At 40.1% G+C, this 56,631-nt stretch carries 59 protein-coding genes, 1 tRNA gene, 1 rRNA gene and 1 pseudogene (2 of these 62 cut by a window edge); 22 read left to right on the forward strand and 40 right to left on the reverse strand.

The window, feature by feature from the left end; translation table 11 throughout:
* From IGI73_RS11000 to dnaE, 9 genes are all read right to left on the reverse strand, one after another.
* A 16S ribosomal RNA gene (locus IGI73_RS11000) occupies positions 1-1,432 on the reverse strand (it extends 127 nt beyond the left edge of the window).
* A 616-nt stretch (positions 1,433-2,048) separates the two neighbouring features.
* Positions 2,049-3,554, reverse strand: a complete 1,506-nt coding sequence (locus IGI73_RS11005) for a HAMP domain-containing sensor histidine kinase (RefSeq protein ID WP_034696083.1) — start codon at positions 3,552-3,554, stop codon at positions 2,049-2,051.
* 14 nt (positions 3,555-3,568) lie between these two features.
* Positions 3,569-4,255, reverse strand: a complete 687-nt coding sequence (locus IGI73_RS11010; protein WP_005229193.1) for a response regulator transcription factor — start codon at positions 4,253-4,255, stop codon at positions 3,569-3,571.
* A gap of 139 nt (positions 4,256-4,394) precedes the next feature.
* Entirely contained in the window at positions 4,395-5,816 is a 1,422-nt protein-coding gene (gene gndA / locus IGI73_RS11015; RefSeq protein WP_005229192.1) for an NADP-dependent phosphogluconate dehydrogenase, read from the reverse strand.
* Between the two features lie 186 nt (positions 5,817-6,002).
* A complete protein-coding gene (gene rpmF, locus IGI73_RS11020; protein ID WP_005229191.1) occupies positions 6,003-6,182 on the reverse strand; it encodes a 50S ribosomal protein L32 in 180 nt (59 codons plus the stop codon).
* A 56-nt stretch (positions 6,183-6,238) separates the two neighbouring features.
* Positions 6,239-6,799, reverse strand: coding sequence for a YceD family protein (locus tag IGI73_RS11025; protein ID WP_010749661.1), 561 nt, complete (start codon positions 6,797-6,799; stop codon positions 6,239-6,241).
* 195 nt (positions 6,800-6,994) lie between these two features.
* Entirely contained in the window at positions 6,995-8,779 is a 1,785-nt protein-coding gene (gene pyk, locus IGI73_RS11030) for a pyruvate kinase (protein WP_005229179.1), read from the reverse strand.
* Between the two features lie 82 nt (positions 8,780-8,861).
* Positions 8,862-9,824, reverse strand: a complete 963-nt coding sequence (gene pfkA / locus IGI73_RS11035) for a 6-phosphofructokinase (protein ID WP_005229169.1) — start codon at positions 9,822-9,824, stop codon at positions 8,862-8,864.
* A gap of 161 nt (positions 9,825-9,985) precedes the next feature.
* On the reverse strand, positions 9,986-13,297 hold the full coding sequence (gene dnaE, locus IGI73_RS11040; protein ID WP_428206546.1) for a DNA polymerase III subunit alpha: 3,312 nt from the start codon (positions 13,295-13,297) through the stop codon (positions 9,986-9,988).
* Between the two features lie 147 nt (positions 13,298-13,444).
* On the opposite strand from dnaE, the gene IGI73_RS11045 reads away from it, so the two are divergent.
* A complete protein-coding gene (locus IGI73_RS11045) occupies positions 13,445-13,627 on the forward strand; it encodes a YjzD family protein (RefSeq protein WP_008377814.1) in 183 nt (60 codons plus the stop codon).
* A gap of 47 nt (positions 13,628-13,674) precedes the next feature.
* Here IGI73_RS11045 and IGI73_RS11050 read toward each other — a convergent pair whose 3' ends face one another.
* Positions 13,675-14,880 (reverse strand): multidrug efflux MFS transporter, encoded by a 1,206-nt coding sequence (locus IGI73_RS11050; protein ID WP_005231893.1) that lies wholly within the window; start codon positions 14,878-14,880, stop codon positions 13,675-13,677.
* A gap of 101 nt (positions 14,881-14,981) precedes the next feature.
* Complete coding sequence (locus tag IGI73_RS11055; protein WP_005237180.1) at positions 14,982-16,421, reverse strand: NCS2 family permease; 1,440 nt, start codon at positions 16,419-16,421, stop codon at positions 14,982-14,984.
* 261 nt (positions 16,422-16,682) lie between these two features.
* On the opposite strand from IGI73_RS11055, the gene IGI73_RS11060 reads away from it, so the two are divergent.
* Positions 16,683-17,486, forward strand: a complete 804-nt coding sequence (locus tag IGI73_RS11060; protein ID WP_005229159.1) for a Cof-type HAD-IIB family hydrolase — start codon at positions 16,683-16,685, stop codon at positions 17,484-17,486.
* A gap of 55 nt (positions 17,487-17,541) precedes the next feature.
* On the opposite strand, the gene asnB is transcribed toward IGI73_RS11060, so the two are convergent.
* Positions 17,542-19,437, reverse strand: a complete 1,896-nt coding sequence (gene asnB, locus IGI73_RS11065) for an asparagine synthase (glutamine-hydrolyzing) (protein WP_010749664.1) — start codon at positions 19,435-19,437, stop codon at positions 17,542-17,544.
* A gap of 466 nt (positions 19,438-19,903) precedes the next feature.
* Here asnB and IGI73_RS11070 point away from each other — a divergent pair, with 466 nt between their 5' ends.
* Positions 19,904-20,053, forward strand: a complete 150-nt coding sequence (locus IGI73_RS11070; protein WP_005229155.1) for a hypothetical protein — start codon at positions 19,904-19,906, stop codon at positions 20,051-20,053.
* A gap of 59 nt (positions 20,054-20,112) precedes the next feature.
* Here the strand turns inward: IGI73_RS11070 and IGI73_RS11075 are convergent, their stop codons facing one another.
* Entirely contained in the window at positions 20,113-20,301 is a 189-nt protein-coding gene (locus IGI73_RS11075; RefSeq protein ID WP_016608598.1) for a hypothetical protein, read from the reverse strand.
* A gap of 228 nt (positions 20,302-20,529) precedes the next feature.
* On the opposite strand from IGI73_RS11075, the gene IGI73_RS11080 reads away from it, so the two are divergent.
* Together IGI73_RS11080 and IGI73_RS11085 are read left to right on the forward strand one after the other, a co-directional pair.
* The gene (locus IGI73_RS11080) at positions 20,530-21,189 is read left to right on the forward strand and encodes an Ltp family lipoprotein (RefSeq protein ID WP_428206548.1); all 660 of its coding nucleotides are present in this window, start codon (positions 20,530-20,532) and stop codon (positions 21,187-21,189) included.
* Positions 21,190-22,762: 1,573 nt separating this feature from the next.
* Positions 22,763-23,560 (forward strand): DUF3825 domain-containing protein, encoded by a 798-nt coding sequence (locus tag IGI73_RS11085; RefSeq protein WP_438759208.1) that lies wholly within the window; start codon positions 22,763-22,765, stop codon positions 23,558-23,560.
* A 270-nt stretch (positions 23,561-23,830) separates the two neighbouring features.
* Here the strand turns inward: IGI73_RS11085 and IGI73_RS11090 are convergent, their stop codons facing one another.
* The 4 genes and pseudogenes from IGI73_RS11090 to IGI73_RS11105 form a co-directional block, all read right to left on the reverse strand.
* Positions 23,831-25,375 (reverse strand): phage tail tape measure protein, encoded by a 1,545-nt coding sequence (locus IGI73_RS11090; protein WP_438759209.1) that lies wholly within the window; start codon positions 25,373-25,375, stop codon positions 23,831-23,833.
* A 38-nt stretch (positions 25,376-25,413) separates the two neighbouring features.
* Positions 25,414-25,677 (reverse strand): annotated as a pseudogene (locus IGI73_RS11095) (hypothetical protein); the annotation flags it as partial.
* Between the two features lie 164 nt (positions 25,678-25,841).
* Complete coding sequence (locus tag IGI73_RS11100) at positions 25,842-26,033, reverse strand: hypothetical protein (protein ID WP_438759210.1); 192 nt, start codon at positions 26,031-26,033, stop codon at positions 25,842-25,844.
* Entirely contained in the window at positions 26,023-26,439 is a 417-nt protein-coding gene (locus IGI73_RS11105; protein WP_086292977.1) for a YopX family protein, read from the reverse strand. Before IGI73_RS11105 ends, IGI73_RS11100 begins: the two co-directional genes overlap by 11 nt.
* 44 nt (positions 26,440-26,483) lie before the next feature.
* Here IGI73_RS11105 and IGI73_RS11110 point away from each other — a divergent pair, with 44 nt between their 5' ends.
* Positions 26,484-26,744, forward strand: a complete 261-nt coding sequence (locus IGI73_RS11110; RefSeq protein ID WP_029487098.1) for a hypothetical protein — start codon at positions 26,484-26,486, stop codon at positions 26,742-26,744.
* A 1,125-nt stretch (positions 26,745-27,869) separates the two neighbouring features.
* On the opposite strand, the gene IGI73_RS11115 is transcribed toward IGI73_RS11110, so the two are convergent.
* Positions 27,870-28,067 carry a hypothetical protein gene (locus IGI73_RS11115; RefSeq protein WP_016610885.1) on the reverse strand — a complete coding sequence of 66 codons (198 nt, stop codon included), beginning with the start codon at positions 28,065-28,067 and terminating at the stop codon, positions 27,870-27,872.
* 117 nt (positions 28,068-28,184) lie between these two features.
* Between IGI73_RS11115 and IGI73_RS11120 the strand changes: the two genes are divergently transcribed.
* Entirely contained in the window at positions 28,185-28,370 is a 186-nt protein-coding gene (locus IGI73_RS11120) for a DUF6440 family protein (RefSeq protein ID WP_003126526.1), read from the forward strand.
* 61 nt (positions 28,371-28,431) lie between these two features.
* On the opposite strand, the gene IGI73_RS11125 is transcribed toward IGI73_RS11120, so the two are convergent.
* The 9 genes from IGI73_RS11125 to IGI73_RS11165 all read right to left on the reverse strand — a co-directional run bounded on the left by IGI73_RS11125 (position 28,432) and on the right by IGI73_RS11165 (position 32,217).
* Positions 28,432-28,734 carry a MazG-like family protein gene (locus tag IGI73_RS11125; protein WP_438759211.1) on the reverse strand — a complete coding sequence of 101 codons (303 nt, stop codon included), beginning with the start codon at positions 28,732-28,734 and terminating at the stop codon, positions 28,432-28,434.
* Between the two features lie 23 nt (positions 28,735-28,757).
* Positions 28,758-29,138, reverse strand: a complete 381-nt coding sequence (locus IGI73_RS11130; RefSeq protein WP_438759212.1) for a hypothetical protein — start codon at positions 29,136-29,138, stop codon at positions 28,758-28,760.
* The gene (locus IGI73_RS11135; RefSeq protein ID WP_438759213.1) at positions 29,098-29,400 is read right to left on the reverse strand and encodes a hypothetical protein; all 303 of its coding nucleotides are present in this window, start codon (positions 29,398-29,400) and stop codon (positions 29,098-29,100) included. The genes IGI73_RS11130 and IGI73_RS11135 overlap by 41 nt, the downstream gene beginning before the upstream one ends.
* 4 nt (positions 29,401-29,404) lie before the next feature.
* Positions 29,405-29,905 (reverse strand): Holliday junction resolvase RecU, encoded by a 501-nt coding sequence (locus tag IGI73_RS11140; RefSeq protein ID WP_438759214.1) that lies wholly within the window; start codon positions 29,903-29,905, stop codon positions 29,405-29,407.
* Positions 29,880-30,287: a hypothetical protein gene (locus tag IGI73_RS11145; RefSeq protein WP_438759215.1), complete on the reverse strand. Its 408-nt coding sequence runs from the start codon at positions 30,285-30,287 to the stop codon at positions 29,880-29,882. The genes IGI73_RS11140 and IGI73_RS11145 overlap by 26 nt, the downstream gene beginning before the upstream one ends.
* 14 nt (positions 30,288-30,301) lie before the next feature.
* Entirely contained in the window at positions 30,302-31,126 is an 825-nt protein-coding gene (locus IGI73_RS11150; protein ID WP_438759216.1) for a rolling circle replication-associated protein, read from the reverse strand.
* A 408-nt stretch (positions 31,127-31,534) separates the two neighbouring features.
* The gene (locus IGI73_RS11155) at positions 31,535-31,828 is read right to left on the reverse strand and encodes a hypothetical protein (RefSeq protein ID WP_142964693.1); all 294 of its coding nucleotides are present in this window, start codon (positions 31,826-31,828) and stop codon (positions 31,535-31,537) included.
* Positions 31,821-32,075 (reverse strand): hypothetical protein, encoded by a 255-nt coding sequence (locus tag IGI73_RS11160; protein ID WP_087627986.1) that lies wholly within the window; start codon positions 32,073-32,075, stop codon positions 31,821-31,823. The genes IGI73_RS11155 and IGI73_RS11160 overlap by 8 nt, the downstream gene beginning before the upstream one ends.
* Positions 32,076-32,079: 4 nt before the next feature.
* On the reverse strand, positions 32,080-32,217 hold the full coding sequence (locus tag IGI73_RS11165; RefSeq protein WP_170927549.1) for a hypothetical protein: 138 nt from the start codon (positions 32,215-32,217) through the stop codon (positions 32,080-32,082).
* 93 nt (positions 32,218-32,310) lie between these two features.
* Between IGI73_RS11165 and IGI73_RS11170 the strand changes: the two genes are divergently transcribed.
* The gene (locus tag IGI73_RS11170) at positions 32,311-32,448 is read left to right on the forward strand and encodes a zinc ribbon-containing protein (protein WP_438759217.1); all 138 of its coding nucleotides are present in this window, start codon (positions 32,311-32,313) and stop codon (positions 32,446-32,448) included.
* 150 nt (positions 32,449-32,598) lie between these two features.
* Here IGI73_RS11170 and IGI73_RS11175 read toward each other — a convergent pair whose 3' ends face one another.
* Positions 32,599-32,925: a DUF771 domain-containing protein gene (locus IGI73_RS11175; protein WP_041120560.1), complete on the reverse strand. Its 327-nt coding sequence runs from the start codon at positions 32,923-32,925 to the stop codon at positions 32,599-32,601.
* Positions 32,926-32,940: 15 nt separating this feature from the next.
* On the reverse strand, positions 32,941-33,204 hold the full coding sequence (locus IGI73_RS11180) for a helix-turn-helix transcriptional regulator (protein ID WP_438759218.1): 264 nt from the start codon (positions 33,202-33,204) through the stop codon (positions 32,941-32,943).
* Positions 33,205-33,353: 149 nt separating this feature from the next.
* Between IGI73_RS11180 and IGI73_RS11185 the strand changes: the two genes are divergently transcribed.
* The 4 genes from IGI73_RS11185 (at position 33,354) to IGI73_RS11200 (ending at position 36,321) form a co-directional block, all read left to right on the forward strand.
* Complete coding sequence (locus IGI73_RS11185; protein WP_144316751.1) at positions 33,354-33,791, forward strand: helix-turn-helix domain-containing protein; 438 nt, start codon at positions 33,354-33,356, stop codon at positions 33,789-33,791.
* Between the two features lie 8 nt (positions 33,792-33,799).
* Positions 33,800-34,276 (forward strand): ImmA/IrrE family metallo-endopeptidase, encoded by a 477-nt coding sequence (locus IGI73_RS11190; protein WP_438759219.1) that lies wholly within the window; start codon positions 33,800-33,802, stop codon positions 34,274-34,276.
* A 93-nt stretch (positions 34,277-34,369) separates the two neighbouring features.
* Positions 34,370-35,080 carry an Ltp family lipoprotein gene (locus IGI73_RS11195; RefSeq protein ID WP_438759220.1) on the forward strand — a complete coding sequence of 237 codons (711 nt, stop codon included), beginning with the start codon at positions 34,370-34,372 and terminating at the stop codon, positions 35,078-35,080.
* Between the two features lie 107 nt (positions 35,081-35,187).
* A complete protein-coding gene (locus tag IGI73_RS11200) occupies positions 35,188-36,321 on the forward strand; it encodes a tyrosine-type recombinase/integrase (protein WP_438759221.1) in 1,134 nt (377 codons plus the stop codon).
* Positions 36,322-36,463: 142 nt separating this feature from the next.
* Here IGI73_RS11200 and IGI73_RS11205 read toward each other — a convergent pair.
* Together IGI73_RS11205 and IGI73_RS11210 are read right to left on the reverse strand one after the other, a co-directional pair.
* Positions 36,464-36,551 (reverse strand) — tRNA-Ser (locus tag IGI73_RS11205).
* A gap of 84 nt (positions 36,552-36,635) precedes the next feature.
* Positions 36,636-37,202 carry a TetR/AcrR family transcriptional regulator gene (locus IGI73_RS11210; protein WP_010749693.1) on the reverse strand — a complete coding sequence of 189 codons (567 nt, stop codon included), beginning with the start codon at positions 37,200-37,202 and terminating at the stop codon, positions 36,636-36,638.
* Between the two features lie 278 nt (positions 37,203-37,480).
* On the opposite strand from IGI73_RS11210, the gene IGI73_RS11215 reads away from it, so the two are divergent.
* From IGI73_RS11215 to IGI73_RS11230, 4 genes are all read left to right on the forward strand, one after another.
* The gene (locus IGI73_RS11215) at positions 37,481-38,239 is read left to right on the forward strand and encodes a threonine/serine exporter family protein (RefSeq protein WP_010749694.1); all 759 of its coding nucleotides are present in this window, start codon (positions 37,481-37,483) and stop codon (positions 38,237-38,239) included.
* Positions 38,236-38,706, forward strand: a complete 471-nt coding sequence (locus IGI73_RS11220; RefSeq protein WP_016608602.1) for a threonine/serine exporter family protein — start codon at positions 38,236-38,238, stop codon at positions 38,704-38,706. Before IGI73_RS11215 ends, IGI73_RS11220 begins: the two co-directional genes overlap by 4 nt.
* Before the next feature lie 188 nt (positions 38,707-38,894).
* Complete coding sequence (locus IGI73_RS11225) at positions 38,895-39,494, forward strand: TVP38/TMEM64 family protein (RefSeq protein WP_005229140.1); 600 nt, start codon at positions 38,895-38,897, stop codon at positions 39,492-39,494.
* 172 nt (positions 39,495-39,666) lie between these two features.
* A complete protein-coding gene (locus IGI73_RS11230) occupies positions 39,667-41,469 on the forward strand; it encodes a glycerophosphoryl diester phosphodiesterase membrane domain-containing protein (RefSeq protein ID WP_438759222.1) in 1,803 nt (600 codons plus the stop codon).
* A 61-nt stretch (positions 41,470-41,530) separates the two neighbouring features.
* Here the strand turns inward: IGI73_RS11230 and IGI73_RS11235 are convergent, their stop codons facing one another.
* From IGI73_RS11235 to gdhA, 3 genes are all read right to left on the reverse strand, one after another.
* On the reverse strand, positions 41,531-41,740 hold the full coding sequence (locus IGI73_RS11235; RefSeq protein WP_005229136.1) for a hypothetical protein: 210 nt from the start codon (positions 41,738-41,740) through the stop codon (positions 41,531-41,533).
* Positions 41,741-42,101: 361 nt separating this feature from the next.
* Positions 42,102-43,448 (reverse strand): glucose-6-phosphate isomerase, encoded by a 1,347-nt coding sequence (locus IGI73_RS11240; protein WP_005229134.1) that lies wholly within the window; start codon positions 43,446-43,448, stop codon positions 42,102-42,104.
* Positions 43,449-43,550: 102 nt separating this feature from the next.
* Positions 43,551-44,900 carry an NADP-specific glutamate dehydrogenase gene (gene gdhA, locus IGI73_RS11245; protein ID WP_010749697.1) on the reverse strand — a complete coding sequence of 450 codons (1,350 nt, stop codon included), beginning with the start codon at positions 44,898-44,900 and terminating at the stop codon, positions 43,551-43,553.
* 160 nt (positions 44,901-45,060) lie between these two features.
* On the opposite strand from gdhA, the gene IGI73_RS11250 reads away from it, so the two are divergent.
* Together IGI73_RS11250 and IGI73_RS11255 are read left to right on the forward strand one after the other, a co-directional pair.
* A complete protein-coding gene (locus IGI73_RS11250) occupies positions 45,061-46,323 on the forward strand; it encodes an NAD(P)/FAD-dependent oxidoreductase (RefSeq protein ID WP_438759223.1) in 1,263 nt (420 codons plus the stop codon).
* A gap of 137 nt (positions 46,324-46,460) precedes the next feature.
* Positions 46,461-47,498, forward strand: a complete 1,038-nt coding sequence (locus IGI73_RS11255) for a tagatose 1,6-diphosphate aldolase (protein ID WP_413153739.1) — start codon at positions 46,461-46,463, stop codon at positions 47,496-47,498.
* A 55-nt stretch (positions 47,499-47,553) separates the two neighbouring features.
* Here the strand turns inward: IGI73_RS11255 and ybaK are convergent, their stop codons facing one another.
* Genes ybaK through IGI73_RS11270 form a run of 3 tightly spaced genes read right to left on the reverse strand, consistent with a single transcriptional unit; the run spans position 47,554 to position 50,023 of the window.
* Positions 47,554-48,045, reverse strand: coding sequence for a Cys-tRNA(Pro) deacylase (gene ybaK, locus IGI73_RS11260; RefSeq protein ID WP_081116481.1), 492 nt, complete (start codon positions 48,043-48,045; stop codon positions 47,554-47,556).
* Between the two features lie 50 nt (positions 48,046-48,095).
* Positions 48,096-48,848 carry a type I 3-dehydroquinate dehydratase gene (gene aroD / locus IGI73_RS11265; protein ID WP_005229128.1) on the reverse strand — a complete coding sequence of 251 codons (753 nt, stop codon included), beginning with the start codon at positions 48,846-48,848 and terminating at the stop codon, positions 48,096-48,098.
* 5 nt (positions 48,849-48,853) lie between these two features.
* Entirely contained in the window at positions 48,854-50,023 is a 1,170-nt protein-coding gene (locus IGI73_RS11270) for a class I SAM-dependent rRNA methyltransferase (protein ID WP_428206550.1), read from the reverse strand.
* A 237-nt stretch (positions 50,024-50,260) separates the two neighbouring features.
* Here IGI73_RS11270 and IGI73_RS11275 point away from each other — a divergent pair, with 237 nt between their 5' ends.
* From IGI73_RS11275 to IGI73_RS11285, 3 genes are all read left to right on the forward strand, one after another.
* Entirely contained in the window at positions 50,261-52,345 is a 2,085-nt protein-coding gene (locus IGI73_RS11275; RefSeq protein WP_086338711.1) for an LTA synthase family protein, read from the forward strand.
* Positions 52,346-52,526: 181 nt separating this feature from the next.
* Positions 52,527-53,264, forward strand: a complete 738-nt coding sequence (locus IGI73_RS11280) for a hypothetical protein (protein ID WP_005229124.1) — start codon at positions 52,527-52,529, stop codon at positions 53,262-53,264.
* Positions 53,243-53,716: a hypothetical protein gene (locus tag IGI73_RS11285; protein WP_428206551.1), complete on the forward strand. Its 474-nt coding sequence runs from the start codon at positions 53,243-53,245 to the stop codon at positions 53,714-53,716. Before IGI73_RS11280 ends, IGI73_RS11285 begins: the two co-directional genes overlap by 22 nt.
* Positions 53,717-53,833: 117 nt before the next feature.
* Here the strand turns inward: IGI73_RS11285 and IGI73_RS11290 are convergent, their stop codons facing one another.
* The 3 genes from IGI73_RS11290 to IGI73_RS11300 are packed head-to-tail and all read right to left on the reverse strand — an operon-like array spanning position 53,834 to position 56,338.
* A complete protein-coding gene (locus tag IGI73_RS11290; RefSeq protein WP_005229120.1) occupies positions 53,834-55,294 on the reverse strand; it encodes a sensor histidine kinase in 1,461 nt (486 codons plus the stop codon).
* Positions 55,294-56,007 carry a response regulator transcription factor gene (locus tag IGI73_RS11295; RefSeq protein ID WP_010749704.1) on the reverse strand — a complete coding sequence of 238 codons (714 nt, stop codon included), beginning with the start codon at positions 56,005-56,007 and terminating at the stop codon, positions 55,294-55,296. The genes IGI73_RS11290 and IGI73_RS11295 overlap by 1 nt, the downstream gene beginning before the upstream one ends.
* The gene (locus IGI73_RS11300) at positions 55,988-56,338 is read right to left on the reverse strand and encodes an SdpI family protein (protein WP_010749705.1); all 351 of its coding nucleotides are present in this window, start codon (positions 56,336-56,338) and stop codon (positions 55,988-55,990) included. The genes IGI73_RS11295 and IGI73_RS11300 overlap by 20 nt, the downstream gene beginning before the upstream one ends.
* Positions 56,339-56,483: 145 nt before the next feature.
* Here IGI73_RS11300 and IGI73_RS11305 point away from each other — a divergent pair, with 145 nt between their 5' ends.
* A protein-coding gene (locus tag IGI73_RS11305) for a Cof-type HAD-IIB family hydrolase (protein WP_428206552.1) crosses the window boundary here: on the forward strand, positions 56,484-56,631 show its 5' end (the start). It continues 623 nt past the right edge of the window; 148 of the gene's 771 nt are visible here — the first part of the coding sequence; its start codon is at positions 56,484-56,486; its stop codon lies beyond the right edge, outside the window.

Below are 56,631 nucleotides of genomic sequence, written 5' to 3' on the forward strand. Positions count from 1 at the left end.
CGTGGTGTGACGGGCGGTGTGTACAAGGCCCGGGAACGTATTCACCGCGGCGTGCTGATCCGCGATTACTAGCGATTCCGGCTTCATGTAGGCGAGTTGCAGCCTACAATCCGAACTGAGAGAAGCTTTAAGAGATTAGCTTAGCCTCGCGACTTCGCAACTCGTTGTACTTCCCATTGTAGCACGTGTGTAGCCCAGGTCATAAGGGGCATGATGATTTGACGTCATCCCCACCTTCCTCCGGTTTGTCACCGGCAGTCTCGCTAGAGTGCCCAACTAAATGATGGCAACTAACAATAAGGGTTGCGCTCGTTGCGGGACTTAACCCAACATCTCACGACACGAGCTGACGACAACCATGCACCACCTGTCACTTTGCCCCCGAAGGGGAAGCTCTATCTCTAGAGTGGTCAAAGGATGTCAAGACCTGGTAAGGTTCTTCGCGTTGCTTCGAATTAAACCACATGCTCCACCGCTTGTGCGGGCCCCCGTCAATTCCTTTGAGTTTCAACCTTGCGGTCGTACTCCCCAGGCGGAGTGCTTAATGCGTTTGCTGCAGCACTGAAGGGCGGAAACCCTCCAACACTTAGCACTCATCGTTTACGGCGTGGACTACCAGGGTATCTAATCCTGTTCGCTCCCCACGCTTTCGAGCCTCAGCGTCAGTTACAGACCAGAGAGCCGCCTTCGCCACTGGTGTTCCTCCATATATCTACGCATTTCACCGCTACACATGGAATTCCACTCTCCTCTTCTGCACTCAAGTCTCCCAGTTTCCAATGACCCTCCCCGGTTGAGCCGGGGGCTTTCACATCAGACTTAAGAAACCGCCTGCGCTCGCTTTACGCCCAATAAATCCGGACAACGCTTGCCACCTACGTATTACCGCGGCTGCTGGCACGTAGTTAGCCGTGGCTTTCTGGTTAGATACCGTCAAGGGATGAACATTTTACTCTCATCCTTGTTCTTCTCTAACAACAGAGTTTTACGATCCGAAAACCTTCTTCACTCACGCGGCGTTGCTCGGTCAGACTTTCGTCCATTGCCGAAGATTCCCTACTGCTGCCTCCCGTAGGAGTCTGGGCCGTGTCTCAGTCCCAGTGTGGCCGATCACCCTCTCAGGTCGGCTATGCATCGTTGCCTTGGTGAGCCGTTACCTCACCAACTAGCTAATGCACCGCGGGTCCATCCATCAGTGACGCAAAAGCGCCTTTCAACTTTCTTCCATGCGGAAAATAGTGTTATACGGTATTAGCACCTGTTTCCAAGTGTTATCCCCTTCTGATGGGCAGGTTACCCACGTGTTACTCACCCGTTCGCCACTCTTTTTCTTTCGGTGGAGCAAGCTCCGGTGAAAGAAAAAGCGTTCGACTTGCATGTATTAGGCACGCCGCCAGCGTTCGTCCTGAGCCAGGATCAAACTCTCATAATGATTTGTTTGAATGACCATACGGTCATTAAGCTCATAAAAAATTAACTTTGCTAGCTATTGCTTGCATGTATTTGTTTCAATAAATTGAAACGTCCTACACATTGGTTCGTTTGCTTGCTTTGTTCAGTTTTCAAAGGCCTACCGTGCTGTGTTAGCAACTTTTATATCATATCAGAGCGACGTTTGTTTGTCAACTCTTTTTTAAAAGTTTTTTTCAAGAAGTTGTTATTTAACTTCTTTCTTAACCTCAGCGACTTTTTTATCTTACCATCTCAACCGTTATATGTCAAACACTTTTTTTGGAAAGTTTTTTTGATTTATTAGGTTTTTCAGAGATGATATTTTTTCGACTTTGTTATAATAACACTTGTAAAATGTTTCGTCAACTACTAATTTCAAAAAAGATCAATCAGTGTTTGTTACAAATGCCTTAACAAGGACAAGTAATAATATAGCAATTCTTAAAGGAAAAATCAACTAAAAAAATAGGCTTTTTGGCAACTATTTTTATAAGCGAATTATTCATTGTCAAACGATTCGAACGTTCGTTTATAAGAAGTATTTTGCGGCTAAATCTATCATTAATGGATAAAAAAAGAGAACTTAAGCTTTTCGCTTAACGTTCTCTTTTCGTCCGATCTTCTGATTGAACGATCGGTATATAGATTCGAAAGATCGTTCCTTGACCGATGACACTCTCTGCTGAAATTTTTCCTTTATAGCTTTCCAATAACTGTTTCGCAATAGAGAGCCCTAGCCCGTTTCCGCCTTTGGTTCTAGCACGGGCTTTATCTACCCGATAGAAACGATTAAAGATCTTGTCGAGGTCTTCTTTGGAGATTCCCTCACCAAAGTCTTGAATGGCAATTTCAAAGGATTGCCGATCCAACGAAATGGATAGATGAACTTCTTTTCGATCAGTGGAATATTTCACTGCGTTATCCAAGACAATAATAATGATCTGTTCAAAATGATTGCGATAGATTTTCAGCTTCAACTCATGGTATAAGTCATCATCCAATGTAAAAACAAAATCCGGATACAGTATTTTAAAGTTATTGAAGACTTGATAGACAACTTCTTTTGCATTGGTTGTTTCATTTGCATAATGAACATCCACTTGTTCCGCTCTTGAGAGATCCAACATTTCCTGTACTAGCGTCTTCATCCGACTGATCTCTTGCATACTGGCTGCCAGAGACTCATCCAAAATCTCTGGATCGTCTTTTCCCCAACGCTGCAACAGATTCATATGTCCTTCAATGATCGCCACAGGCGTTCGCAACTCATGAGAAACGTCTTCGACGAATCGCTCTTGCTGTTCAATGTATAGGCGCATGCGATCCAGCATTTCGTTAAAGATATCTGCTAAATCAGACAGTTCATCGTTCGTATTTAATTCTGGCATATGCACCGTTGACTGTGGGTTTTTCCGAACGGTTTCCATCGTATCTCGCAAGACCTTTAACGGCTGAAGGAAATACGCTGATAAAAAGAACCCAAGCACACTACTAAGAATCAGAGAAACGACTTCTAAGATAATCAAAGTCAGCAGCAGTTTGCTGCGTATTTCGTAAAAAGAAGTCAATTCATAAAATGTTTGTGCATAGCCAATCCGCTCTCTGGTGCCTTTTGAATAGATGGGTTGGATCGAGAGAAAGCCTGTGATACCATCCAGCGTTACGATGGTTGGCGCTTTGCGCTGCGTGTCGATCAGTGCTAAATCATTTTCATGTGTTTTAAACACAAGATCCTCATTCAAATTATAAACAAACAAGCTCAACGGCGCTTGGCCTAATTCCGAAATAAAGGAATCGATTTTCATTAAGTTGCCATCGATCGTTGAAGTGCGATCATAAATGCTCGTCGTCCCCGCATCATTTTTGGTTAAATTACGATATGTTCGAACCAATGTTAGTTCTTGATCCGAATTGGCTAAACGAGAAGCGACCTCTGACATCGTTCGCTCCACATTGTTTTCTTCTTTAGCGACGATCAAATTCACCGATGTTTTATAGGTGATCACAGCAAAGATCGTAAATACGACGAATATAAAGAAAGAACTTGCGAAGGCCCACTTTACAGTTAAAGAAGGCCCCTTCAGTTCTTTTAATTTTTTCATTCTTTTTTTAAGGTTCACGACCGCATCACATAACCTGTACCACGAACGGTTTGGATATAGCTTTCCTCCCCTGGCACATCAATTTTATTTCGTAAGTAGCGGATGTAAACATCGACAACGTTGGTTTCAACTTCTGTCTCATAGCCCCAGACTTTGTTTAATAAAACATCTCTGGCTAAAACGACATTGACGTTTTCCATTAAAGTCAACAATAGCTCATATTCGCGTTTTGTTAGTTCAATGACATCTGTTCCACGTCGAACGACACGGTTTTCTTTTTCAATCGTTAGATCGCGGTAAGTGATCGTGGTTTGTTTTGCGACGTTTTTGTCCCCTTCGATATCGATACGGCGAAGCAACGCACGTAAGCGTGCCAGCAATTCTTCAATTGCAAAAGGCTTCACAATATAATCATCAGCACCATGATCCAAACCTGATACTCGATCAATCACAGAATCTCTCGCGGTCATCATGATGATCGGGGTGTTCTTCGATTGACGCACACGTCGGCAAACTTCTAACCCATTTAGCTCTGGAAGCATTAGATCCAATAAGATTGCATCCCATTCATTATTCAGCGCAGCATCCAGTCCCGTCCGTCCGTTGTAATGAACTTCGGTATTATACCCTTCATGCTTCAATTCTAATTCCACAAATCGAGCTAAGTTCTTTTCATCTTCAATGATTAGAATATTACTCATTATTGATAGCCCCTTTATTGATTATTCTGCCTTTAAAATAGACATTATCTGTCTTATTTTATCATGTATCTAAAAAATAAAAAAGAGATTGACCGAAAGTTCTCACTTTCGGCCTTTCTCTTTTGGATTCTCTTAAAGCTTACGCTTCGTCATACCATGAATAATGGAAAATTCCCTCTTTATCTGTCCGTTCATACGTATGCGCGCCGAAGTAATCCCGTTGTGCTTGGATCAAGTTCGCTGGCAAACGATCAGAACGATACGAATCAAAGTACGCGATCGCAGAGGAGAACGTCGGCACAGGGACACCCGCTTGGACAGCTAGCGCAACTACTTCACGTACAGAAGATTGATAGCGTTTCGTGATGTCTTTGAAGTAATCATCTAATAATAAGTTTTCGATGTCAGCATTCTTGTCATAAGCATCCGTGATTTTTTGTAAAAATTGCGCACGGATGATACAGCCTGCACGCCAAATTTTGGCAATCTCACCAAAAGGAAGATCCCAATCGTACTCTTTTGATGCTGTACGTAATTGCGCGAAACCTTGTGCATAGCTCATGATTTTACTGAAGTATAAGGCTTCACGGATCTTATTGATAAATTCTTCTTTGTTTCCTTCAAAAGCAACCGCTTCTGGTTTCGGTAATACTTTGCTGGCATTGACCCGTTCTTCTTTGTAAGCTGAGATATAGCGAGCAAAAACAGATTCAGTGATCAATGGCAATGGAACACCTAGGTCTAAGGCACTTTGGCTCGTCCATTTCCCAGTTCCTTTATTGCCTGCAGCATCTAAGATGACATCAACGATCGGTTTGCCTGTTCCTTGATCATCTTTACGTGTCAAGATATCCGCTGTGATCTCAATTAGGTAGCTATCCAATTCACCTTTGTTCCATTCGGCAAAGATATCAGCCATTTCATCAACAGATAGACCTAAAATGTTTTGCATCAAGTCATAAGACTCCGCAATCAGCTGCATGTCGCCATACTCGATCCCATTATGAACCATTTTTACGTAATGGCCTGCACCATTTGGTCCAATATAAGTTACACAAGGTGTACCATCTTCAGCTTTTGCTGAAATTTGTTCTAAGATCGGTGCAACCAATTCATATGCTTCTTTTTGTCCACCAGGCATGATCGAAGGACCTTTCAAGGCGCCTTCTTCCCCACCAGAAACACCCGTACCGATAAAGTTGATTCCTGAGTTTGCCAACTCTTCGTTACGACGAACGGTATCTTTAAAGAAGGTATTTCCGCCATCGATCAAAATATCGCCTTTGTCTAGATGAGGCAATAGTTCTTGGATCGTAGCATCCGTCGCAAATCCTGCTTTTACCATTAATAAAATACGACGTGGTTTTTCAATTGATTGGACAAATTCTTCTATCGTATAAGTTGCTTTAAAATTTTTATCTGGATGTTCTTTTACTACTTCTTCTGTCTTTGAACCAGTACGGTTAAATAAGGCAACTGAATAACCGCGGCTTTCGATGTTCAACGCTAAGTTTTTGCCCATAACAGCCATACCGACAACGCCGATTTGTTGTTTTGTCATCTTTCATCCTCCTAAGATTCAATTATCTTTTTCATTATAGCGCAAATGTACCTGCTTTTGAACTATTCTCTTTCGATGGACAAAAAATATTTCTGAAAAGTTCCATCTTTTCCAAAAAAAACAAAAAAAACCTCAGGCTCCATGGTTAGCCTAAGGTTTTAGAATCCTCTTTCTGAAAAAAAGGAATTATGCTTCTTTTGTTGCTACGTCTTTGCCATCGTAATGACCACAGTTAGAGCAGACATGGTGGCTTTTTTTCATTTCACCACAGTTTGCACATTCGTTCAAACCGTTGATTGTCAATTTGTAATGTGTACGACGTTTTGCTTTCTTCGCTTTCGAAGTTTTTCTAGCTGGTACTGCCATTTTGCTACACCTCCTTGTTAATGAACGCAACCTTGAGGCTGCAATTTATTCCAATCCTACGCGTTATCGTCATCTGATTCATTGAATAATTCGGATAATTTTGCAAGACGAGGATCAACTTGTTGAGCTTGCGCTTCTTTTTGATTTGCAAAGTCTTCTTCTGACAAAACAGCCCAATCGTTGCCAGATGGCATTGCTGAACCTTGTTTTTCTTCTTCTGTCAGGACTTGCAAAGGAATCGCAAGTAATAGGTTATCAGCGACCGATTCATCTAAGCTGATGGTTTGACCTTCAATGATCAAAACTTCTTCTTCGACGATCGTTTCATCGCGACGCTGAAATTGCTCTGGTGTCATGAATTGTTCATCCACTGAAAAATCAAAAGGAATCGCTACAGGTGTCAAAGAACGAGTAGATGGCAATGTCATCGTCGTTTCCACTTGATAGTGCAGCAAGTATCCTTGCTTATCAACACTCATCAGCCCTTTTACTTTTACAGGAGACAAATCAATGATCTGTCCATCGCGTTTTATCAGTTGACTTTTTAGGTCAAGTGTTTCTTCAAACATCAGCGGTGTCTCTTGGTATTTTTTTAATTCCAATAAAGACCATTTCATTTTTATCACCCCTAAGCAACAAAAGCAATTATACAGGGCTTCTGAGGCTTTGTCAATGAAATTTTCTTGACACCTTTTTCATTTTTGATCGTGTCATTTTAATGCCTTTTCTCAAGGGATTTCGACACTCTCAAAAAAACAACAGGAAGCGCACAACGTGCACTTGCCTGTTGCTTGATCAATCGTTAAAAATCATTAGATCGCTGTTGTTTCTCCACGATAAACGATACCGCGACGAGAATCAAGAGTAACCAATTCGCCATCTTTGATGGTTGTTGTTGCGTCTTTGGCACCAACGATCACTGGTAGATCTTTCGCAATTCCGACAACTGCTGCATGAGAAGTCAAGCCGCCATCTTCAACAACTAAAGCTGCTGCTTTTTCGATTGCTGGCATATATTCTTTATCTGTTGTTGGTACAACTAAAATCATGCCATCTTTTGCTTTCGCAATTGCTTCTTCGGCACTGTGAGCGATCACGGCATTGGCAACAACTGATTTTTCACCAATTCCTTGCGCTTCAAGCAATTTTGATCCGATCAATTGGATCTTCATTACGTTGGTTGTTCCGCGTTCACCAACAGGAACACCGGCTGTGATTAAGATTAGATCGCCTTCTTTAGCAAAGCCTAAATCAACTGCTTGTTTTGCTGCTAATTCAAACATTTCATCAGTTGTTGATGGTTTTTCAGCAACGGTTGGGTACACACCCCAGTTAAGCATCAAGCCGCGTTTTGTGCGTTCGTCAAATGTGACAGCTAAAATGTCAGCATCTGGACGATATTTAGAGATCATTTTTGCAGTGTAGCCAGATTCAGTGGCAGCAACGATTGTTTTAACCCCTAAGTTTTTCGCTGCACGCGCAACAGATAAACCGATTGTTTCCGTTACATCTGTTTTATCAAATTGGTTGATTTGGAAAGTGCTGTTTTCTGATAAAGCTTTTTCTGCTTCCACGTCGATACGTGCCATTGTTGCTACTGCTTCAACAGGGTAGTCACCGTTTGCTGACTCACCAGAAAGCATTGTTGCATCAGTACCGTCAAAGACAGCATTGGCAACGTCAGAAGCTTCTGCACGAGTTGGACGTGGGTTTTGTTGCATTGATTCTAACATTTGTGTTGCTGTGATAACTGATTTACCAGCAGCGTTACATTTTTTGATGATGCTCTTTTGAACCATTGGTACTTCTTCAGCAGGGATCTCAACACCCATGTCACCACGGGCAACCATGATACCATCAGAAACTTTGATGATTTCATCGATATTATCGATACCTTCTTGTGATTCGATTTTAGAGAAGATCTGCACATGAGTCATGTCTTTTTCTTCTAAAATTTCACGAATTTCTAAAACGTCTTGCGCTTTACGTACAAATGAAGCGGCAATGAAGTCGATATCGTTATCAAGACCAAAACGGATATCTTCTGCATCTTTTTCAGTAATACCAGGTAAGCTGATTGATACGCCAGGAGCATTGACCCCTTTACGTGATCCTAACATTCCAGCATTTTTAACGACAACCACTAATTCACGGGTTGCTTCGTCTTTTTCTTTGATTTCCATGTCGATCAAGCCATCATCAAACAAGATGTGTCCGCCCACATGAACATCTTCAAATAAACCAGGATAAGTTACAGCAATTTTTTCTTTTGTTCCTTTGTGTTCTGGATCCATTGAAATACGTGTTTCATCGCCAACGTTGAATTGGATGTATCCAGCACGACCAAAGTCTGCTTCTGTCGTATTTTGTACAGTTGTACGGATTTCAGCACCTTTTGTATCTAAAAGGATACCGACATCTTTACCAGTTTTCTTTACGGCTTCACGAACCATTGTCATACGCGCTAATTGTTCTTCATGATCTCCATGAGAGAAGTTAAAGCGGAAGACATTCGCACCGGCTTCAATCAGTTGAGAAATAATTTCCACACTATTACTTGCTGGTCCTAATGTACTTACGATCTTTGTTTTTTTCATTACTAAACGCTCCTATTCATTTATTTAAAATAGCTAATAAGCTTTTTTTACAAAATTACTGTTGCGTTGCTTAAAAATCTCTTTAGAATGAGATTTCTTTGTTCAAGTTATACAAGCTAAGATCTGGTTTGTGACGATTGTTTTCAAGGGTATCGATGATATCAGAAGCAATCATTTCATTGTTTTCGATACCGATACATAGACCGCCTTTGCCTTGTTGCAATAATTCAACGGCATATGAACCAAATTTACTTGCTAACACACGGTCACGAGCGCTTGGTGAACCACCACGGACAACGTGTCCTAGAATTGATACACGGGTATGGAAATCGCCGTATTCAGAAAGTTTGTCAGCAAAATCATTTCCGCCCATCACACCTTCGGCTAAAACGATCAAGCAATGTTTTTTCCCGCGGTCGCGTCCTTCACGGATACGATCAGCAACAACTTGCATGTCAAAATCATGTTCTGGGATGATGATTTCATCCGCACCACCGGCCACACCTGACCATAAAGCGATATCGCCAGCACCACGACCCATTACTTCGATCACGAATGTGCGGACATGTGATGTCGCTGTATCACGGATACGGTCAATCGATTCCAAGACAGTATTGATCGCTGTATCAAAACCAATCGTGAAATCTGTTCCTGGAATGTCATTATCGATCGTTCCTGGAATCCCGATCGCTGGGAAACCGTGACGAGTAAGTGCCATCGCACCATGGTAAGATCCATCTCCACCAATCACGACTAGCCCTTCGATGCCAAATTTCTTTAATTGTTCGATTCCTTTTAATTGTCCTTCTTGTGTCGCAAATTCTGGATAACGTGCTGAATATAAGAATGTTCCACCACGTTGAATTTTGTCACCAACATCAGCAACATCTAAGCGACGAATGTCGCCTGCGACTAGTCCGGCATAGCCATAGTTGATTCCGTATACTTCAAGTCCGTCAAAAATACCCTTTCTGACAACTGCGCGAATCGCTGCGTTCATTCCTGGTGCATCGCCGCCACTGGTTAGAATTCCAATGCGTTTCATTATTCTTTCACCTCATCAAAAGATTTTGTTTAGGGAAGCCCCTGTTTGCTAGTTTTCAAGTAATAACCACGAGACATATTCTACCATTATTCCATGAAAATGTCTTGAAATAGTGGGAAAAAGTTGAAAAAAGTGTAAGTTGAATTACCGTTTTCGGAAAATTACTTGAAAATTACATTTCCATTTCCTAATAATGCGATCAGTTGTTTGACAAAGTTCGGCTCATCTGTCACCCAATTTTCTTCTGCTAATAACACTTTTTTGCCACTGCTTTCATAGAACATCACCACTGGAATATTTCCGTGGTGCTGCTTCATTTCCTTCGACAATGCTTGCAGGAGCGACGTTTCAGCTTCAGCAGAAATCTTTAAGTAACAAGTTTGTGACGCAATTTTATTTTGAACGTTTTCTGCTAAGTCTATTTTATCAGCAATGAGTTGGATTTCACCATTGTAACGACTTACCTCGACCTTTCCTTCGATGTAGAGAACAGCATTTTCTTCAATCAAGGAACGTACTTGTCGATAAATGATGGGAAAAATCGTTACTGACACTTCTTTGCTGGCATCTGTTCCTTCGACAAACGCCATTTGTTCGCCCTTTTTCGTTCGAATCTCTCGAATCTTGCGCACATATAAAAGGATACGCACCCGTTCATTCGGAACCAGATCGGCAATATCAGTGATTTGTTTTAATTGGTGCAATTTTTGAAACTGTTCCACGGGATGGCCAGACAAATAAACACCTAAGTATTCTTCTTCCAAAGCCAGTTTTTCTTCTAGTTTGTAATCGGCAACGGCTTCTTCTTTTAATGCCATAGTTTCTAAGAGATCCAAACTGCCGCCACTATAAGTAATGTTTTGGATCTTTCCTTCTAGCTGGATCAGTGCTTGTTTTCGATTGGGGGCGATCCCATCGAATACGCCGATGCTCAAAAGCGGCAATAAATAATCCAATTTTAACCATTTGCTGTTCCGCTGATTCAAGCGAAGCAAAAATTGATCCATAGACGTGAAATTACCATGCTCTTTTCTTTCTGCCAAAATGTCTTGGATCATGTCGCGTCGGATTCCTTTGATACTGCTGAAACCAAAACGAATTTGTTTTTCATTTTGCAGTTGAAAACTAAACCCACTGGCATTGATCGAAGGCGGCAGTACTTCTACGCCATAACGTGCGGCTTCATTTAAATATTCTTTCATTTTGCTGGCGGTGTTGCGTACCGAGTGTAGGATCGAAGCAAAAAATGGTGCGGGATAGTGTACCTTCAGATAGGCCATTTGAAAGCCGATAAAGGAATAGGCAAACGCATGGGATCGATTAAACCCATAATTGGCGAACCGCTCGATATAGTCATAGACCAAATTGGCGGTCTTTTCATCGTACTGATTGGCTAAGGCGCCTTGCACAAAATGACGACGTTCCTCATCCAAGACGTCTTTTTTCTTTTTACTGATTGCTCGACGCAAAATATCTGCTTGTCCTAAGCTGAAACCAGCCATTTTGGAAGCTACCTGCATGATCTGCTCTTGGTAGACAATGATTCCGTAAGTGTTTTGCAAAATCGGAATCAAGCTGTCATCTGGATAAGCGACACGCTCTTGTCCTTTTTTCCGCTTAATAAAGGTATCGATATTTTGCATCGGTCCTGGACGATACAAGGCATTGACTGCGGCAATATCCTCGATGCTTTCTGGTCCTAACTTACGCAGCACATTGCGTATTCCCGCTGATTCAAATTGGAAGATCCCTGCGGTCTCGCCTTTTTGAAACAAGCGCAATGTTGCTGGATCATCAAGAGGAATCTCCTTTTGGGTAACGATTTGTTGGCTGATTCGTTTAATGCCTTTCAAGGTATTATCAATGATCGATAAGTTTCTCAAGCCTAAAAAGTCCATCTTCAATAGGCCGATGGCTTCTACGTCATTCATGGTAAATTGGGTCAGCCAGATCCCATCGCTGCCTTCTTGTAAGGGAACCAGATCAAGCAAATTCTTGTCACTGATCACCACACCAGCGGCATGAGTCGATACGTGACGTGGCAAGCCTTCTAAAATTTTGGCGACTTGAAACATTACTTGGTTTCGCTCATTAAACGACACCAATTCTCGCAGCTGATTGGATTGTTCATAAGCAAGATCTAAGGTCATTTTCAAGGCATTGGGGATGGCTTTTGACCAGCGATTGGCTTCACTTTGCGAAAGACCAAAGACACGAGAAACATCTCGCAGAACCATTTTGGCCGCCATAGTGCCAAACGTCGCAATCTGTGCCATATATTCTTGCCCGTATTTTTGGCGCACATACTGTAAAATCTCGTCTCTGCGATTGTCAGGAATGTCTAAATCAATATCAGGCATCGTGTAACGTTCTGGATTCAAGAATCGTTCAAACAAAAGATCGTATTTGATTGGATCTACGTCGGTGATCGATAAAACATATGCCACCAGTGCGCCAGCAGCCGATCCCCGTCCAGCGCCGGTAACGATCTCTTGTTGGTGGGCAAAGTCCATGACGTCCCAAATAATCAAGAAATAGTCATCAAAGCCCATCTTATGGATGACGGACAACTCATAATCCAAACGCTGTTCGTACGCCGATGTAACGTGGGCAACACGCTGAGGCAGACGCTCAAAACAAATTTTCCGCAAATAGTCCGCAGCACTTTCTTCGGCTGGTAGCGGGTAATGAGGCAACAGCCGCTGATGCAGCGGCAGCTCGACGGCGCATTCAGCTGCAATCCGCTGATTATTCATCAATGCCTGCGACCATTCTTCAAATGCCGCGGTCAGTTGGTCTGCTGGTTGTAGAAAAAGCTGCGCAGCCCCTTGCTCTTTAGCCTGACGAAAGTCTTCAATTTGCGAGCCCTCTTTGATATGCGTCATCACTTTGACTGCAAAGGCTTCTTCTTGTGCTAAAGCCGCGATTGGTTGATACGCACATGGTGCAATGTTTTGCTCGTTAAACCAAGCGATCGTTTCTGGATCTAACCCTTTGCTAGTAATACCTAAAAACAAGCTCTCAGAATCAAATTTATGGCTGATTGCTCGCAGTGCTTCTTGATTGGCTTCTAGATCATCGTGCTGAGAAGGCAGAAATCCCTCGCCTTCAGGCAGTAAACCAAAGAGGTCCTGCAAAGAATCACAAGCAGCCAAATTCAACTGCTCGGTGATCATTTTTTCACTTGATAAACGCATCAAGGTTTGATAGCCCTTGAGGTTTTTTGCAAATACGTACAATGGAAAGGACATTGATCCCTCTCCGAAGGTACAGTCGAACAAAGCGCCAAAAATCGGCTTGATGCCCTGTGCTAGGCATTGCTGATAAAACTCGACCGCGCCATAGAGAACATTATGATCGGTCAGACCCAACGTCTGATAGCCCATCTTTTTGGCTTGCTCTATATAGTGAGGAATTTTGATCGTACTTTGCAGCAACGAATAGGCGCTTAAGGTGGTGAGCTGTGAATACATTGAAATCCCTCCAAAAATGAAAATTCTCTTTCTTTCTGCTAGTAATTAGATTTGAAAAACAAAATGAAAAAGTGAAAATCTTTACAATAAATATTTTTGTGATAAACTAAAGTCGAAATGGAAGATACGCAGAAAAGAGGTGTCGTCATGCGTTACTTAGTCACTTTATTTTGGACTTTTGTATTAGGTCAAGTCGTTGGCTATCTAGGCAGCTCACTTGCTGGAGCAACTTATGATTTTCAATTAACTTCAATCATCTCTTTGGTCACAGGTGTGGTGATCATACTTGTTGGTATTATCGCACCAGCGCCTGAAAAGACAAGCCATTAAAAAAAAACCAGTTACCTTTATTGTAACTGGTTTTTTTTTCTTTTCAACTATTCACTGATGTCCGTTTTACGCAAGCTTTTACGGAAATTAAATCCTGAGATAAAAATATTGATCAGTACAAACCCGCTAGTTACCCAAAAGACGGCGGGATAACCAAAGCCAGCTGCCACCGTTGAGCCGACCATCGGACCTAACACTTGTCCAAAGTTAGAGAACATTTGGTTGTAGCTGTAGATGCGGCTGACCCCTTCCATCGGGGTGATCTTGCTGATCAGTGTGTTGATCGACGGCATCAACGCACCTGTCGAAAAACCAAGCAAGAAGCGCAGCACGCCCAACTGAAACGGTGTGGAGACAAAGCCCATCGGAATGAAACAGAAAAATGACAGCAATAAACCGCCTAACAATACCTTGTGATTGCCGTAACGATCACCGATTTTGCCTAAAAATGGCGAAGAGATGATTGCCGAAACACCAGCAACAGAGACGATCAATCCGCTGACAAACAAAATATTGCCACTATTCCCGCTTAAATCACGAATATATAACGTGAGGATCGGGCTGATACTCGTTACACCTAGCTGTAAAATCAGTGACGTAATAAACAAACCGACAAGCAACTGCATATTTTTGATTTGACCAAAAATTTCTTTGATGGACAGCAAATCGCCCTTTTCAACCGGCTCAAAATCTTCTTGAACGAGAAAAATCGTAAGCAAGAGCGTAATTAGCAGCACAACACCAGTAATGATAAAAACATTTTTCATGCCGAACCATTGCGCCAACGCCCCACCCATCGATGGACCGATCAAATTCCCTGCGATGGCTCCTGTAGCCAATGTCCCAAGCGCCCAACCGCTTTTTTCTCGAGGCGCCTGCGAAGCAATCAATGCAGTCGCATTGGGAATATACCCCGATAAAATTCCGGTAAAGAAACGCATGATCAACAACCAATAGACATTCGGTACAAAAGCCAAAGACCCCATCGTCACTGTCATCCCCGCAGCCGCGCGAATCATCATTAAGCGACGACCTTTTTGATCTGCTAGATTTCCCCATACTGGAGCAATGATAGCCGCCGCAAACGCCGTTACTGAGATTGCTAATCCAGAAAACAACTCAATTTGACTCTCTGGAGCGCCTAACTCTTCTATATATAAGGGAATGAATGGCATGACAAGACTAAAACTGGCACCCGTAAAAAAACAACCTACCCATGAAATCAGTAGATTTCGTTTCCAATCAATCTTCATTTACAAACCTTCTTTCACAAATACTATACCGTATCGTGAGTAATAATCAAATAAAAAAATCTTTCTGCAGGTAACATACAGAAAGATTTTCTTCATTAAACTTAACTGATCAAAGCCAAAATGACAAAGTTTAGGATAAACAACGCATTGACGACCCAGATGATCGGAGACACTTCGTTGGCTTTTCCTTTCACTACTTTCACTAATGCGTAGAAAATGAAACCAACAGCGATCCCATTGGAAATACTGTAAGACAAGCCCATAAAAATAGACGCGAAGAAAGCGGGAACTGCTTCTTCTAGATCGGTCCACTTGATGTCTGCAAACGAAGCCATCATCATTACCCCTACTAAGATCAACGCTGGTGCTGTCGCTTGTGCGGGAACGATTGAGATCAGTGGAGAAAAGATACTGCTGATTGCAAAGAGTGCTGCCACTACAACAGAAGTCAAGCCCGTGCGTCCACCAGCACCGATACCAGCTGCTGATTCCACATAAGTCGTTGTATTTGAGGTCCCTACGATGGCACCTACAGAAGTGGCTACGGCATCTGCAAAAAGGGCTTTATCCATCTTCGTGTTCAACCCGTTACTGTTTTCAACCGCTTCTTCATCTTTTTTCGAAAAGATCCCTGTACGACGTCCAGTCCCGATAAAGGTACCGATCGTATCAAAGACATCTGATAAGCTAAACGCTAAAATCGTCATGATTACTTGAGGGATTTTGGCAGAATCACTGAATAGTGAGCCCATTCCTTCAGAGCCAAACGCAGCGCCAAATGTGATGCCTAGTTCGCTGATGGAACTTCCTAATGAGTTCCCGTGCCAATCAATGGCACTTAAATCCACCACACCCATCAAAATACCGATGATCGTCGTTCCTAAAATACCAAAAATAATTGCCCCACGAACATTTTTCACCACTAATAAAGTAGTCACTACTAAACCAATCACTGCTAACAAAACAGGTGCATTATTGAAATTCGCCAAAGCTGGGACGATCCCCCCATTAAAATTGGCACTCACGATCGTCTCACCGTCGACAACTGAACCCGTCACTGCCGCAGTGTCTGCACTGAAGTTTAGCAAGTTGGCATTTTTGATCCCTACATAAGCCACAAAGATCCCGATCCCGCCGCCGATTGCATGCTGCATGCTTTCTGGAATCGCATGGATGATCATTTTTCTGATACGAGTGACCGTGATAAAAATGTTGATCAAGCCGCAGATGAAAACCATCGCTAATGCTTGCTGCCACGTATACCCCAAACCAAAAACGACGGTAAAGGTGAAGAATGCATTAAGGCCCATTCCAGGTGCTTGCGCGTAAGGCACATTTGCAAATAAGCCCATGATCAGGGTACCAATCACTGAAGCGATGATCGTTGCTAAGAAAACAGCTTGAAACGGCATGCCTGCAGCAGATAAAATCGTCGGATTCACAAACAAAATATAACTCATCGCGAAGAAGGTGGTGACCCCAGCCATCACTTCTGTGGAAACCGTCGTTTTATTCTCCTTTAATTTGAAAAACTTTTCCATGTTATGTTTCACTCCTGAACTTTAATCGTTTCTATGAAAAGAAAAAATGAATAATTGCGCTTTTCATCGAACAATTACAAATTATAAGGGAATAATTTTCGCTTTTCAAACCTTTTTCCGAATAAAACGAACCAAAAACGTTTAATGTTCGTGTTTTGCTTTGTAAATATTATGAAAACTTATCGAAAACTTACTTGTATTGTGAAATGACAGAAATATGTTACACTTAAGCCACTACCATAAGAGAATGGAGCGAGTCTTTTGAAACCAAAAATCATCGCCATTGATTTAGATGGCACAACCTTAAATACTGAATCCCAACTTTCCCCTCGCACACGTGAGGTACTGGTTCGCGCCACCAAAGCGGGACACTTTGTTACCATCGCTACAGGAAGACCTTTTCGTATGAGCGATCAATTCTATAAAGAATTGGCGCTCACAACACCAATGGTCAATTTTAACGGTGGGTTAGTCCATAAACCTCGACAAGTCTGGGCAAATGAAATGGAGCACTCGATCTCTCGAGAAATTGCGTTTGAGCTCATGGCGCAAAAAGAGCAGCTGGGGCTGACGTTTGTGGCAGCAGAAAATCGCGAAACCTTTTTCATCGATGACCTAAGCGGATTTGATCAGCACTTTTTCTTTTCGGGCAATGCTTCCGAAAAAAATCTATTAGCAAATTTAAAAACGGACCCCACTTCATTACTGGTGAAAACCGAAAATGAATTAGCAGAATCTGTTTCTTTACGTATCAAGGATCAATTCGACGATGCGGTCGATGTTCGAACATGGGGCGGACCTCAAGCTATCTTAGAGATCGTACCAAAAGGGGTCCATAAAGCACTTGGTCTTTCGGTGATCGCGGATTCTTTGTCTTTGGATCGACAAGATATCATCGCTTTTGGTGATGAACACAACGATTTGGAGATGCTAGATTATGCGGGCTGGGGCGTTGCCATGGCGAATGGCACGCAACAATTAAAATCGATCGCCAATGATGTTACCGACAAAACCAATGCGGAAGATGGCATGGTCGATTACTTGGAAAAATATTTAGGTCTATAAAAAAAGCCGATGCGGGATGTCCGCATCAGCTTTTTTTTTTGCTGCCATATTCAAATCAAAGTGTTTCATAAACGATTTCTTTGGCTTCTGGAATCGATTCATCAATAAAGAATACTTTATACCAGGTCAAGAACGTAAAGATCGTCCAGATTTTTCGCTGAAGATTCGGTTTTCCTTGGCGATGGTCTTCAAGCATTTGTAAAATTGCTGTTTGATCGAAGAAGGTTGCCGCAAAGTCTGACTCAAAAAGGCTCTTGACTGCTTCATACCCTGTTCCTTCTTTCAGCCATGCCTTGATAGGTACAGGAAAGCCGAGTTTTTCACGGTTTGCCCACTCTTTTGGCAAATGACGGTTTGACGCTTGTCGAAACACATCTTTGGTGTTGTTTTGATTGATCAAATATTTAGTCGGGATCGTTTGCGACAACTTCTGCATCTCGATATCCAATAAAGGAACACGTAATTCCAAGGAACTCGCCATGGACATTTTGTCTGCTTTTAACAAGATATCCTTCGGCATCCACTGATGAAGATCTAAATATTGCATCTTATTGACCTCGTCTTTGAGACCATTGACTTTCTCGTAATGAGGCGCAACGATTTCAGCAACAGAGGGTCCTTTTTGATACGTTGGTTTTAAAAGCTGCAATGCTTCCTCTTCTTCAAAGACCAGTGCTTGCCCGATAAAGAAGTCTTGGGCAGGTGCCGTGGCTTCATAAAGATGGATTCGACCATGGAAGTTTTTCATTTTGCCGATTTGACGTCCCAAACGAAAGCGGATGTTTTGTGGCAATTTTTTCAACCCTTGGGCAAAAACGCGCACCGCTTTAGAGTTTGTGTGGAAGCCATAAGCAGCATAACCGGCAAATAATTCATCTGCCCCTTCCCCAGATTGAACGACTCGCACTTGCTGTGCTGCCAGATTGGCTAAAAAGTACAAAGGGACACAGCTTGGGTTAGAATCTGGTTCGTCCAAGTGATACTGAATCAACGGGAATGCCTCAAAGGACATTTCACCATCGATGACCGCTGCTGTGTTGTTCAAACCAAGTTTTTCCGTCAATTTGCGGGCCTCGATCGCTTCGTTGTAGGTTTTGTCATCGAACCCGATTGAAAACGAGCGATCTGGTCGCAAGACAGAAGCTACGTAACTTGAATCGACACCACTGGATAAAAATGAGCCGACTTCAACATCACTGATTTGATGAGCGGCAATTGATTCCTGGACTGCTTGATCGATTTTGTCGACCCATTCTTCTCTTGAATGATTTTCTTTCACTGAAAAATCTGCATCCCAATACTGCTTGATCGTCAATCCCTGTTCATTAAACAAATAATAATGCCCTTCTTGCAAACGATGAACGCCTTTAAAGAAGGTTTCTCCGTTCAAAGGCGAGTATTGAAACGTCAAATAAGGTTTCAATGCCTCTTGGTTCAACTCTTTCTTGAAATCTGGATGAGGCAAAAAGCTCTTGATTTCAGAACCAAACATAAAACTGCCATTCATTTGCGCATAGTAATATGGTTTGATCCCAAAGTGATCCCGTGCGCCGAAAAGCTCTTGTTTTTGAGTATCCCAGATGGCAAAAGCAAACATTCCCCGCAGGCGCTGCAAAACATCAATGCCCCACTCCTCATAGCCATGTAAGACTACTTCGGTATCCGCATGGGTAGAAAAAACATGACCCGCTTGGATCAATTCTTCCCGCAACACTTGAAAATTATAGATTTCCCCATTAAAAATAATGACTTTTGTTCGATCCTCGTTAAAAATCGGTTGTGAGCCACCTTCTAAGTCGATGATCGATAAACGACGAAACCCTAACGCTACTTGGTCGTCGGTAAATTTTCCTGAACTGTTTGGTCCGCGATGAACGATCCGGTCCATCATGCGTTCAATAATGATTTCTTTTTGGTCTTTTGAATTGACAAAGCCGACAATTCCGCACATATTTTCACATCCGTTTTCATAATCCATTTTCATTTTTCTAAAGTAAATCATACCATAGAATTCAAGAGATACGATCTCTTTTTCAAAAAAATACAATCAATATATTTTTGCACAAAACATAATTTGGAGATAAACCTTATGATATCAAGGTTTCCAACCAACTCATACTCTCAATCTTACAAATTTGTTATCTAAGAAAATAGCTATCCTCAAAATTCTTAAGAAATTTTTTATGAATTCTATTTTTCTGAAAATATACAAAGATACTTTTCCCGAATTTACTGACTCCATGAAACTTCTTTTGCTGCCATTCTCAGGCATTGATTTCTTGAAAAGGATCAGTCAGATTCGTTCGTTTGATAGTTTTATTGGACGAATGTGAAAAAAAGTGTTATTCTAACTATGGAATTTCGTTATCAACTAACCGTTGCCTTTCAATGACAAGTTTTAAGAAAGGAGAATGACTATGACATTCTATAACACAGATCTACAATATCGTGTAACTCTGGATACCAAATTGAATTTATTTATCGTTTTCGATAAAAAAGATGCGAATCATTTTGCGACTGGAATTACGATCGAGCAAGCTGTACAAGAATTGAAAAAAACTGCATAAGGAGTTTATCCAAATGAAGGATACCGATTCGTACTGAAAGCACCTCGCTAAGGAAAAAATTAGCTAGGTGCTTTCTTGTTTTTTGGCTCGCTTTTGTCTTTTGCAGTATCCGCTTCTTGCTTCTGTCCACTTTGCTGTTCATCCAGCTGTAAGATTTCATCAACAGATCCTTGCGTAATAAACTTGCTCAATCCCTGTGCCGCAATTTTTGTGTAACGCATAAAATAATCTTTTTCTTGAAAATCCATCTTCTTCCCTCCTACTGATACAACCATACTTTCATTTCGTTTACCAGCGATTTTACCAGTAATTCTTGAGCGTCACTTCTTTAATACATATGAATGATCCATTAATAGCATACACGTTACATTTGTCAAATCATTCTTTTCCTCTATTCATGAAAAGACAAATCTGTTTTCTGATTCCAGACATAGTACTATTAACTTTAGGAAACTGTTTTATTAGGGGGGATGCTTATGGCTACATTTTTCGCTGGTTTGTTTTTTATCGGTTTGATCGGTTTCATTTTTGGCATTATCTTATTTTATATTGGGTTGATAACTCAAAAAAACAAACGAGATCGAAATGTTTTTCTCATTGTCGCTTCCGCCTTTATTGTCTTGTTTTCGTATGGTGGCTTGTCCTTCTACCAAGATGTGACGTCTTTCGATAGCATCACTGCGCAATTAAGCCTTTCTTTACGTAACGAAGCAAGGAAAAATGAATCCTTTGGCGATGCCGCTGCTTCCATGGAACAACCACAAGGAGAACAAACAGCTGGCAACAACGAAGCAAGCAGCGCGCAACAAGAAGAACCCGCAAACAACGAGCAACATACACCTCAACTTTCTCGTGAAGAAAGAAATGCACTGAATCGTGCAGAAAGATACTTATCCAGCAATGCGTTTTCTCAGTCGAGCTTGAAACGCCAACTACTCTATGAAGATTTTTCTGAGAGCGCAGCAGACTTTGCCGTAGCCACCGTGGATGCCGATTGGAACGAGCAAGCTTTGAAAAAAGCAATTCGCTACTCGCAAAATTTATCCTTATCAGATGAGCGTGTAGCGAACCAACTTTCCTATGAAGGCTTTACTTCTGAACAAATTGAATACGCCTTAGCACGTTTGCCCGATTGATTCTTTTCGTTTATTGCCGCACCACAAGAAAAAAGGGTCCAGCGAATTGGCGTACATTTCTGTTGATTTCCCGATTGAGTGTAAGCTGAGGGTTTTTCAGATGGTCATCGAGCAAACTCGGCAGTCAGTTAGCTTCTCGGCCCATTTTTCTGCCCACAACAAACAAAAAAGCCTATCTCGAAAGATAGGCTAAACGCTCCAAAGCGTTGATATAAGGAGAGTACAGGGATTATAAATGCTTGTCATAGGGCATTATCCACTCTCAATATATTTGCAAAACCACATAGCAACGCCAAACCATTTCATTGTATTTTAAAATGTGTTAAGTGTTTGTGGGTCATTATGTGGGTCAATAATTCTCATTGCGCGTGGGGCAAACTTCCGCTCAATTATTGGGCGGATTTTTTATTATATAAGCATTAAAAAGTTTAAAAAAATTCGAATAGTTTTTCAAATCGACAAGTAATAGAGTAAAAGTTTTTTGTGAATAATTCAATATTATAGCTCCGACTTGATATGCATATTACTATTTGGTGATCAATCAAAGTTATACCCAATAAGCCAGTTATGGCATATTAGTCACAACTTTGCAACGAGCGCTTAATAACAATCACTTTCCTCGGTAAACAAATGACTTGCTAAGGCGAGCTTGTACATAAATATATTCGTTTTACTTGCAGTAATTTAGTTTATGCTATAAATTAATAGATGCGTGCAATATTTTATGAAGAGTAGTTAGGCGGTGAAAACTTGGGGAAGTGCGCCTAATACTCTTCTTGTTTATTTTATCATTATTTCAACGTAATAGATATTATTGATTATAAATCTCTTATAATATGTTCTTAACTTTAAAATTTTACCCATTTATATTAATTATAGGATTAAAATTTGCATTTTATTAATTAAACATATTGATAGAAAGTTAAGAATGATGTAAATTTGTATTAGAGGTGATTCTATGAAAGTTGATAAACTACATTATAGAAAAGTCATTAACAATGCAAGACACCTAGAATACTATTCGATACGATACTTTCAATCTTCGTCTGATCAAAGCAACCTCGAGAAAAATAATGAAGAATTAGACTATTTAATTAAAAATAATGTTTATCACAAGATAGCACGTACATCTCGAAAATCGTTTTTCGGAGATCAGATAATCATTAGAAAAAATTTGGAACAGGATTTTAAACTTTTAGAGAAGTATATAACTTTTTTTGACCAGCATGAAATGTGAAAAACTTTTTCATCTAATTGTGCCACTCCTCCCCTGGAGTGGTTATTTTTTTTGTGAATTATTTAAACGAAAAAGACAGCCAATTGAAATTGGCTGTCTCCTCTTCTTAAAAATCTTTCAAACTTAAAATCTTTTCAATCTTAAATCTAAAACAAACTTATCATCAACTAAAAATTTTTTTGGTAAACACTCTTATCGTCAAGTAAAAATTTATTTTCAACTAACTAATATCATCTACGAGTTAATATTAACATTTCTTTGGATAAAGTCAACATATAGATTTTAGATATGATATGATTATTGAAAATAATCAACAATGAACAAGGAGAGATAAGTATGATACCAGAAGATTTGTTTCAATTTGCGTATTGTAGAACTAAAGAAATGAATTTTAAAGATTATATTAACGAGCTTTCAAGAAAAGCAATTAAAGAAGACTGGGGGAATGAAAATAGAATACTAAAAAATTATTTAAATTTCACTTTTAGTAAATTAGCTTCAGATTATAATATGAATTCTATTGAAGATAAACACAAATTTGTATGTTTTAATTCTGATAAATGCTGCTTCAACACTGGACTTTTCAATGAATATTATGAACCGATTTTTGCTTATTTTAAGAAAAATGTCTATAAAAAAGAAGGCGATGATCAGTCACCTTGGTTTTTAGTAGGCTTTAAAGTTCCCAGTGACTCGGAACTTAATGTTTTTGAGGAGCTTCCTTTAAGAGCTCAATTTTTTAAAGAAGCATCAGACTTAGTATATGATTATAGATTAGAGATAAGAGCAAATGTCAGACATATTTTAGGAGACAAAGAAAATATTAACCGTCTTCCTAAAAGTTATAGTGAAATGGAGCCTCTAGTTTTGGTTCAAATTCTTGAAGGTGCTATCAAAACTGCTGAAAAAAGAGTATCTGCAAATTATAAATTAGCAGTTCCGCAGTTTTACAAAAACAACTTACAGTTGTTAATTCCTCTTTCTTTAATTAAAGAAAATCAAGCTGATTTAGCGTTAGTTTTGAAAAAAGAGGGTAACATTTATACCGCTAGAACGTGTTTAACTCTTGATATGGCGTATAACAATGCTAGACTTATTGTAAAACCGGAATCAGAGTGGTTAAAAGCTCAATGATGAAATAATATAATTGATTACCACTCTTTAAAAGGAGTGGTTTTTTGTAAAAAAAGCACAGCATATTCTCATACGCCGCGCAAGGGGAACTATGTTCCGTCATCATAATAATCATATAGTAATTTATGACATAGGAAAAGGAATATGCCTATCGAATGCTTATATTTTCATACTCAATCATAATCTTCGTCTTACCAATAACCCTCCTAGTATACGATATTCCAAGCATAACAAAAAAGACACCCAGCCGATAAGCTAGGTGCCTTATATTTATCCTCCTATTCCGCCAAGTGCTTGTTTGCTTGCACGGTAAAATTTACGGTTCATTTTGTTTAATTCGCTTGGGTTATTCGCATCGACATTGCCAATGTGGATATGTTGTTCCACTTTGGAAGGCTGTACTTTGCCGCCAATGCCTTTGCGTTTTTCTTCGTCTGATAACGGAGTAACAGTAGTCTTACCGTTTTTGTTCGTAAGCAATTCGGGACCAGCTTCACCAACGATTGCTTGGCCATTCAGTACATGACCGCCATCTGCCAAATAAGGCAAAGTGGAAATATTGAAGCTTTTACCGCCAACACCAGGTACCCATTTAGGAATCTTGATATTATTCAAACCACCTAAAAATCCATTAATCAAGCCGATCATTCCGTTAATTGGCGCTTTCGCCATAGCAGCGATTCCATCTAATATACCACCGAAAATATTTGCAACGCCTTTCCAAGCTAGTTCCCAATCACCAGTAAACGCACCAGTTATAAAATCTATAAATCCGGTAAAAATTCTCTTGCCGGCATCAAAGAAGTTCTGGAAATTTTGTATGATGCCACCAAACACATTACCAAAATATCCTCCAAGAAAATTGAATATCTCTACTGCGACATCCGATATACCTTGAAAGAATGCATTTACACCGTTCCTAAACCATTCTACTTTGTTGTATGCCATCACTAAACCAGCAATCAGTAACACAATACCAGCAACAACTAATGTAAAAGCTCCACCAGAAAGGCTCAACATTTCAGCACCTTTCATCCATACGCCAAAGAATCCACTAGCCGCTGAAGCTATTTTCGTGATAGATCCAGCTATTGATCCAAAAGCAATTAAAGCAGGTCCAACTACTGCAGCAATTCCTGCGATAGTCATAATCGTATTTTGTGCATTTTCATCAAGTCCTTTAAACCACTGTGCCGCTTCTTTTACCACTTGGGCAATGCCTAGTATTGTTGGTGCTAATTGTTCACCTACAACGCCTGCAGCTGATAACAACTCATTCATTGCTGATTGATACGTAACCGACTCCTCAACGCCGTCAGTCATTTCTTTGGCCGCACCAGTTGCGTCTTCATAAGCCTGTTTATTCTCAAATAGAGCATCGCTAGCTTTCCCCATAGATTCAACTACTTTAATACCAGCATCTTCCCCTTGCGAGCCAAAGATAGCAGCGATAGCCGCCGCTTTTTCTTGATCACTGCTTAATTTATTGATTTCGCCAGCGAGTAACTGAAAAGCGTCCTTGGAAGAAAGATTTCCATTTTGGATCTGTTTGTACAGATTAACAAAATTACCACCCAAATTTTCAACAGCCGATTGAACGTCTCCGCCGACTAAGCGATTACCAAATTCTTTTACTAGATCGTTCACCTTATCGAGGTTATAAGCGCCTGAATCCAATCCTGTTTCCAAAATTGCAAACATATCTTCTGCTGAATAACCAGCATCTTTAAAGTTTGTCACATACTCTGCTAAGTTATCTCCTAGCTCGTCTGTTTTATCTAAACCATTCTGTCCAGCCTTTGCAATCAAATCCATTGCTTCTTCACCGGATAAACCATACTGCTCCATTAAGCTATTATTTGATTGTCTAATCCCTTAAACGATTTTATCAATAGAACCATTTCATTTAGTTGTTCTTCTAGTAATTCAATCTCTTCTTCAATTACTTGAATATTCTCTTCTAAAGAAGCTGACCTTGAGTTTTTTTCAAGACGGACGTTTGCTAAATCACCACTGACCCACCGTTCCAATTCCAACTTACTTTTGTTAAGATTCCATTTCATGAAGAGGATCTGCTCTTCTAAATCTTGATAATTTTTAAGCCATTGGTACCTCACAAACGCCACTCCTTTTATGGTAAAATAATCTTGCGTTGGTCACTTTCCAAAAAGGAAGTGGCTTTTTTATTTACCTTCCCTCTCGTCCATCTTTTTTCCAACAATTACTGCAACGACCATTATAATTACGAATCCTGTGAAACCTAAAACTGCAACTGTCATAATCATCCTCCACTTTCCATCGCATCTCGCACCAGCGGATCATTAATAATAATCTTGTACTTCATCTGCTCATGCTGCAGCTGCTGTTCTAGCTGCTCAATTTGTTCCTGTTGATCAACTATTGTATAGGATAGCCAACTTAGACCAGCGATCATCAGTAGCAGTATTATGATGATAGAATAACTAGTTTTCATAGGTTTGCTCCAGTAGGTTTGGGTTCTCCCAAACATTGCCGATAACTTCGATTGTCTCGTAATCTCCCCCCATAATTGTAGACAAAACGTTGCTTTCGTAATACCACGAGCTGGGAGCTTCAATATCAAAGGCTGGGTAACCCTCGTCCGCATAATTCTTAACCACACTGGTGTAGCTATCTTCTTCGTTGCCCCCGTCAGATACTTTTACAACGTCGCCTTCAAAAATATCTACGCCGTTCTTGTCCTTTAAGCCAGTGGATTGCATGAGGTGAAACGATTTGTTTTCTCCGCTGTACTGAAGCAAATCCCCCAATGCTTTGAATTCTCTTAATTCATGCCATTCAACCATGTGAGCAGCTTGTGTTCCAGTATCTTTAAACCAACATCTAAATTTTGGTGCCATTTTATCCCTCCATCCATGATATAATCGCCACAGGAGGCGATCGTATGAAAATTACTGTTGATGCACGTGCTGCTATGAAATCTGCTGCGGAATACGTTTTAAATGATTTGGAGTGTCTACCAGTCGAGCTTGAACTGACAGACGATCCAAACGACTTATTAAAAACTGCGTCCGATATTACTAGTGAATATCAAGACGAGTTCTTTCGTTGTCTTGAAATGGAATTCAATTTTAGATTATTCCATAGTATTAGCGAACAACTTGCTGATAACGGAATTCATATTGTTCGAAAAGAAGACTCATAGTGGGTCTTGAATTACCTCCAACTTTTGCTTTAGAATATTTGTAATGCTTTTATATTCTTTTAACTAACCCTTTTAAATTTTTAGGTATCGCCAGCAACTTTATAGTTGTTGGTTTTTTATTTGCTGAAAATGATTAACTAAAGTACTATTTAAAAAAAGGCACACTCCTAATCAAAAGTATTGAGGCCCAATCAATTTTAAACGTAGCCTTTCCAGTACCTCTGCTCCAATGGTGCTGGTTTTTTGTTGTGATTATTCCGTTATAGCTGACGATTGCGGAAATTTACTGCTATCTTTTATTATTTACTGTCTTGCAATACTGTAAGGGTTGCTGACTCCCCTTAATGATATAATTTGATTATTAATTAAAAAGGAGTCTTTTTATGGACAAAGTAAAAGAAGTAGTTTCAGTAATACTAATATTTGCTTTGATATATTTTTTGTTGTGTCTCGTTGCATCTCTCATAATCAGTTTTTTTAGATTAGTTTTTAAAAGAGAACCTTTCTTTCTAAACTTTAAAGAATTATTTCTTGACTTGTTTTTAGAAATTTTGAATCCTTTTAATTATCTGTTCTGATTAAAGCATTTCGTCGGATAACTGACTTGGTAAAATATAAAATATGTTACAATACCTAAAAGGAGGTATTGCTTTGGGAACTTTTTTAGCTTTTATTTGGTATATTTTTATAGGATTTATGCTTTATGGAATCATCAGGTTAGCAGTTAAACATGGGATTGCCGATTCTAATAAAGATAATCTGTGACATAGTTACTACTCTTTTAGGGTAGTTTTTTTATTTCGTTAGATAGTGAAAATATTTATTCAAAACTTCCTTTTTAATCATTTTTTTACATTGAAAATAAAATATGATATTCTGTTCAAAAGGAGTGAGTACATTGAACAGAAAAACTAGTTTCTACCTTTATCTGTTAGCCGCTTTTGTAAACCTTATAGCAGCTTTTTTATTTTTAACTTCATTTGGTGCCATTCCAAAAATTGCAGGGCTTTTATTTTTTGCCAGCTTTTGCGTCCATCTAATACGAGCAATGAAACTAAAGAAATCTGAAAATCACAACTGATTCTTATTTCATTTCGCTAGTTGACTATTTTGGTGGATTACTGACTAAATTGTTCGTTCTTTTCCACCATCAAGCTTGATCTGGTTATACCCCAAATCTACTGTAATGCTTTCCACGTGTTGAGGGGTTCCCCGCTCATATCCTGCTTCATAATGACTTTTTTCATAGTAACTAACGGTAGAAACTACAACTTCTGCATCCGGATTATTTTGCAATATACTAATCAAATCTTTTGCTTTCATGTTTACCCTCCTATTCCGCAATCTCTGTCGTTACTAAATTTTCATATCTACAAACATTTATAGTATTTATTTATTTTGTTTGTTTATTATGATATTTTATTTAAAAGGAGTGATTCTATGGCGAACAATATTGAATTTGAAGTTGAAAAAGTTTATAAAGGCAGAACCAACGAAATCTTTGTTATTACTGATCCCGAGACACAGGTACAATATATTCAAACAATTGTTATCGGTTCTGACGGAAAAGGCGTCGCAATTACACCAAGACTAGAGCCAGATGGAAGTATTCATTATAAGGATTAATTAGATCAACTTGTGTTGGTCTTTTTTCTTTCCAAGTTGGTAATTTCTTCCGATTCTGGAATTATTTCAGGTCACTGGACTTAACGAAAACACCATTGACCATCTTTCCAGTCCGTCCTTTGATTTCGTCATAAGCAAAATTCAAGCACTCGTATAAATCCATATCATTTTGCATTGCCAAGATGATCAGGGTTACTACTACATCGCCAATACTATCTCTTAGTGCATCTCGATCGTTTCTTGCTAATGCAGCTGCAACTTCACCAGTTTCTTCGACAACTTTCAACATTTGTTTGCTAGAATCTGCTTTATCCAATCCTTTTTCTTTTGACCATTGTTCTACTAATTCAACTAACTCATTCATGAATTTCCCTCCAATTATTTTGATTAATCGTAATCAACCCCATCGTCAATGGTTCCATTCCAATCCTTATAGCGGTAAGTCCTTCCTTGTTTATCTTCATGACCATAACGTAATAAATCGCTCATCGTTCGATTTGCTTTTTTGCACTTCCGACATACGTCTTTCCGAGTACCTGTGAAAATCACTTCGCCTTTGTAAAGAACCTCTACAATTCGCAAATGGGATTGCTCACCTCTCCAAAGTTCAACACGCAATGCTTCTCGCTCGTCCTCAATTAATGGATCAATCTCTCGATCATCAAGGCTAGAAAGGTAAAGCAATCGTTGTAGTTTTAAAGCACGTTCTCTGTGGCGTTTCTTTTTCTCATGTTCTTTCTGCTTCATCGCCTGTTGGTTCTGTTTCATGTTGATCACCTCCTGCATCTGCTGGCTTAAACACATATTCATAAGGCTCCCACTGCTTATTTCCAAGAAGGCGATAGTACTTCCCTGCAAGTGTAATAATAAAATGATAGGTATCTGCCTTCTCCGGAACGTAACATCTTGCATAGTATTGACGGTAATTCTTGGGATTGTTAGAAAAATACTCAACCGTCCATCCTCTTACCTCGCAAAACATGGTGAATTCGACACGTGCTACTTTAAAACTGGTTATTCTTTCATCCATAGGATCACCAATTCGTTTTATTCAGAAAATCGATGTAGCCCGGCGTAGCAACCTGATACTCTTCCAACTCTTCTTCAAGAATGTACTGACGGCCATATTTTTCTTTCATGTTCTGCCAATCACTCCATGGGATAAACCCAACGGTCTTTTTGATCATGCAGCAAACACCTGCCATCGCTCCTAATTTTTGATGGAGATCCAACAAGGCCGCCTGATTTTGTGTGATCACTGATTTTTTTAATCGATCCGTTGTGGTCATCTTTGCTTCAAAAACAATGGCACGTCCATCCCAGAGAGTGCCTTTATAATCTGGTTGAGCTTTCCCGATCGGATAAACGATCATTCTGCCATCGCCGAGTATCTGCTTCACACGAAAAGGTTCAGGTGTTTTTTCAATTAAAGCAATTTCTTTTGTTCTGTAATACCAACATCCTTGATCAATCATTTTTTCAAAGATATCGCCCAAATCATTGTTGACTCTATTTTGGTATTTTCTTGAAGACATCGTTTCTACCTACTTTCTTCATTAGTTCAGTAATAAATCCTTCTTTGTCGTTTTGCCCAAATGTATCTAATGTTCTTCGGTAAATGCGCTCATAATGTGCTTTATCTTCAAAACAAACGAATTGTGAATACCGATCACTCTTAACTATTCCTGTGTATGCTGAATGATCATTTAACTTGTTTGATGCAGCATCGCAAATTTGCTGATTTTGAAGAAACCGGATTTTCTTTTCTTCTGATTTGATTTCCAATGTTTTAATACATGGAGAAAATTTCCCTTTGTTTTGATCATCAATGTTTAACATCAAAAAGACTTCCTGCATCATGTCGATACAATCTGATTTATCAAAGCAGGCGACCAGATACGTTTGTTTACTTTCCATTTCTACCTCTTTCTCTATCCATCATCATTTCTGAACAGTTCGATTTTGAAATACCATCCACGATCCTCATCGTAGATTTTCAATATATCTCCTAAAATCCGGTATTGAGGAAACCTCTTAAGAATCTCCTCTGCTCCATCATCGTTGGACATACCTAATTTATTTAGTTTTCTAAATGACCAATAATCATCATTGGTGGTTTCATGTGGTTCTTTCAGGTTTCGACTCTTGGACCATCGCTTTTGACCTTTCTTCCACTGGCGGTTTTCCCATTTTTCTTGACCAGTTAAATAATTGACCAAGCCTTGCATCCCATCTGAATTGTATTGAATGTTTTGCACTTGCCTTCGACCAAGAGGCTGCTTCTTCTTTCCTCGACCTTTAGACCAAACATTCTCAATTGCATCCCTTGATGGTCCATTGTTTAAAACGATATGGTGATGGATTCGAGTGATATAGCCTACTTCCTCATCGTATTGATAAGAGGTAAACCACATGTACTTGAGTTCGAATCCTTCTTTCTCATAGAGTCTTTTAAGTTTTTTCAAAGTGTTTTCTTGATCACGCTTGGCATCAGCAGGCTTTTCAGGTAGAAACTGATCGGAATAAGTGAATGTTGCATAGTAATCTTTTTCTCCAAAGTTTGCATATAGGAACAATGCGGCCTTTCGTTTACTTTGGGCTTGATTCCATCTTGCTTGAGATAAGCCAGTAACTTTTTTTCTCCTACCTCTGGGCTCTCTGCATTTTCGTTCCTGCTCGATCGTCCTACTGTAAAGTCGAATTTCTTTATATGGTCCTGCTTCCACTCTGCGTTCTCTAACAAATGATTTCTTCATGACAAACACCCCAGAATTTTCTACGTCCGTTAAGTTAGTATCTAATACAAGGACGATAAAACGCCGAAATAGCAGCGTTTTTTGCAAAAATAGACTGAGGATGGTATACTTATCTTGTCGGAGATAAGAAACACCATTCTCAGAAGTCGCCAGTTTTGGCGGCTTTTTTTATTGTTCTGAAAACTGGAAAAGAACCTTTTCTTCGGTTGGTTTTCCCAAATGAAAAATATGGTGATACAGAGTCCTTCCACGCAGCTGAAACGTCTCCACTCTGCCTCGCTCAGTTTTCGCTTCAATACTGTATACATAATTCTCGCCACGTTTTCTCATACGTACCTGCATCACAATTGCAGGCATTTTTTCCAAATATTCGATCGCCTTCGACAACATCTACATCACCTGCAGCCTTCACTCATCTTCGAACAAATTTATCTGTCCAGAATTATTGACATCAATTGGATAAACAACTGGTTCCAATTCTCGTTTCGGCAATCCATGATTTGATTCTGCATCGATGGTAATTCCTCGATGATCACTAGTGACTTTGATTCCAACCTTTATTGATATCGTACGTTTCGCTTCAATATCCTTTTGAGTATCCTGTAAATCGTTAGTAATTGTTCGAACTTCTGCATCTAGCAAACTGTTGACTTTTGCCATCAACTTATCGGCTAATGTCAGAGCTAACTTGTCATTATTCATATTGAATTCCTCCTTTACTTACTAAATCCGGTAGCAACTTAGGGATGGCCATTTGTAACTTTTGAAACTGGTCATCTGAAACAACAAAATATAAGGCAATCGTTGGTGTCTCATCGCTATCAAATGAACGATCCTCTACTTCACATGTCGATTCAAACTTATTCCAGATAATCGACTTAATTTTTTGAGTGTATGGCTTAACATACATTCGATTAGTAGTGAAAATAATTTCTCTTTCTTTAAACATCTAGTTATCCTCCAATCATTAATAGGAAACAAATAGCTAACAAAATACCGTTTAACAATAAGCTGGCATAAGCAATCCCTTGTAATTGACGTGCTTTATACAATGGATTGTTATGAAGTGTAGCTAACCATTTCTTATTCACAAAATCACCACTTCCCCGTTTAAGTTAAATTTTTAGCGATTAGTCATTTTTAAATCCTTTTAGTGTATAATCTCCTTAGAGGAGGTGAAAAATATGACTTATACTACCGGAGAAAAACCCGGAAAAGGAACGTATACTTGTAAATCTTGTGGTCAAAAAGTAACTCTTGATGATCACACGGACACGCTTCCACCGTGCTCGCGCTGTGATGGCTCAACCTATACGAAATAACTTTTCCTTGGCGGCTTGCACCTAAGCTGCCTTTTTATGTTTTACGAAGTAACATTTTCCAAATAACATCATCCATCTACATGTGAATTTACCTTCTTTTGTAGAATAGTTAGTCCTGAAAATTCCTGTTTTCATTCTTCTCACCTCCTTTCAATCTGACATGATATTTGCCCAGTTTTCTTGCAAATACTTCGCCATTTCTAAAGCATTGAATTTCCAAGGATTCCCTTTGCCTTTTGAGTAACGAACAAAACCGCCGTTCCTGACATCTAGTATTTCTCTGTTTGGATAAAGGATTTTTTCCTTTATCCAATCTTCGTCAGTAGTTTGCAATCGTTCTTTGAGATCATCCATTGTCCATGTTTGACCCATCAAATCTTTTTTCTTTAATGATTCATATTCTTCAATCTCCACAACTTTTAAATGTGAAGGTATTAAAATTTGAATGGGGGTATTGATTTCAATGGTTTGAGACATAGTATTTCTCCCTCCTTAATTTCTTTGTTTACTTTTGAAGGTTAAAATTATTGATTTCTTTTTATCTTCCTCGTGTACGAAATTTTCGTATTCGTTACCTAAAAAAATTTCATCATACTTAACATCGAAAGCATCAATATATTTCCTAAGCAAACTATCTTTTATTTTGGAAGAATCTTTTTCCATGTTTTGAATAGTTCTTGAAGTAACATCGAAAAGTTCAGCTAGCTCTTCCTGAGTCAAACTATGCATCACTCGCAACTCTTTTAGGGTCTTCATTCAACTTCCTCCTCATAGTTCTGTATTTGATGAGTCAAATATAATACGATTTTTTCGTATTGTCAACAAACAAATTCGTAATTTTCGTATTAATATATTTACTTTGATTCGATTTTTTCGTATAATATGAAATATAAAGAGGTGACAACATGGATGATAAACAAAGGAATATCATTATTGCAGCAAATATAAAAAGTTATATTAGAAAAAATAATATAACCCAAAAACAGTTAGCTAAAGAAATTGGGATTTCTCCATCAACTATGAGTGACTATATGAATTTGCGCTCTAATCCATCTCATGGAGTTATTCAAAAAATTGCTGATTATTTTGGGATTATGAAAAGTGATATTGACACTACTTACAAAGAAAGTAAATCTTCAATAGATTCTATTTACAGCCAGTTGAACATGGATCGCCAAAAAAGAGTATATGATTTTGCTCAAAATGAACTCAAAGAACAGAAGAAAGAATTATTCACAATCGCAGCTCACTCTGACGATCCTAATAGGAAGTTATCTAAAAAAGAATTTGAAGATCTAAATCGATATCTAGATGAAGCAGATAAAAAATTTGATGATAAGTAGGGTTGCAGATGGATGATTTTGAAAATCTTTTAAACAAGGTTGCGACCGAAATTCCAGTTATAGAATTATCTTTAGAACAGGACACTGGATATACAGGTCTCTATAGAAACAATCGGATCTACTTAGATAAAAATAAATCAGGTAGAAAAAAGAAGGTTGTTTTGGCTGAAGAATTTGGTCACCATAAAAGAACTATTGGAAATATTCTTAATTATAAAGATCCCGAGGCTTGGAAAGAAGAATGGAAAGCTAGAAGATATGGTATTGAAATTCTGATCACACTTGATGATCTCTTAGACTGTGCTTTGAATGGATGTAACAACATTTATGAATGCAGCGAACACTTGAACGTAACTCCCGAATTTTTTGAAGATACCCTCATTCACTACTTCAACAAATACGGTAAATACCATTATCATCGCAACTATAAATTTACATTCGACAATGAGTTTATATTCGTGGAATCTATTAAAATTTTTGGATAAACAAAAAATCTTCTGGAAGTTCCCGCTTCCAAAAGATCTGCTCATTTCTGAGACTGTACAAATATATTATATCAAAGAAATGAGGAAAGAAAAATGGCAAAAAGAGTTAGAGGCGAAGATGGTAAAATGTACAAGGTTAAGAAACCATTTTACAAAAGGGTTTGGTTTTGGGTATTAGCTATTATCTTTATAGCAATAGTGGGTAACGGTTTATCTGGTGCTAATAATGATTCTGCTGCCGAAAAACCTTCAAACAGCTCTTCTGTCGCAGATAAGTCGACGGATTCATCAATTAAAGAAGAAAGTTCATCTACTGTTGTTGAAAAAGAGTCTAAGCCAGAAGATAATGTTTCTAGCGAATTTAAATCTGCACTGAATCAAGCGAAATCATATTCAGATACAATGCACATGTCCAAACAAGGAATTTATGATCAGCTAGTGTCCGAGTATGGTGGTCAATTTCAACCTGATGCTGCCCAATATGCAATTGATAATATCCAAGCAGACTGGAATGCTAACGCACTGAAACAAGCTGAATCTTATTCTGATTCAATGCATATGTCTAAACAAGGAATTTATGATCAACTAATTTCTGAAAATGGCGGTCAGTTTACTGCTGAAGAGGCACAATACGCTATTGATAACATTAAAGCTGACTGGAACGCTAATGCATTGGAACAAGCAAAGAGTTATCAAGAAAGCATGTCAATGTCCCCTGAAGGTATAAGAGATCAATTAGTCTCTGAACACGGAGGTCAGTTTACACAAGAAGAAGCTGATTACGCTGTTAATAATTTAGATTAATAAAAAACACGTCCCTCTTCTTGGCGGTCGAGGACGTGCTGGACACAAATAAACGTAAGGCTTATTTAGTCATGCCTATTGTAGCAAAACTAAGGAGTTGAATCAATATGGCTAGTATTCAAAAGAAAGATAATGGATGGCAGTATCGTGTTTCTTATAAAGATACTGATGGTAAATATAAAACAAAAACAAAAGGAAAATTTGCTACAAAAAAAGAAGCTCATTTAGCTGCAGCTGCTATTGAAAAGAAAATAACTGAAGGGTTTAAAATTTCTGATGCTGAACAAGAGTTTCCTGTTTATTTTCGCGAATGGTATGAAGTTTATAGAAAAGGAAAATTTTCAAAAGCAAATGATGCTGATATAGAAAAATCTATAAAATTTGCGGAAGCAAATTTCAAAGGAATAAAACTTAAAGATTTGAATAGGAAAATTTATCAACAGAAGTTGAATGAATTCGCTAAAACAAGACGTTCCTCCACTGTTTCAAAAATTCACATCTATATGAAAGCAGCGATCCAAGATGCACTGCAAGAAGGAATTATTTTCAAGGACCCTACTTATAAGGTTTCATCTCGTGGTGGTATTTCAGATAAATCAGATAGAGATAAATTCCTAAGCTACAATGAAACCAAAAAACTCACAAATTCTTTGATTGATGGTATCAAGCCAACCTACGTATCTAGATATATGATTCTTTTAGGTATTGCTACAGGAATGCGATATGCGGAGATTCTTGGATTGACTTGGAACTGTATAGATTTTGAAGATAAAACTGTTAGGGTTGATAAGACATGGGACTATGTATACAAACAGGACTTTTCAAATACAAAGAATTACCAATCAATGCGCCTTATTACTATTGACGACTTCACGCTTGACCTTTTAAAACAATTAAAGAAACATCAACGTGAATATTATTTTGGTAGGATACTAAAGAATGAGAAAAACCTAGTTTTCCTAAATGATGATATGGAGTTGATATCAAACTCTGCAGCAAACAAAACGTTGAAGAAACATCAAAAGAAAATTGGAATAGATCAACCGATAAACTTTCATGGACTTCGACATACACATGCATCAATTCTTATCTATCAAGGTGTTAATCTAAAATACGTTTCCAGACGTTTGGGCCATAAAAAAATTGAAACGACATTAGGTATTTATCAGCATATTCTTGATGAAATGGAACAAAAAGAATCTCAAATCGTTAGCACGACAATGGGTGAGCTATTTGCATGAATCCTTAATCTCGTGCAAAATCGGTGCAAAATAATCTTATTTTCTCTAGTTTTCTTCCATTTTCTTATATATTAAAAACCACAAGAACCCTTGATATATAAGCATTCCTTATATAATCAGGGGTTCTTCTGGTTTCTTCATAAGGAGAGTACAGGATTTGAACCTGCGCGCCGGGATGAACCGGGTCGGCGGATTTCGAGTCCGCTGCATTACCACTCTGCCAACTCTCCATAACAGTTATTTTCGCTAGTTTTATTAAAAATGTCAAGAAAAATCTGCACCCAATAAGTAATGGGATGCAGATTTTTTGTTCTTTAATCGAAGATGTAGCTATCTTTCTTTTCGATTACGCCTTCAATAGTCTCGTTGATGATTTTGATGATCTGGTCATCGGTGGGTGTGATGATACCCGCCGACATTAAGGAAGCCAAACCAGTCACAACGATCCATGCGCCATTATGTAATGCATTTACCGCATCTTCTGAAAGATCCGCATATTTTTCTTCTGATTTGATCAAGGATTTGAAATAGGTCGATGAAAAATCATGCATCAATTTCCCACCGCCATAGTCGTCGATAAAAAGGGCGATGTAGAGATTGTGCTGCTCTTGAGCGAAGCGTATATAATTCAGGCCTAAATCAACAAGTTTGTCTCCTGTTCGAACAACTGGAAAAACATTTTCCGATAAATCTTTGAAAACAGCCTCCACCAAGGTATTTTTTAAGTCCTGCATATTTTCGAACTCAAGATAAATCGGTTGAGTAGAAATTCCCATGTGCTTAGCGATATTCCGGGCCGTAAAATTGCCAAAACCTTCTCTATTGATCAGTTCATAAGCGGCCTTCAAAATGTGTTCTCTTGTATAGACCTTCCTTCGCATCAATAAATCCCCCTTTTTATATTTATTTAATTGTAACCGAGATATTCATTTTTTTAAAATAAAACACTCCATCCGTTATCTTATTTCTATTCACTTTGTTCATTAAAAACGAATGTTTACTAATTAAAAGAAGTGCTTCTCCTTTCATTTATCACAAAAAATCCTACGCATTGACTGCTAGTTATTTTTCAAATCTACTTTTCTTCCTTGTTGAAAACTCGCTGAAATTGTACACTAAGAATGTAGTGCGCAAATTCGATTGAAAAAGGAGTTTGGAAATGGCTGAATCAAAAGAGCTATTATTGGAGACCTGTTTGTTGGCAGGAAAAATCATGATGGAAAACGGCTCGGAAGTCTATCGAGTGGAAGATACAATGAATCGAATTGCAGCAAATGCCGGAGAGCAAGGCAGCATTAGTTATGTAACAGCAACTGGACTTTTTATGGGCTTACGCAGTAGCCACTATGCACAAGTAGAAAATGTTCATGATCGAGTCATCAATCTCGAAAAAATTGTTGCCGTCAACGGATTGTCTCGTGCCTATGCTGAAAAAAAAATCTCGTTAGTGGAACTGCACGAGGCATTAAAAAAGGTCAATCCAACGACACCAAGTTTTCCTTATTGGCTGCAGGTGTTTAGTGCGGGCGTGGTCAGCAGTACTTTAATGATTATTTTCGGCGGTGCTTGGTTTGATTTTCTAGCAACGTTTGTCATTGGCTGTCTGGGATTTTTATGCGCCTATTGGGTCAAAAAAGTCATCGATATCCGCTTTTTGGATATGTTTTGCGCCTCTTTACTGATCGGTACTTTGTCTCTTCTAGCGGTCTCTCTTCATGTCGCACAAAACGTCGATAATTTGATTATCGGTGCCGTCATGCCCTTAGTTCCTGGTGTAGCGATCACCAATTCCTTTCGGGATATTTTGGCAGGCCATCTCATCAGTGGGACTGCTCGGGGAACTGAAGCTATTTTCACAGCTGCCGCGATCGGTGTTGGCATCGCCACGGTCTTCACCTTATTTGGAGGGATCTCATGACGATTTTTATTCACCTTTCCTTTAGCTTTTTAAGCACCGTGACCTTTGGTATCTTGACCAATATTCCTAAAAGAGCTTTAGTTGCAACAGGCATTGCTGGAACGGTTGGCTGGATGATCTATTGGTCATTGAAAACGATTGGCTACGGTCTAGGCAGCGCCAACTTCTTAGCCGCATTTGCCGTCGGTTGCGTCAGCATCTTTTTTTCCCGCAGAAAAAAAATGCCCATGATCATTTTTAACATTCCTAGCCTCGTTCCTCTCGTACCGGGTGGTCCTGCCTACAAAGCCGTTCGAGAATTCGCTTTGGGCGACAACTTTGTCGGCTTTGAAAATCTGATGATCGTTGTCATCACTGCTGGGGCGATCGCTGGAGGCTTCATGATGACAAGTGTGGTTGAAAAGATCGTTAATCGTTGGCAAATGAAGCGAACGAAAAAACATCCCTCAGATAAAAAAATCTCCTGAAACTATTGGTGCAAAGAAACTATAAATTTTTCTTATTTCAGACTTTAGTACAATGTTTTCTTTTCGGACTTCTTTTATAATAAAGGCATACCTTACAAAACTGTTTGACGTTTGTCATTTGTTTTACTGGATTTTTCTGGTCTCACCCCGTATAGTGGGATTATGAAACATAAAGGAGATGAAGTCCTGTGAGCATAGCAACTTCTCGTCGTATCATTAATACGATTTCTATTATTGGCTTAGGTTTATCTATCGCATTAACGATCTATTTTATCAATCTAGGTGTTTTCAAAGACATTAATGCACTGCGAGGTCTAGTTGGAAATTCCGTTATCTTAGGACCAATCGTCTTTATCCTTTTGCAGATCTTGCAAGTAGTGATCCCGATCATTCCCGGTGGTGTCTCCAGCGCTGCAGGTGTCTTGATTTTCGGTCCTTATCTAGGATTCGTTTATAACTATGTAGGAATCAGTATTGGTTCTGTCATTATTTTCCTGCTAGGCCGACGATACGGTAAACCATTCATTTTAAGTATGATCAGTGACAAAACTTACGATAAATATATTGGCTGGTTAGATAACCAAAGCCGATTTGAAAAACTTTTCGCCCTTGCAATCTTTCTACCAGTCGCCCCAGATGATGCCCTTTGTCTAATGGCTGGCTTGACCAACATGACAGTGAAGAAATTTACGTTGATTATTTTGTTGGCAAAACCTGCTTCAATTTTCTTGTACAGCATGGCTTTGATTTATGGTGGAACATTCTTAACTGGTTTGTTAGGCGGATAAGAAAAATAGGTAAGAAAAACGATCAATTCATTGAGCCGAACATGAAGGAGCTGCTTTTCATACAGGGATCTATACCTGTGGCGAATGTGCTTCTGAAACTGTTCGACTCTTTTTTTCCGCCTTTTTAGAATAAATAGGAACCAAAATACTTACTTTTGTTAGGATGACGACCATGAATTATTTAAAAAACAGCTTAGTCAACACTTGGGATTTTTTGAAAGACAGCAATGCCTACTTCCGTGATGTGTTACTGATGCACGGTGCTTTGTTGTTCTTAGTGATCCCAATCTTATCGGCTTCCACCAAGTTCGTCTTAAAACGTGGGGGCTTGCCTTACCTTTCTTTTGATAATATTGGCAGTATCTTTACCGACCACCCAGTCGTGCTGCTCTCATTAACACTGATTTTACTTTTGATTTTATTAGCCGTCTTTTTTGAGTTTACTTTTTTGCTGCTAAGTGTCTATTTTATTAAAAAGAAACAGCCGATCAGCTTGCGGCAATTGTTACGGATGACTGTTTTGCAGTTGCGTAAACTACGGCCGATGACTTTTTTATTTTTCCTGTTTTACTTCTTACTGATTTTACCAATCGGTGGGTTGAGTTTTAATTCTGATTTACTCGCAAAAATCAAAATTCCCGCATTTATCATGGATTTCATTTTTGCCAACCGTGTCTTGATCATCGGGGCAGTGCTGTTGGTTTATGTTTTGTTGATTTACTTGGGGATTCGCGTGATCTTTGCCTTGCCAGAAATGATATTACGTGATCTGCCCTTTCGAAAAGCGATCAAAGAAAGCCTCCAAGTAACAAAACGCCGTTTTTTTGCCATCGTTGGACAATTTGTCTTTATCGGTGGCAGCATCTTGTTGATTTCGACACTGGGCTTCACTTTGCTGATTACCATTCAGGCGGTGATTGAAGTTGTTACACCGGACTATGCGTTGTATAGTGCTGTTTTTATTATGACTTTCTTGCAGTTTATCTTGTTACTGAATGTCATTTTATCGACGGTAGCCATTTTTTACATCATCGTTGATTTCATGGATGATGAAGGCTTTTTACCAGAGATTCCTTCATGGTTCCACCAAGAGCCATTGAACCAGCGTCATTTCTTAGGTCTAAAAAGTTCGTTGTTTACCTTGGTAACGGTGCTTTTCGGTGTCGGTGTTAGTCTATATAATATGAACTATCTGACTTCAGCTGCTTCGATCCATCCGGTAACGATCTCCCATCGAGGGGTCAGCGACGGACAAGGGGTCCAAAATTCTCTTGAAGCACTACGCTTTACTAGCGAGAAGTACCACCCAGATTATGTTGAAATGGACGTCCAGCAAACCAGTGATGGTCATTTTATTGTCTATCATGATTTTTCTTACCGTCCGTTGACAGGTGGTCATGGCAAACCAGAGCAATTGCCTTTGAGTTACGCCGAATCACTGACAGTTTCGGAAAACAACCAGACAGCACGTATTCCAACCTTTGATGAATACTTGGCACTTGCCAACCAATTGGACCAAAAACTGCTGGTGGAGATCAAAACGCAGCGAAAAGATACCACGGAACTTGTAAATGCCTTTTTAGCAAGATATCAAGAGGACCTCCTTGCAAATGGTCATATTATGCAAAGTCTCTCCTATACAGTTGTTGAGGAGTTAAAGGCGCAGGCGCCTCAATTGATTTCAGGATACATCATGCCCTTCAATGTCGTGGGGCCACCACTGACCAGTGCTGATTTTCTGACAATGGAATACAGTACGATCAACCGCAACTTCATCGCTTCTGCCCGAACCGATGGCAAGGAAGTGTTCGTTTGGACCCCCAATGATGCGGATACTATCAGCCGGATGCGTTTTTACGGGGTGGACGGGATCATTACTGACCAGATGGGGATCTTAAATGAAGAGTTGAGTGTGACGGAAGAAGATATGACTTATTCAGACAAACTATTGAATTTTGTGATCGGCGTTGGCTGATCTCACACGAAGAAAAATGCTGCTCACGGTGTTCCGTTGAGCAGCATTTTTTGCTAGTTGGTTAGGCAACGTTCGTTTGCGTACAAATTTTATTGAAACTGACGATCATCCGACGATTACAAGCTTCTACTTGTGCTTGATCTTCTTCTTCATAACTTGAAACGACGATCAACGCCGTATTTACGTATAGTTTTTCCACCACACCAATCACAGGCTTGCTCGCCCCGACAGGTTGGCAGACATATTTTTCACCGATCGTAATATTCTCCATATCCTCACCTCAACCGTTTTCTTTCTTAAAGATATAATAACAAAAAAGCATCAAATTGAAAACGTTTTATTTCAATTTATCACGCATTTGTCACCAAGAAATGACAGTTTCGTTCGTTGAAACGCACTGGTTTGTTCGTGCCACTTCTTAAAAAGCATTTTATACTAAAGGAAATCAAAAGGAGATGAGCCAAATGCCAATTATTCAAACCTGTATCTTTGGACTATTGTCTGCTGCGTTGCTTTGGGGATTAAAAGAAGACCGCTGATTTATTGGCCCAACGATCTAGTAGCACAACAAATACGAAAATAAAACAACGCCTTGAGCCAATCAGACTGGCTCAAGGCGTTTCTTTATCAAATTATAGACGTTCGTTCAATTCTTTTGCAAGATCTTCAAAACCTGGTTTGCCAAGCAATGCGAACATGTTTTTCTTGTACGCTTCAACCCCTGGTTGGTCAAATGGGTTCACGCCATTTAAGTAGCCAGAGATACCCACAGCGATCTCAAAGAAGTACATGGTGTAACCTAACGTGTACGCATCCATTGTAGGGATTTTTACTAACAGATTTGGGACATCCCCATCTGTATGTGCAAGTAATGTTCCTTCAAAGGCTTTCGTATTAACAAAATCAACTTCCTTTCCTTCTAAGTAGCCAAGACCATCAAGATCTGCTTCTTGTGTAGGGATCGCAATTGATTTGCGTGGTTTTTCAACTTTAACAACTGTTTCAAAGATATTGCGACGGCCTTCTTGGATGTATTGCCCAAGAGAATGCAAATCTGTTGAGAAGTTTGCACTTGAAGGATAGATCCCTTTTTGGTCTTTTCCTTCAGACTCGCCGAATAATTGTTTCCACCATTCTGAGAAGTATTGCATGCCTGGTTCGTAGTTGATCAGCAATTCGGTTACTTTGCCTTTGCGATAAAGGATGTTACGCATTGCTGCATATTGATACGCTTCATTTTTTTCAAGGTCGTCACTTGCGTAAGCATCGCTAGCATCTGCTGCCCCTTGCATCAAGGCATCGATATCCGCTCCGCTGGCAGCGATTGGTAATAAACCAACAGCAGTCAATACAGAGAAACGGCCGCCGACGTCATCTGGAATCACAAAGGTTTCCCAGTTTTCAGCATCTGCTTCAACTTTTACTGCACCTTTCGCTTTATCCGTTGTTGCGTAGATCCGTTTGTTGGCTTCTTCTTTGCCGTATTTTTCAATCAAACGTTCTTTGAAAACACGAAAAGCGATCGCTGGCTCAGTAGTTGTTCCTGATTTTGAGATCACATTCACAGAGAAGTCACGGTCACCGATGATTTCGATCAAATCTGCTAAGTATGTTGAAGAAATCGAATTACCTGCAAAAAAGATTTGTGGTGCTTTGCGTTCTTCATTTGGTAGCAAGTTAAAGAAAGAATGATTTAAGAAATCAATCGCTGCTTTCGCTCCTAAATAAGATCCGCCGATCCCGATCACGACTAATACTTCAGAATCAGATTGAATTTTTTCAGCCGCTTTTTTGATACGCGCAAATTCATCTTTGTCATAGTTTTTAGGAAGGTCGATCCAACCTAAAAAGTCGCTACCAGCACCTGTTCCTTCGCGTAATTGTTTGTCTGCTGCTGTAACTTGACTTTGCATGTAGCTCAATTCGTATTCGTTCACGAATGGTGCTACTTTCGAATAGTCAAACTTGATGTGTGACATGATTTGTCCTCCTTGAAAAAATAGTTTTTCATACACTACCTACTTTACGTTTTTTTTCAACTTTTTTCAAGTAATTCCTGATAGGTAGCCTGTTGGGTGATTTTAGACAAGTCCTTGAGCAAACATTGCTTTAGCAACTTTTTCAAAGCCTGCGACGTTCGCACCTAACATAAAATTATTTTTTTGATCGAAGGTTTCAGCAGTATCGCGGCATGCTTCATAGATCGACTTCATGATATCGTCCAATTTGGCATCGACTTCAGCTTTTTCCCATTGCAGTCGTTGGGAGTTTTGACTCATTTCTAACGCAGAAACGGCTACGCCGCCAGCATTGGCTGCTTTTCCTGGGCAGTAGAAAATTCCTTCTTCAATAAAATATTCTGCTGCTTCTAATGAGCTAGGCATATTCGCGCCTTCAGAAACGACCCGGACACCATTGGCTTTTGCACGTTTGGCTTGTGAGAGATCAATCTCGTTTTGGGTCGCGCAAGGAAAGGCTAATTCCGCTGGTGTATCAAAATCCCAGACAGATGCCCCTTCATGATATTCGGCTGATGGACGTTCCTTGGCGTAAGCCGTCAACCGTTCACGCTTCACTTCTTTGATCTCTTTTAACAAGGCCAGATCAATGCCGTCTTTGTCATAGATAAAACCAGAGGAATCAGAACACGTGACAGGGATCGCACCTAATTCTTGCAATTTCTCAATTGCATAGATCGCAACATTGCCGCTTCCAGAAACGATCGCTTTTTTGCCTGCAAAGGTTTCACCTAGGTCTGTCAATAAATGCTTAACGAAATACACGGCGCCATAACCCGTTGCTTCTGTGCGGTTTTTACTGCCCCAGAAGTCTAATGGCTTACCAGTTAAAATACCAGCATCGTATTGTTTCAATCGTTTGTAGGCACCAAACAAATAGCCGATTTCTCGGCCTCCGACACCAATGTCGCCAGCAGGAACATCTAAGTCAGGTCCGATATGTTTTGACAGCTCCGTCATAAAGCTTTGGCAAAAACGCATCACTTCGGCATCGGATTTGCCTTTTGGATCAAAATCACTTCCGCCTTTGCCGCCGCCGATCGGCAGACCTGTCAAGCTGTTTTTGAAGATTTGCTCAAACGCCAAAAACTTCAAGATACTCAAGTTTACACTTGGGTGAAAACGCAAGCCGCCTTTGTAAGGCCCCATTGCCGAGTTGAATTGAATCCGATAGCCACGGTTTACTTGCCAGTTGCCTTGATCATCTTGCCACGGGACTCTGAATTGGATAAAACGTTCTGGTTCAGTTAAGAGTGCAAGGATATTTGATTCAATATATTCTGGATGCTCCTCTAAAAAGGGAACGATCGTAGGCAAAAATTCATCAATTGCTTGAAGAAATTCCGGTTGGTGTTGGTCTTTCTCATGAATCTTCGCTTGAATTTCTTTCACGTAAGCTGAAGCTTTGGTCATAGTGCATTACCTCCTTTAAGATATTTTCTATTTTAAAGAAATTTTCTGAAATTGCACGCTTTTTTTTAGAATTGTCAGAATTTTTTATTATTCGAAAAAAATCGACCAATCCTTTCAGCACTCATAGCCGATGTGTTACAATCCCAAAGAGGTGAAAAGAATGGAAAAAACCTATGATGTCATTGTTGTTGGTGCAGGTACGAGCGGCATGATGGCTGCGATCACTGCTGCCAAACAAGGTGCGCGGGTGTTATTAATCGAAAAAAACAAAAAAATCGGCAAGAAATTATTGATGACTGGCGGCGGACGCTGCAATGTAACCAATAATCGGCCGGTAGATGATTTAGTTGCTCATATTCCAGGAAACGGCAAGTTTTTGTATAGCACGTTTTCTCAATTCAATAATTATGATGTAATGGCGTTTTTCGCAGACTTAGGTGTCGTCTTAAAAGAAGAAGACCACGGACGGATGTTCCCTGTGACGAACAAATCAAAAACCATCGTCGAAGCGTTGCTTCAAGCAATCAACGATCATCACGTCACCCTATTGACGAACACAGTCGTCACAAAGCTGATCCATGACGGCAGTCTAATTCGCGGTGTGCGAACCGAAACCGATGAGTTCTCTGCCCCTAGTGTGATTTTGACGACAGGTGGCCGCACCTATCCTTCCACGGGCGCAACGGGGGACGGCTATAAGATGGCAAAAAAAGTCGGCCATACCATTACGCCACTTTATCCAACCGAATCGCCGCTTGTTTCAGAAGACTCCTTTATTCAAGAGCGGACGTTGCAAGGCATTTCCTTGCAAGACATCACGTTGAGTGTCTTGGATCAAAAAGGAAAGCCCATCGTCGCCCATACCATGGATCTTTTGTTTACCCACTTTGGGTTATCTGGTCCAGCTGCTTTACGCTGTTCCTCTTTTGTGAACCAAGAATTGAAAAAGCAACAACCCGTGACGGTTGTTCTGGATTGTCTGCCAGCAAAATCCCATGAAGCCTTGACCCAGGAATTGATTCAGTCTGCGGCTTCGAAGAAACAATTGCCGAATGCTTTAGCTGGCTTTTTGCCTGAGCGCTTGATGACCTTCTTTTTGCAGCAGCTAGACCTGCATGAGCTGGTTGCTGAAAAAGCCTCACCAGAACAGTTGGCTGCGCTCGCTTCCTTGATCAAAGGCTTTTCAGTCACTATCGTTCGCACGTTCCCGTTAGAAAAGTCTTTTGTGACTGGTGGCGGGGTCCATCTGAAAGAAATCAATCCAAAAACCATGGAGAGCAAGAAAATCAACGGCTTGTATTTTGCTGGTGAATTATTAGATATCAATGGGTATACAGGTGGTTTCAACATTACAGCAGCGTTTTGTACTGGACATGTTTCAGGGAAAAACGCAGCAGAAACAGCTAGTTATTTCAGTTATTGATCGATGACCCAGGTGTTGGCAGCAATATCCTTGCCGTTGCTACCAACACCTGGGTCTCCTCTCTTTTTGCTTATTAGTTGGGTTTTTCTCAAAGTAGGCGTAGACTAAAGATAGCAAGATCGAGGGAGGTTTTTTTAATGAAACGAATTTCAAGAGGTAAATTTGAACGAATGCAAAAACTTTCAAATGAGGATGGTGTGATTGCCGCACTAGCGATCGACCAACGTGGTTCCATGAAAAAAATGATGAAGGCGGCAACTGGACCGGATGACTTTACGATGGAACACATTTATGAATTCAAGCAGTTGGTTTCCCAAGAATTGACCAAATATGTCAGCAGTATTTTGTTAGACGAGGAATATGGCTTCTTAGGGATCGAAGCAAAGAATCCCAATGCTGGCTTGATCCTTTCCTATGAAAAAACAGGGTATGATGTCAATACGCCGGGTCGTTTGCCAGAAATTCTACCCAATGAATCGCTGCAGCGCTTAGTGAAAAAGGGGGCAGATGCTGCGAAAGTCTTGGTTTATTATAATCCAGATGAACCGCAAGAGATTTTAGATACCAAACATGCGTTTTTAGAACGTTTAGGTACGGAGGCACAAGCGGCCGATATTCCGTTATTTGTAGAGCCAATCGTTTACGACGATGAGATCACAGATGACAAATCACCTGCTTTTGCCAAGATCAAACCGAACAAGGTCATCCGAACCATTCAGGAATTGACGAAAGATCACTACCATATCGATATTTTGAAAGTCGAAGTACCGGTTCAGTTCGATTTAGTTGAAGGTTTCCAAAAAGAAGGCTTAGAGGCCGTCTATACGCAAGAAGAAGCCGCCAATTACTTCAAAGAAGCTAGTGACGCTGCGACGCGACCATTTATCTATTTGAGTGCGGGTGTCCCAGCGAATGTCTTTCGCGATGAATTGACCTTTGCTGGTCAACACGGTGCTAAATTCTCAGGGATCTTAGGTGGACGAGCAACTTGGCGCGATAGTGTGGAAATCTATGGGAAGCAAGGCGCCAAATCATTACTGGAATGGCTGGACACCCAAGGGAAAGAAAATGTTGAAGAATTAAACGCCATTCTAAAACAATATGCCACTCCATGGTTTGACTTTTATGGTGGTTTAGAAAATATTGAGGTTTTCGATATTGAAGTAATGGAATAAAATAGTACAATATAATCCCCGTGAACGGCATTTCAAGATGGTTCACGGGGATTTTTTATTCGTGTTCAGGTGCCAACAAATCGGCAAAGATCGCCCTAGTCAATTGTTGCAACGCTTGTGGGGCAAGCCCCATCTGCAACCCGCGCTTTCCTGCAGAAACCACGATTTCTTCCAGTGTCTCTGCCTTATGATCAATATAAGTAGGAAAGAGCTTTTTCATCCCGATCGGCGAACAGCCGCCGCGAATATAGCCAGTCGTTTCTTCTAAATCTCTCAGATGCAGCATCTCTACTTTTTTGTTTCCACTGACTTTGGCTAACTTTTTCAGATCCACTTCTCTGTTTCCAGGAATCACAGCCACCAGCGGACCTGTTTTGTTGCCCACTGCCACCAGCGTTTTGTAGATGGCTTGCGGGCGTGCTAGTTGCACAGCGACGGATTGCGCATCGAGATGGTCTTCCGACCACTCATAGGTGTATTCGTTATAAGCGATTTTCTGTTGTTCTACTTGACGGATCGCATTGGTTTTTTGTTTCTTCTTCGCCATTTTATCCCTCTTTTGTTTTGGTTTCTTTTAAGAGAAGGCCTTGGCTGGTCTTACTCATTGAGTGAAAATTCTTGTAAGTAGTTGGTCATTCGTTCGATCGGTATTTGTCCAGGTGCTGAAGCACCTTGCAACGAAGCAAAAGTAAAGACCGAACCAGTCAATGCCCCACTAACCCGGCTGATTTTCCCCAGCTCCCCCATCGACATGATCGCCAACGGCAGTTGGTTGAAGCCACGCGCTTTAGTAATGATCCCCATCAAACGTAAAACATCTTGGACTTGCTTGGGCATCATCGCTAACTTGCCAACATCGGCACCAAATTGATTCATTACGCCGATCTTTAAAATCAACACAGCATCTTCTGGCGTTTTCTCAAAATCATGATTGCTCAATATCAGCTTTACCTGTGCCTTTTTGATTTCTTGAATAAAGGCTCGACCTAAAAATTCAGCTTTCTCTAATTCGACATCGATCCAATCGATCAAGCCTGAATCAGCAGCAGCTAAACACAATTCTTTGTACTGGGTCAATGTGAACGCTCGCTCGCCCCCTTCTTCCAAGGTTCGAAAAGTGAAGAGCAGCTCTTTGTGCTTTAATGTCGTGCGAATATGTGATAACGCATCTAAGACCGCTTGCTGGTCTTCGACATGTTTGTAATGATCAACACGCCATTCGACGATCTGTGCCTCTGATTCCTCAGCAGCAATGGCTTGTTTCAAGATCTCTTCATTGGTTTTCCCAATCAATGGCACACAAATCAACGGTGTTTTCCCGTCTAACGTTACTGGTTTTGATCGGCTCATCTACTTCACTCCTTTTTCATTTGATAAAAGAATACTTTCAGATAGTTCCCTTCTGAAAAATGCTTATCTACCGCAAAATCAGCTGGTAGACGATAACTTTGAATACATTCATAAGCAACGTGTGCTTTCTCTAAGGATGCTTCGATCATTTCTTGAAACTTCCTCGGAGAAAGATTGGCCGCATTCGTTGAGGCGATCAATAAGCCATCCGGCGCTAAAATCGCCAAACTATCAGTGACTAAGTCGCCATAATTTTTCGCAACCGAGAAGACCTTTTTCTTGTTGCGGGCAAAACTCGGCGGATCTAAAACGATCACATCAAAGCGCAAGTCTTTTTTGCTGGCATAATTGAAGTAATTGAAAACATCCATGACATGGATACGCTGGGAATCTGGATCAATGCCGTTGACTGCAAATTGCTCGCGGGTCTTTTCTAGACTGCGTTTTGCCAAATCGACGCTCGTTGTTTGAGCAGCGCCACCGACAGCAGCAGCGACAGAAAACGCCCCCGTATAACTGAACATATTTAAAACCGTCTTGCCAGCTGCCAAGCCATCAACAAGTTGCCCACGAACTTCTTTTTGATCCAAAAAGATGCCCGTCATTAGTCCTTCGTTCAAATACGTCGCATACGTGACGCCATTTTCCTTCACCAGCAAGGGTTCAGGTGCCGTTTTTCCATAGACCCATGCTGATTCAGGCAGTTCAGACGTAAAGCGGATTTTTTCATATGCCCCTTTGATCTCGGGAAAGATTTGACGAAAAGCCGCCACGATCGCTTTTTTATGTTGATAAAGGGTGGCATTGTACCATGAAAAAACGACATACTCGCCATACAAATCTACGGTAAGTCCCCCCAATTGATCCCCCTCGCCATTAAACAGACGAAAGGCATCTGTCAGGTCATCTTGATAGTAAGCAATGCGTTTGCCTTTTGCTTTCGCAAAGCGTTGCGCAAAGAATGCTTGGTCGATCACTGTTTCTTCAAAGGATACGACCCATCCGATCCCTTTATTTTGTTCCCCAAGATAGCCGACACCTAAGAAATGGTTGGCCTGATCAATAAAGGTGACCCACTCCTTCGTCTCGATTGCTTGTTGAAGATCTTCTCGTTGGATCAACGGATTCTTTTTGCGAAGCTTCGCTGATCCTTGCTTCGTTAATTTTATTTTCATGTTCATCTGCTCCATTCATTCTCCTTTTTAGTATAGCAAAAAGCGACTGTATTGTCTGTATCCTTGAAAGTAAAGAAATACTTAATTCCGCGTCATGACAAGGAATTCATTTGACACGTCTTTCACAGCCTAGTAAAATGTACTGTGATGTAAAATCGTAATTTACCGGTTATACTGGAAAAAGAGAGGACGATTCCTTTGAAAAAAAATAAAGTATCCACCTTTGTGAATACAAGAATGGGCTTTTTTTTCCTATTAGCCCTATTATTTTGGCTAAAAAATATCTTTGCCTATATGGTGGACTTCCACCTAGGTATTGAAAGCAGCATTCAGTACTTCATCTTATTCATCAATCCGATCGCAACGACTTTGTTGCTGCTGTCGATCGCATTGTACGTAAGAAGAACCAAAGCAGCTTATATCACGATGCTTGTGATTTATTTCTTGATGACTCTGCTGTTGTTCTCCAATGTTTCGTACTATCGAGAATTCACTGACTTTATCACCATCAACACGATGCTTGGTGTAGGAAAAGTGGCAAGTGGTCTAGGAGAAAGCGCAATTCGCTTGTTCCGTCCCTACGATGTGTTGTATTTCATTGACTTTATCGTGCTGATTGCAGCCTTTTCAATGAAAAAAATCAAAATGGACACTCGTCCTGTGCGGGCACGGATGGCTTTTGCGATCTCAACCTTAGCTGTCATGGTCTTTTCTGCCAATCTTTTCTTAGCAGAAGCGGATCGTCCTGAACTGCTTACTCGAACGTTTTCTCGTGACTATTTAGTGAAATACCTTGGGATCAACGCCTTTACGGTTTATGATGGCGTGCAAACCTATCAAGCTTCGCAAGTACGTGCCGAAGCAAGTCCCAACGACATGAACGAAGTAGAAAGCTATGTCAGAGAACATTACGCGGAACCGAATGACGATCTGTTCGGTATCGCAAAAGGCAAGAACGTCATTTATATTCACTTAGAAAGTGTTCAGCAATTCTTGATCGATTATAAATTAAAAGATGAAGATGGTGTTGAACATGAAGTTATGCCATTTATCAATAGTTTGTATCATAGCGATAGCACCTTTAGTTTCGATAACTTCTTCCATCAAGTAAAAGCTGGGAAGACCAGTGATGCGGAAACGTTATTCGAAAATTCCTTGTTCGGATTGAATCAGGGGGCATTATTCACTCAACTGGGTGGGAAAAATACCTTTGAGGCAGCGCCAGATATTTTAGGTCAAACCCAAGGCTATACCAGTGCGGTTTTCCACGGAAATACGGGTACCTTCTGGAACCGAAATGAAACCTACAAACGGTTTGGCTATGATTATTTCTTCGACGCATCCTATTATGATGTCAATGATGAAAATTCATTCCAATACGGTCTACATGACAAACCGTTCTTTGAACAATCGGTACAATACTTAGAACGTCTGCAACAACCGTTCTATTCAAAATTCATTGCAGTTTCTAACCACTACCCATATTCTGAATTTACCAATGAAGAAGGCGGCTTCCCGCTAGCGAACACTTCGGATCAAACGATCAATGGGTATTTCGCAACCGCGAATTATTTAGATAAAGCCGTAGAAGAGTTCTTTAATTACTTGAAAGAAAGCGGCTTGTACGAAAACTCAGTCATCGTTTTATATGGTGACCATTACGGAATTTCCAATTCTCGGAACCGCAACTTAGCAGAATTGCTTGGAAAAACAAGTTCGACTTGGACAAACTTTGACAATGCTTCATTGCAACGTGTCCCTTATATGATCCATATTCCAGGACAATCAAACGGCGGCATCAATCATACGTATGGTGGCCAAGTTGATGCATTGCCAACCCTCTTGCACTTACTCGGTGTAGATACATCGAACTATATTCAATTGGGACAAGATTTATTCTCTGATCAAAATGAACAACTGGTTGCCTTCCGCGATGGCGACTTTGTGACACCAGACTACACTTACTATAGCAGTACATTGTATGACAATCGTACCGGCATGCCGATCAACGATCCATCCGATGAACTGCAAGCGAAAGTCGATGAGTGGAAAGCCAAAGTTGACAAACAGCTGTCGGTTTCTGATCAGATCAACAATGGTGATCTCTTACGTTTCTATGCGAAGAGCGGTTTAGAAGAAGTCGATCCTTCGACCTATAATTACAAAGACGCCCTTCAGCAAATGATGGCTATCGAAAAGAATCTAGGCAGTGATTCAACCAGCGCCTTTTCTCAAAACGGCAATCAATCGACCGTCGATCTGTACCAAACAAAAACCTTCCAAGAATACCAGCAGATGACGGAACAAGATAGCGGAGAATAACCTATAAGTACTACAAGATCGATCCAGCAAGGCGGATGCTTTGCTGGATTTTTTTCGGCTGTTTTGTTCGTAAAAACCCGATTTTTTCTATTGCTTTTTTAGCTTCGATATTTTACTACAAGAACTTCATACTTTATTCAAACTCCCCTTTTATACTATGAAATAGGATGAGGTGAACTAGATGAAAACTATACATTTTGCGATTGCCAGCATATTTTATCATAAAAAAGCCATGGTGCTTTATACGCTTGTATCCTTCTTTGCCGTGATTGGCTTGATCGTGACCTTCGCCTTGATCTACTCAATGGATCAAGTGATCGCTCAAACCAGAGATCTCTTAACAACAGAAGATTTGCAAACGAAAGTAGCAGAAGAGATCCAACCAGTCACGACGATCTATCATCAACTGTTCTATTTGATTTTTAGTGCCTTTACACTGGTCTTTATCGGCTTTCAAGTTTATTACCAATTATCGAAACGCTCAGAGTACACTGCCTGGTTAGCAAGCGGTGCCACCACCAGACAATGGGTGGCGATGCAGTTGCTTGAAATGCTCTTGCCGCTTTTAGCAGCTGCCGTGATCGCCTTTGTGTTGTTGCTGCTCTTCCAGCCTTATTTCCAGCGAGAATTGCTTAGCGGGCATATCATCGCTCTTGATCGTGAGCGTGCTTCGGATCACTTTTGGGAGGCTGTTCAAAGTCTTCCTGGTCAAGAATTCGCCATTACGATCCCGCAAAACAGTCAAATTCTTGTCCAAAATGTTGACTTGAACAGCACCACTTGGCTGGCTATTTTATTTGAGAGTACGCGCCACACACTTATCGTATTGCTTGCTGCTGTTACCAGCTTTACTGGTCTGATTGCTAGCGGACATAGTCTGTATTGGAGGAAAAAACAATGGAAAAACCAACTCAGCTAACGAAATCAATTGGTTTCTTTTATGTTGCGAAAGACAATGAAACAAAAACATCTGAATTAAGCTTGCTGCTTTCACAAAAAAAAGCAATCTTGATTCGCCCACAGTGGCCCTCCGTCCCCTTTTTATCGGTCATGGACAATGTATCTCTTGCAAATAAAAAAGGGGGCGATTTAGAGGAAGTGCTGCCTTATGTACAGCTTCCCTTATCGGCTTTGAAAAAAGATCGAACAGAGTTAACACCCTTTGAGGAGCTCAAAATTCAACTGCTCTTAGCTTTACTTTCAGAAAGAGAAACCCTTTTAATCGAAAATGTCTTGAGCACATTAACAACGAAAGAGGTTCAAACCCTGCTGCCCTTGTGTCAAGAAATCGCCGAACAATTTGCTGTTGCCATCTATTTGATTCATGAAGACGAATGCTTTGCCCATACCCCTTATACTACTTATCTATAGTTTACATAGCCCCCAAACAAGAAGGCTTGCTTGCAAAAGCAGGTCTTTTTGTTTGGGCTGCTGCCACTGAACCGCAAAAAAAATCGACCGGCTAAGCGAATTGCTGCCGGTCGATTGCTATTCTTCATTTAAGTCGATATCAGGAAAAGAAATTTTAAAGGTCGTGCCTTTGCCAAGTTCACTTTCTACACTGATTTTTCCTTTGTGTAGGCGTACGAGCTGTTCAACGATCGATAGACCCAAACCTGATTCACCAAATTGACGGTTTTTACGGGAAGGATCGACTTTGTAATAACGATCCCAAATATTCTTGACTTGTTCTTCAGACATGCCGATTCCCGTATCACTGATTTCGATGATCGTTTCCAAGTAGCCTTTTTCGATTCGAACCCGAATTTCTCCATCTTCCGTAAACTGGATCGCATTTTGTAAAATATTGACCATGATTTGGACGAAACGATCGTAGTCGGCATAGACGTCAATTGGCTCTGTTGTTTCTAAAATCAACACATCTTTGGCGATTTCTGCCTTGCTCTCAAGTTGCGTCAGCAGATTTTTAATGGTTTGCGTTGCATCGAATTTTTTGATGACCATCGAGATTTGATTGGTTCGGATTTTTTCGTAGTCAAGGTTTTCGTTGACTAATCGAATCAAGCGATTGGTTTCATTTTTCATCAAACGGATCGCATTGTCCTTTTGATTTTCAGGAATCGCGTTGTACTCTAGCCCTTCCAATAAGCCATTGATGGTCGTCAAAGGCGTACGCATCTCATGCGAAGCGTCTGCCATAAATTGTCGACGACGTTCTTCTTGTCGTTCAATTTCCTCTTGCGACTCTTTTAAGGATTTCGTCATTAAATTAAAATCTTCGGCTAACTCATCAAATTCATCCCGATTATGCACTGGCAAGAAGATATCAAAATTGCCATTGGTGATCTCCTTGGTTGCTCGTTTCATGCGATTGATCCGCCTTACTTGGAACGTAGCAAATAGGTAACTGATCAATAAGGAAACGACGATCGAGATCAAACATACTTTAAACAAGTTTTGGTTAAAAGCACTGACAAGATTCAAGATGCTGCTTGCCGATTGCGAAACCACCATCACCCCGTAAAAATCCGTTCGGTTGACAGAAAAAGGAATCAAAACATAGGAAGTCAGTTCTTTTTCCCCATATAGATTCGTGGGTGATGTCAGTTGCAGACGCGCCCCGTTTTCTAAGGATTGCCAGTCTTTTTCAGAAATTGGAAAATCCACCGCACGAGTCGTATCTAATGGATAAATGATGTCATCGGGGCTTTTAAAGAAAGCAAAAGAAATGTCTTGGTTGCTCAAAATATTTTCAGCCAAATGCAGAGAATATTGCAGATAGCCATCTCGCGTCATATTTTGCTGCAAATATTCTGAATCGCTGATTTGCGAAATCGTCGCGACCGACGAAGCATACCCCATTAACTGCTCATAATTTCGTTCTTGTAACGTTTGGCGCGTCATTTGTGTAAACGCAATACCAATCGTCATCAAAATCACGAAAATCACGACAAAAAACGCAATCAGCTGTTGATACAAGTAGCGCATTAAGCAGCACCTGCATCGTCAAATTTATACCCCACACCCCAGACGGTTTGAATGATCTGAGGTCCCACTTTTTCTATTTTTTGTCTTAGTTTTTTGATGTGCGCATCAACCGTCCGTTCATCACCAAAATATTGGTAATCCCAAACTAGTTCTAACAATTGCTCTCGTGAAAAGACTTGCCGCGGTTTTTTCGCTAACGTATAAAGCAAATCAAATTCCTTCGGCGTCAACCCATCGATGGGTTTGCCATTTAAATAGGCTTCCCGTGTTTTTGTGTTCATTTTGAAATGATCGGTCACAACATCAAAAGTTGCATCGGAAGCTTCAGGCGTTGTTTTTTCAACCAATTCACTGCGGCGGTGTAAGGCTTTGATCCGCGCGATCAAGGTCAGTGGACTAAATGGTTTCGTCACATAGTCATCTGCCCCCATCTCCAACCCGATGACTTGATCGCTTTCTGAATCACGGGCCGTCAACATAATAATAGGTACTGTACTGGAGATTTTGCGAATTTCTCGCGCCACCATCATGCCATCCATGGAAGGAAGGTTCAAGTCAAGGGTGATCATGTCCCATTTGTCTGGTTCAGCAGCAAAGGCTTCCAGTCCTTCTTTGCCGTCGTACTTAAAAGCCGCTTCCCATCCTTCATTCAAGAAAAACATTTGCATCATTTCAGAAACAGATTCGTTGTCTTCAATCATTAATATATTCATTTTCTTCACCTCTATGTTCTTTATCAAATCGTTGCAGATTCTCTTCGATCAGGCCAAAGATCGGCACGATGAACCAAGGGATCGCGATCATTTCAACTAGGAAAAAATTGGTCCATTCTTGCCATTTCAAGACAAACCCAATGAGCGCCATGATTCCGCCAAAAAGCAGAAAATAACGGGCGCATAGTTTCTGAGCATGCCGCCAGTTGCGTTCATTTTGTTTTGCTAAATAGGAACGGTAGCCATAAATAAGGTTCATTTTTTTTGATGGAAAAAGAAAAAAAGTGAGACCAATCAAGAAAAAAATGATACCAATTACTAAAAAAATCATCGTTTCACTCCATTCTTCCTATAGTATACTCGAATTTCTTTCTTCTACCAACAACTTCACCGATTATTCATAAAGGTTTGCCTTTTTTTCAATCTTTGATAAGATTGTGAGTGGACTATGACTATAAACCTTAGGAGTAAGATACATGACCTATAAAGCATTAACTTTTTTTGATCTTGACGGTACGCTTTTAGATGAACACTCGCAAATCACATCCGAAATCGCTGAAGCGATGGCGATGTTGCGAAAAAACCAAGTACTGCCGATCATTGCAACAGGAAGAACCGAACCTG

It is taken from the genome of Enterococcus sp. DIV0755f, from assembly GCF_051713725.1.
Taxonomy (GTDB): Bacteria; Bacillota; Bacilli; order Lactobacillales; family Enterococcaceae; genus Enterococcus_D; species Enterococcus_D casseliflavus.

What these genes read in the sequence shown, in the direction of transcription:
- IGI73_RS11120 (WP_003126526.1), top strand. Translation starts at nt 28,185, where the DNA reads ATGGCGAACAATATTGAATTTGAAGTTGAAAAAGTTTATAAAGGCAGA.
- IGI73_RS11175 (WP_041120560.1), bottom strand. Translation starts at nt 32,925, where the DNA reads ATGTCTCAAACCATTGAAATCAATACCCCCATTCAAATTTTAATACCT.
- IGI73_RS11235 (WP_005229136.1), bottom strand. Translation starts at nt 41,740, where the DNA reads ATGGAGAATATTACGATCGGTGAAAAATATGTCTGCCAACCTGTCGGG.
- IGI73_RS11075 (WP_016608598.1), bottom strand. Translation starts at nt 20,301, where the DNA reads ATGGATTTTCAAGAAAAAGATTATTTTATGCGTTACACAAAAATTGCG.
- IGI73_RS11160 (WP_087627986.1), bottom strand. Translation starts at nt 32,075, where the DNA reads ATGTTTAAAGAAAGAGAAATTATTTTCACTACTAATCGAATGTATGTT.
- gndA (WP_005229192.1), bottom strand. Translation starts at nt 5,816, where the DNA reads ATGACAAAACAACAAATCGGCGTTGTCGGTATGGCTGTTATGGGCAAA.
- IGI73_RS11085 (WP_438759208.1), top strand. Translation starts at nt 22,763, where the DNA reads ATGATACCAGAAGATTTGTTTCAATTTGCGTATTGTAGAACTAAAGAA.
- IGI73_RS11285 (WP_428206551.1), top strand. Translation starts at nt 53,243, where the DNA reads ATGGAAAAACCAACTCAGCTAACGAAATCAATTGGTTTCTTTTATGTT.
- IGI73_RS11105 (WP_086292977.1), bottom strand. Translation starts at nt 26,439, where the DNA reads ATGGCACCAAAATTTAGATGTTGGTTTAAAGATACTGGAACACAAGCT.
- IGI73_RS11080 (WP_428206548.1), top strand. Translation starts at nt 20,530, where the DNA reads ATGGCTACATTTTTCGCTGGTTTGTTTTTTATCGGTTTGATCGGTTTC.
- IGI73_RS11100 (WP_438759210.1), bottom strand. Translation starts at nt 26,033, where the DNA reads ATGAAAACTAGTTATTCTATCATCATAATACTGCTACTGATGATCGCT.
- IGI73_RS11180 (WP_438759218.1), bottom strand. Translation starts at nt 33,204, where the DNA reads ATGAAGACCCTAAAAGAGTTGCGAGTGATGCATAGTTTGACTCAGGAA.
- IGI73_RS11170 (WP_438759217.1), top strand. Translation starts at nt 32,311, where the DNA reads ATGACTTATACTACCGGAGAAAAACCCGGAAAAGGAACGTATACTTGT.
- IGI73_RS11140 (WP_438759214.1), bottom strand. Translation starts at nt 29,905, where the DNA reads ATGTCTTCAAGAAAATACCAAAATAGAGTCAACAATGATTTGGGCGAT.
- IGI73_RS11300 (WP_010749705.1), bottom strand. Translation starts at nt 56,338, where the DNA reads ATGATTTTTTTAGTAATTGGTATCATTTTTTTCTTGATTGGTCTCACT.
- pyk (WP_005229179.1), bottom strand. Translation starts at nt 8,779, where the DNA reads ATGAAAAAAACAAAGATCGTAAGTACATTAGGACCAGCAAGTAATAGT.
- IGI73_RS11210 (WP_010749693.1), bottom strand. Translation starts at nt 37,202, where the DNA reads ATGCGAAGGAAGGTCTATACAAGAGAACACATTTTGAAGGCCGCTTAT.
- IGI73_RS11215 (WP_010749694.1), top strand. Translation starts at nt 37,481, where the DNA reads ATGGCTGAATCAAAAGAGCTATTATTGGAGACCTGTTTGTTGGCAGGA.
- IGI73_RS11200 (WP_438759221.1), top strand. Translation starts at nt 35,188, where the DNA reads ATGGCTAGTATTCAAAAGAAAGATAATGGATGGCAGTATCGTGTTTCT.
- IGI73_RS11055 (WP_005237180.1), bottom strand. Translation starts at nt 16,421, where the DNA reads ATGGAAAAGTTTTTCAAATTAAAGGAGAATAAAACGACGGTTTCCACA.
- IGI73_RS11275 (WP_086338711.1), top strand. Translation starts at nt 50,261, where the DNA reads ATGGGCTTTTTTTTCCTATTAGCCCTATTATTTTGGCTAAAAAATATC.
- aroD (WP_005229128.1), bottom strand. Translation starts at nt 48,848, where the DNA reads ATGAGCCGATCAAAACCAGTAACGTTAGACGGGAAAACACCGTTGATT.
- gdhA (WP_010749697.1), bottom strand. Translation starts at nt 44,900, where the DNA reads ATGACCAAAGCTTCAGCTTACGTGAAAGAAATTCAAGCGAAGATTCAT.
- IGI73_RS11045 (WP_008377814.1), top strand. Translation starts at nt 13,445, where the DNA reads ATGCGTTACTTAGTCACTTTATTTTGGACTTTTGTATTAGGTCAAGTC.
- IGI73_RS11155 (WP_142964693.1), bottom strand. Translation starts at nt 31,828, where the DNA reads ATGAATAATGACAAGTTAGCTCTGACATTAGCCGATAAGTTGATGGCA.
- IGI73_RS11220 (WP_016608602.1), top strand. Translation starts at nt 38,236, where the DNA reads ATGACGATTTTTATTCACCTTTCCTTTAGCTTTTTAAGCACCGTGACC.
- IGI73_RS11110 (WP_029487098.1), top strand. Translation starts at nt 26,484, where the DNA reads ATGAAAATTACTGTTGATGCACGTGCTGCTATGAAATCTGCTGCGGAA.
- IGI73_RS11145 (WP_438759215.1), bottom strand. Translation starts at nt 30,287, where the DNA reads ATGGAAAGTAAACAAACGTATCTGGTCGCCTGCTTTGATAAATCAGAT.
- IGI73_RS11115 (WP_016610885.1), bottom strand. Translation starts at nt 28,067, where the DNA reads ATGAAAGCAAAAGATTTGATTAGTATATTGCAAAATAATCCGGATGCA.
- IGI73_RS11295 (WP_010749704.1), bottom strand. Translation starts at nt 56,007, where the DNA reads ATGAATATATTAATGATTGAAGACAACGAATCTGTTTCTGAAATGATG.
- IGI73_RS11290 (WP_005229120.1), bottom strand. Translation starts at nt 55,294, where the DNA reads ATGCGCTACTTGTATCAACAGCTGATTGCGTTTTTTGTCGTGATTTTC.
- IGI73_RS11130 (WP_438759212.1), bottom strand. Translation starts at nt 29,138, where the DNA reads ATGAAACAGAACCAACAGGCGATGAAGCAGAAAGAACATGAGAAAAAG.
- IGI73_RS11005 (WP_034696083.1), bottom strand. Translation starts at nt 3,554, where the DNA reads ATGAAAAAATTAAAAGAACTGAAGGGGCCTTCTTTAACTGTAAAGTGG.
- IGI73_RS11195 (WP_438759220.1), top strand. Translation starts at nt 34,370, where the DNA reads ATGGCAAAAAGAGTTAGAGGCGAAGATGGTAAAATGTACAAGGTTAAG.
- IGI73_RS11090 (WP_438759209.1), bottom strand. Translation starts at nt 25,375, where the DNA reads ATGGATTTGATTGCAAAGGCTGGACAGAATGGTTTAGATAAAACAGAC.
- IGI73_RS11050 (WP_005231893.1), bottom strand. Translation starts at nt 14,880, where the DNA reads ATGAAGATTGATTGGAAACGAAATCTACTGATTTCATGGGTAGGTTGT.
- ybaK (WP_081116481.1), bottom strand. Translation starts at nt 48,045, where the DNA reads ATGGCGAAGAAGAAACAAAAAACCAATGCGATCCGTCAAGTAGAACAA.
- IGI73_RS11070 (WP_005229155.1), top strand. Translation starts at nt 19,904, where the DNA reads ATGACATTCTATAACACAGATCTACAATATCGTGTAACTCTGGATACC.
- IGI73_RS11185 (WP_144316751.1), top strand. Translation starts at nt 33,354, where the DNA reads ATGGATGATAAACAAAGGAATATCATTATTGCAGCAAATATAAAAAGT.
- IGI73_RS11025 (WP_010749661.1), bottom strand. Translation starts at nt 6,799, where the DNA reads ATGAAATGGTCTTTATTGGAATTAAAAAAATACCAAGAGACACCGCTG.
- IGI73_RS11280 (WP_005229124.1), top strand. Translation starts at nt 52,527, where the DNA reads ATGAAAACTATACATTTTGCGATTGCCAGCATATTTTATCATAAAAAA.
- IGI73_RS11135 (WP_438759213.1), bottom strand. Translation starts at nt 29,400, where the DNA reads ATGGATGAAAGAATAACCAGTTTTAAAGTAGCACGTGTCGAATTCACC.
- asnB (WP_010749664.1), bottom strand. Translation starts at nt 19,437, where the DNA reads ATGTGCGGAATTGTCGGCTTTGTCAATTCAAAAGACCAAAAAGAAATC.
- IGI73_RS11125 (WP_438759211.1), bottom strand. Translation starts at nt 28,734, where the DNA reads ATGAATGAGTTAGTTGAATTAGTAGAACAATGGTCAAAAGAAAAAGGA.
- IGI73_RS11150 (WP_438759216.1), bottom strand. Translation starts at nt 31,126, where the DNA reads ATGAAGAAATCATTTGTTAGAGAACGCAGAGTGGAAGCAGGACCATAT.
- rpmF (WP_005229191.1), bottom strand. Translation starts at nt 6,182, where the DNA reads ATGGCAGTACCAGCTAGAAAAACTTCGAAAGCGAAGAAAGCAAAACGT.
- dnaE (WP_428206546.1), bottom strand. Translation starts at nt 13,297, where the DNA reads ATGTATTCACAGCTCACCACCTTAAGCGCCTATTCGTTGCTGCAAAGT.
- IGI73_RS11190 (WP_438759219.1), top strand. Translation starts at nt 33,800, where the DNA reads ATGGATGATTTTGAAAATCTTTTAAACAAGGTTGCGACCGAAATTCCA.
- IGI73_RS11010 (WP_005229193.1), bottom strand. Translation starts at nt 4,255, where the DNA reads ATGAGTAATATTCTAATCATTGAAGATGAAAAGAACTTAGCTCGATTT.
- IGI73_RS11240 (WP_005229134.1), bottom strand. Translation starts at nt 43,448, where the DNA reads ATGTCACACATCAAGTTTGACTATTCGAAAGTAGCACCATTCGTGAAC.
- IGI73_RS11230 (WP_438759222.1), top strand. Translation starts at nt 39,667, where the DNA reads ATGAATTATTTAAAAAACAGCTTAGTCAACACTTGGGATTTTTTGAAA.
- pfkA (WP_005229169.1), bottom strand. Translation starts at nt 9,824, where the DNA reads ATGAAACGCATTGGAATTCTAACCAGTGGCGGCGATGCACCAGGAATG.
- IGI73_RS11255 (WP_413153739.1), top strand. Translation starts at nt 46,461, where the DNA reads ATGAAACGAATTTCAAGAGGTAAATTTGAACGAATGCAAAAACTTTCA.
- IGI73_RS11270 (WP_428206550.1), bottom strand. Translation starts at nt 50,023, where the DNA reads ATGAAAATAAAATTAACGAAGCAAGGATCAGCGAAGCTTCGCAAAAAG.
- IGI73_RS11250 (WP_438759223.1), top strand. Translation starts at nt 45,061, where the DNA reads ATGGAAAAAACCTATGATGTCATTGTTGTTGGTGCAGGTACGAGCGGC.